The sequence below is a fragment of the Aeromonas sp. S5(2024) genome (assembly GCF_041403025.1).
Taxonomy (GTDB): domain Bacteria; phylum Pseudomonadota; class Gammaproteobacteria; order Enterobacterales; family Aeromonadaceae; genus Aeromonas; species Aeromonas hydrophila.
The window spans coordinates 345,797-403,467 of sequence record NZ_JBGLRI010000002.1 but is presented as its reverse complement, the minus strand read 5'-3'; the positions used below and the strand labels follow the sequence as shown (position 1 = coordinate 403,467).

The following is a 57,671-nucleotide window of genomic DNA, read 5'->3' as shown; positions in this document are numbered from 1 at the left end:
TGAAGGGGGAACCACAGACGGCTCTGCCGGCATGTTGCCGGACGCAGCCAGCAACGTCGCCGCCTCGTAACCCATCTGCTCAGCCTCGCGCAGCAACTCATCCTGCTCGGCAAACAGCGGATCCAGATCGGCGCCGTTATCCTGTCTATCCGGCGCTCGCTCGACAGCAGCTGGCTCAGCCATTGCCACAGGGGCCATTGTCGCTGCAGGCGCGGCGGCTGCAACCGCTGACGGCGCCGATGAAGCCTGTGGCGCTGCACTGACAGCCGGGGCCGGCTCAGCCCCCTGGGGCTTTCCCGGCACCGCTGCGCCACTCCTCGCCTCTGTCGCCAACCCTCCCATGGCGGGGGGCAGCGCCGTCAGGCTGGCGGGGTGCAGTACTTCACGCCGGGGCGAGAAGGCCAGCATCCGCAGGCAGGTCATCTCCAGCGCGGTACGGCCATCGGGTGCCCAAGGCAAGTCTTTACGGCCGCCCAGCACGATTTGATAGCAGAGCTGCACCTCTTCCGGGCTCATGGCCTGGGCCAGCTGCAGCAGGGCATCGGCGTCCGCCCCCTGCTCCTGCACGGTGGCCGGCAGCAGCTGCGCCATGGCGATGCGATGGAGCAGCCCTTCCAGCTCGGCGTGCAGCTGATCAAAATCGGGGCCCAGGGTGGCAATCTCGGTGATCTTGGCCATGGTGGCCGGCGCATCCTGGCGCAGCACGGCCTCCAACAGCTGGTGCAGATGGCGATGATCGAGCGTGCCCAGCATGGCCAGCACGCTATCGAGGCGCACGCTGCCATTGCCGTGGGCCAGCGCCTGATCGGTCAGGCTCAGGGCGTCACGCATGCTGCCGTCGGCCGCCTTGGCCAGCGCCAGCAGGGCGCGCGGTTCAAAGGGTTGTCCCTCCTGATCCAGCACCCATTCGAGCTGCTTGGCGATCTGGGTCTGATCCAGACTCTTCAGATGAAACTGCAGGCAGCGCGAGAGGATGGTGATCGGCAGCTTCTGCGGATCCGTGGTGGCCAGCAGGAACTTCACATAGGGGGGCGGCTCTTCCAGAGTTTTCAACAGGGCGTTGAAGCTGTGGCGCGACAACATGTGCACTTCATCGATGAGGTAGACCTTGAAGCGGCCACGGGCTGGCCGGTACTGCACGTTGTCGAGCAGTTCGCGGGTATCTTCCACCTTGGTGCGCGACGCCGCATCGATCTCCAGCAGATCGACGAAGTTGCCCTGATCGATCTCGCGGCAGGTGTCACACACCCCGCACGGGTGGCTGCTGATCCCCTGCTCGCAGTTGAGACTCTTGGCCAGGATGCGGGCGATGGTGGTCTTGCCGACCCCGCGGGTGCCGCTCAGCAGATAGGCGTGATGCAGCCGTCCCTGATCCAGGGCGTTGGTCAAGGCGGTCAGCACATGATGCTGGCCTACCACTTGTTCAAACGTATGGGGGCGCCATTTACGCGCCAGAACCTGATAGCTCATAGATCTCGATGCAGGGATGACAAGGCATTGAGGCTGGATGCTAACACAAATGCGGGGCGGGCTGTATCGGCTATCGGCCAGGGCGGGAGGGATCGCTTGAATTTCAAACCGATGCCCGTACGGGCACCGGTCTGGACGCAGGCAAGGCTGACGAGACCTGCCAGCTTGGTGAGACTGGGGCTTATTCGCCCGGCAGTTCGACCAGAGAAACCACCTTGACGCCGGCGGCAGTCAGGCGGGCATCACCACCGAGGGACGGCAGGGAGATGATGAAGGCGGCATCAACCACTTCACCGCCAGCGCGGCGAATGAGCTTGACGGTGGCATCGACGGTGCCGCCGGTGGCCAGCAGATCGTCCACGACCAGCACCTTGTCACCGGGCACGATGGCGTCGGTGTGCAGTTGCAGGGTGTCGGTGCCGTATTCGAGGGCATAGGACTCTTCGATGACGGCGCGGGGCAGCTTGCCCGGCTTGCGAACCGGCACGAAGCCCAGACCCATGGCGTAGGCTACCGGCGCGCCGAAGATGAAGCCGCGGGCTTCGGTACCGACAATCTTGGTGATCCCTTGATCACGATAGTGATTGGCCAGCAGATCGATGGTGGCCTTGAAGGCATCGGCATTCTCGATCAGGCTGGTGATGTCGCGAAACAGGATGCCCGGCTTCGGATAGTCGGGAATGGTCTTGATGCTCGCTTCGATAAATTTCAGGGTTTCCGGATTCATGGTTTGACCGTTTGTTTTTCGACGCAGATGGTCGTTTCTCTCAGCTTCCCGCCAGCGGGAAATAAAAAGGCCCGTCACGCAAAAATGACAGGCCGACTCCATAGCATTATTGCCGCAATAGCTTAGGGACTTCACTTCTCCATTGCAACTGGCTCCAGCACCGGCAGACGCATTAACCAGGTGAGCAGGATCACCATTATGGCAATGAGCAGCAGCCTGACCCACAGCAGGGGGACCACCGCCAACGACACCGAGAAGGAGAGCAGAATGAAGAGGATGGCGCGCCGCCGCGCATGGCGGCGAATGCCGCGATACTGCTGCCAGTCGGCAATGGGCGGCCCGAACCAAGGGTGCGCCAGCAGCCAGCGATGAAAACGAGGGGACGAGCGGGCAAACAGGGCCGCCGCCAGCAGCATGAAGGGCGTGGTCGGCAACAGGGGCAGCACGATGCCGATGATGCCGGTCACAAATGCCAGCCAGCCCAACCCCATCAAACACCAACGTTTCATCGCAGCCCCTCTTACCATGCCCTTGCGTCATCCTAACAGGATCCGCCCCCATGTTGACAACGATTCCCATTATCACGGCAACTGATACCCCGGATTACAGGGCCTACGCACCAGTCATGGCCTGAACCTGCCCATTCCCGTGGCGTGACGGCTGACAACCTGCCCCGTTACCACTACAATCTGCGCTCTTTTTTCTCTGTTTGCCCTTCGGAACCGGTTATGCGCGTTATTTTGGCCCCCATGCAGGGGGTGCTGGATCACTTGATGCGGGAGGTGCTCACCTCCGTCAACGATTACGACCTCTGCGTCAGCGAATTCATCAGGGTGGTCGATCAGCTGCTGCCGGCCAAGGTGTTCCATCGCCTCTGCCCCGAGCTCAAACAGGACGGCAAGACCCGAGCCGGCACCCCGGTGCGGGTACAACTGCTGGGCCAGCACCCCGAATGGCTGGCCGAAAACGCGCTGCGGGCCATCGAACTCGGCTCCCCTGGCGTCGATCTCAACTTCGGCTGCCCTGCCCCCACGGTCAACAAGAGCAAGGGGGGCGCCGTGCTGCTCAAAGAGCCCGAGACCATCTATCGCATCGTCAAGGCGGTGCGCGACGCTGTGCCTGCCCATCTGCCGGTGAGCGCCAAGATCCGCCTCGGCTACGATGACAAGGAGCTCTATCTGGAGAACGCCCATGCCGTTCATCAAGGCGGCGCCAACGAGCTGGCCGTGCATGCCCGCACCAAGCGCGAAGGGTACAAGGCGCCGGCCCACTGGGAGTATGTGGACGCCATTCGCCGTGCCCTGCCCATTCCCGTCACCGCCAACGGCGAGATCTGGGATCATGCGGATGCCCTCGCCTGCGCCCAAGTCTCCGGCTGCGATACCCTGATGGTGGGCCGCGGCGCCATCTCCCTGCCCAATCTGGCCAACGTGATGAAGACCGGCTGTGCCCACATGAGCTGGGCCGAGGTGCTGCAGCTGATGGTGAGCTACACCGAGCAGGACTTGGCGAGCGAGAAGGCGGACTACTACCCGAGCCGGATCAAGCAGTGGTTCAGCTATCTCAAGCGGGAGTATCCCGAGGCGGATCGGCTGTTTGGGGAAATCCGGGTACTCAAGGAGACCCATCCCATCCGGGATGCCTTGCTGCAGGCGTCGAAAACTGTGATCTAACCGTCCTTTACTTGACGCATATCATCTTGATAATCCTGTCGCTTCCCTATACTGCCCCAGATTCGTAATTCGTCTGTTGGGGGCTAGTGTGTGTGAAATGACGCAAGCTCAGTTGGCCGTGTGGCGTGATCGCCTGCTGACTGACTGGGCGCAAGTAAGAGAAGAGCTGATCGGTCAGCTCAAAGCCTGTCGGCGTGACGAGTGGGCAGAAAAGGTGGATCACTGCGAGCGGGATCAACTGGTTGATCTGACCAGCCGCCTCGACTTGCCCAAGGTGGAGCAGAGCGTGGCTCGCCTCAAACGCATCGATGCCGCCCTCTGTCAGATGGATCTGGGCCTCTATGGCCTCTGTTCCGACTGCGAAGAGCCGCTGGCCATCGAACAGCTGGAACAGGACCCGACCCTGCAACGCTGCCCGCGCTGCGAAGCCCGCTATCGCAAGGGATTCCACGCCCACGAACTCTGAGGGATGCACCTCCGTGCATCCTCTCCTGCGGGCTGGTCAGCCCGACATTCCTATTCAATAATCAACAACAACCACGCTGAACAGGGACATCTCCGTGTACAGAGTCTTGTTGTTATGGTGTTTGTGCTGCTCCGCCTGGGCGCAAGAGTCGCTGCTGGTAGGCTGGTCAAGCTGGCACCCGTTCAGCTTTCGCGACGAACAGCAGCAACTGCAGGGGCTGGATATCGACCTGCTGGAAGCCATCTTCAACCGGGCCGGGTTTCACGCCAACTACAGCGAGATGCCCTGGGCCCGCGTGCTGCGCGAGCTGGAGTTCGGCACCATTCAACTGACCATGTCCGCCAACCAGACCGCCGAGCGCGACCTGTATGCCCGCTTTACCCTGCCCTATCGCAATGAAGAGACAGTGCTGCTCATCCGCCGTCAGGACAAGGGGCGCTGGCAGGAGATAACCCAGCTCTCCGACTTGCTCTCCCGGCCGGACTTCACCATCGGCCTGCTGCGTGACTTTGATTACGGCACCGATTTTCGCACCTTCATGCAGTCACCCCAGATGCAGCAGCGACTGCTGGTAAGGCTCAAAATGGAACCGCTGATCAAACTGCTGCTGGCCGGCCGGATCCAGGGGGTTGTCATGGACCCCATGGGGTTGCAGCAGCTCAATCTGGCCGGGCTCCCTCTGGATCAACTGACCACCCTGCTCGACATCCAGCAGACCCCGGTCCACCTGATGTTGAGTCGTCGCACCACCACGCAACAACAGCTGCAACGGCTTGATGAGGCGATCCGGACCCTGTTGCAAAGCCCTGAGTACGGGCAGATCCTGGCTCGCTACCGCTATCCGCTGCAGTAACGCCGGCAAAAAAAGGGGCCCCGAGGGCCCTTTTTTATATTGTCATTACTGTGCCAGCAAATGGCCAACCAGTTCATGGCGCCAGCCTTGCAGCAGCATCGGCTTGTCGGCCCGGGCGCGCTCTTCGTCGCTCATGCGCCAGCTCCAGGTGAAGTACTGGTGAATGATCTTCTTGCTGGCAACCAGCTCGGGCGGAATGTTGCTGGCCTTGGCCTTATCTTCCACCATCCCCTTGATGCGTTTGAGTTCAGCCTTGTACTGGGGGTAGTCCACCAGCCGGCGAATGGGCTCGGGCCAGCTGTCAGGATCGCTCTGCTGGGCCGCGGCCACGATATCCAGCATCCGTTTGCCGTGGATCTTGATCTCGATGGGGGCCAGCCCTAGCTCGTTCAGATCGCGCAGGGAGGTGGGTCTGCGCTCCGCCACCTTGAACAGGTGCAGCTCTTTGACCACGAAGTTGAGGGCCAGATCACGGCGCACTGCCTCTTGCTGACGCCAGGCGGCCAGCTCACGCAAGATCGCCAGCTCACGACGCCCCAGTTGCCAGGCATTGACGATGTCGAGATAGGCCTGGCGGGGATCGCTGGTCTGGGTCTTGCGGGCGGAGTGGTTCTGGCACTCCTGCTCGAACCAGGCGAACTTGCCGCTCTCATGCAGCTTGGCCATCACCTTCTCGTAGAGTGGCAGCAGATAAAACACGTCGGCCGCTGCGTACTCGAGCTGACGGGGAGTCAGCGGGCGCGCCAGCCAGTCGGTGCGGGCCTGATCCTTTTCCAGCTCCACCGCGAGAAACTCGTTGACCAGGGCACCAAAACCGACCGATACCCCGTAACCCAGGAAGGCGGCAGCCAGCTGGGTGTCGTGCATCTGGTTGGGCAGATGGCCCGCCTGATGCTGGATAAGTTCCAGATCTTCACCGGAGGCGTGCAAGATCGCGATCTGCCCTGCCCGGCCGAGCCGTTGCCAGAGGGAAGAGAGATCCAGCGTCAGCGGATCCAGCAGTGCCAGATGCTCACCGTCATAGATCTGGAACAGGCCCAGCTGGGGATAGTAGGTGCGGGTGCGAACGAATTCAGTATCGATGGCCAGGGGAACGTCGGCCAGGGAGGCGAGATACTGATCCAGTTCGGCTTGCTGTGAAATGAGTTGATAGTGCATCTGTGCCTGCGCGTTGATCAGGGCCAAAAGAAAAAACCGTGGGCTGACCCACGGTTTTGCATAACGACGGCATGCTGCTTGGCAGCGCCACGCCGGTTACTGCTTGGCAATCTCCTCGTCGCGCAGCACGCGGCGCAGGATCTTGCCCACATTGGTCTTGGGAAGTTCGTCACGAAATTCTACCAGTTTCGGCACCTTATAGGCAGTCAGATGTTTGCGGCAGTGAGCAATTATCTCGTCTTCCTGCAGCTTTGCATCTTTCTTGACCACGAAGATCTTCACCAGCTCGCCGGAGACCTTGTGTGGCACGCCGACGGCGGCCACTTCCAGCACTTTCGGGTGCAGCGCCACCACGTCTTCAATTTCGTTCGGATAGACGTTGAAGCCGGAGACCAGGATCATGTCCTTCTTGCGATCGACAATCTTGAAAAAGCCCTGCTCGTCGCACACCGCGATGTCGCCGGTACAGAGCCAGCCATCCTGCATCACCTCGGCGGTGGCTTCCGGCCGCTGCCAGTAACCGCTCATCACCTGCGGGCCGCGCACCTGCATCTCGCCGGGTTTGCCAAGCTCGTGGATCACCTGGCCTGCATCATCCACCAGCCGAATGTCGGTAGAGCAGACCGGCAGGCCGATGGAACCGTTGTAGTCGAGCAGATCATAGGGGCAGACGCTCACCAGCGGCGAACACTCGGTCAGGCCGTAGCCTTCCAGTAGCGGCGTATCGGTCAGCCCTTTCCACTGCTCGGCCACCGCCCGCTGTACCGCCATGCCACCACCGATGGTCAGCTTCAGGCGGGAGAAGTCCATCGACTGGAACTCGCCATTGTTGACCAGCGCATTGAACAGGGTGTTGACCCCGGTGATGCAGGTAAATGGGTACTTTCTGATCTCTTTGACAAAGCCCGGGATGTCGCGCGGGTTGCTGATGAGCAGGTTGTAACCGCCGATGCGCATGAACAGCAGGCAGTTCACGGTCAATGCAAACACGTGATAGAGCGGCAGCGCGGTGACCACGAACTCCTTGCCCCGTTCCAGCATGGGGCCGTATACCCCGAGGCACTGCTCGACGTTGGCGATGAGATTGCGGTGAGTCAGCATGGCCCCCTTGGAGAGGCCGGTGGTACCGCCGGTGTACTGCAGGAAGGCCAGATCGTCGTTGTTGATCTCGGGTTTGATGTACTGCAGATAGCGGCCTTTTGCCAGCGCCTGGCGCATGGTGCTGGCGTGGGGCAGATTGTATTTGGGTACCAGCTTCTTGACGTATTTCACCACGAAGTTGACCAGAGTGCCCTTGGCCAGACCCAGGTTGTCGCCCATGCGGGTCAGGATCACGTGCTTGACCGGGGTGTCGTAGACCACTTTTTCCAGGGTATGGGCAAAGTTGGAAACGATGACGATGGCCTTGGCACCGGAGTCCTTGAGCTGATGCTCCAGCTCGCGCGGGGTGTAGAGCGGGTTGACGTTGACCACTATCATGCCGGCACGCAGGATGCCGAACACCGCGATGGGGTACTGCAGCAGGTTGGGCATCATCACGGCGACCCTGTCACCCTGACTGAGCTTGAGCTCGTTTTGCAGGTAGGCGGCAAAGGCGCGGGACTGCTCTTCGAGGCGACGGTAGGTAATGGTCTGCCCCATGTTGACGAAGGCAGGCTGGTCGGCGAATTCGTTCACCGACTCTTCAAACATTTCGACCAGGGAGCTGTATTGGTCTGGATTGATCTCGGCGGGCACCCCTTCTGGATAACGCTTCAGCCAGACTTTTTCCACGAACTTCTCCTGCATAACTAGCACCTGTGCGCTCACTGTGTTGCCTCCGTCCCTGTTCACATCCATTTCAAGCAGTTGTTTTAAGCTCATACTCTAATGCCGCCCATATTTACATAGGGCAACATCAATTAACAGCAAATTAACAACGGAAAAATGTGAGGGAGAAGACAAACCTGGAATTATTGAAAGCCGTCGATTCTACCGAATTTCACAAAATTTTTCGATACAAACCGCGGTCTCTGCCGAATTTTCCATATGAAAATGGTGGTTTCCCGCCAAAACGACCCGCTCTATCTGGGCAAACGCGGCATGACGCTGTTGCCAGTGTGCCTGCAGGCTGGCAAAACCCTCTGCGCCGGCGATAAACAGCACAGGGCAGCGGATGGCCCGGATCAGCGCCAGGGCCTGCCCTTCGCTCATGCGCATGGGGGAGAGATCCCGCAAACGGGGATCGCTGCGCCAGTGCCAGCGCCCTGCCCGCGCTTCCAGCTGCCGCTCGCAGATGAGGCGTGCCGAACCCGGGTCAATGTCGGCTACCTTGCAGCGCGCCGCCACCGCTTCATCGATGGACGCAAAGCCCTGGGAGGCTCGCTCGCGGGTACGACTGCGATTCAGGATGGCGCGGCGCAGCTGCTCCGGCACTGCCTCGTCGGGTTGGCTGAGAGGCCCGAGCCCCTCCAGCAGGATGAGTCGCTCCACCTGCCCGGGGAAGACCCCGGCATAGGCGGAGGCGATCAAGGCCCCGAGGGAGTGACCAAGCAGCGTGAATGCCGTCCAGCCCGCCGCCTGAGCGATCTGGTAGAGATCGTCCAGCCAGTCGACGAAAACATAGGGCGTGCTCTTGTGATCCGAGTGACCGTGCCCCGGCAGATCGATACAGACCAGCTGAAAGTGGGTTAGATAGGGGGCTAGGGGCACAAAGCTCGCACTGTTGTCGAGCCAGCCATGCAGCGCAACCAGCAAGGGTTTGCTCGTTTGCTCACCCGGCACTGGCTGACTCTCAAGCAAGGCCACCCGGCGGCCATCGGCCAGGGTCAGGAAGCGCTCCTGCAGCACGGTCTTCACTCCCGGTCCTAGCGGCGCAGCGGCCGTCTCGGCCAGTAGGGATCATAGAAGGGGTCGTAGAAGTAGGGATCCACATAGCGAACCTCCACCTCCTTGACCGGCGGCCACAGCTTGCTGCCCGTCACCTTGAGCACCGAGAAGCGGTATTTGTGCTCGCCTATCTGGCTGTCGAGCGGCTTGTCGATGGTGCCGAGCACCGTCAGGCTGCGCCCCTTGGCATAGAGGGTCGGGTCGACAAAGCCCTGCATGATGGCCAGAAAACGGCCGGGGCTCTGTTCGGTCTGCTCCGGCACCCCGTTGGACTTGAGCGGCAGATAGACCACCTCGATGACACTCTGATCCGCCTTGTTGTGTACCGCCGAGATGACCCCGCTCCAGCGGGCCGGTTTGCCCTCCAGGCCGGCAAGGGCCGGCTGGTAGGCCACCAGCTGGTTGGCGGGCTCATAGGCCAGCTCTTTCGGGACCGAGCTGCAGGCACCGAGCAAGAGCCCTGCGGCCCCGATCACCATTGCACGCTTCAACATGTCACGCTCCTCTGGCCGGATGAAACCGGCTGTCAACCACCCGCAATGGGGCATGTTCCCACTGACGTGAGCGACATGCCTGCCACTCTCGCCCTTATTCGCGACCCGGCAGCTTCTTCCAGGTCACCTTGTCACGCAAATAGACCGGGGTCGCCTGCTCCACCGCCACCGCCTCGCCCGCCAGCCAGGCGCTGCGCGCCAGCGGCAGCATGTCCAGCGCCGCCGGGAAGCGCACCTGACTCACCGCCAGCTCATCGGCAAGGCCACTCAAAATTTCGCCATAGGTTTCAAAACCGGTACCGACGCAGGTCACTCGACCCGCCAGCTTGCCACGGACGTCAACCAGTGCCGCCGGGTCGCTCACCACCTCGTCGCCCACCAGCTGCATGCGGCCGTCGATCAGCTCATAACGACCGAAATAGACCTCGTTCATCCGCGCATCGATGGCAGTCAGCACCTGTTCGGCGCCATCCAGACGATGGGCACCTTGCGCCATGGCGGCCAGGGTGGAGATGCCGATCAGCGGCACGCCGGCCCCAAAGGCCAGGCCCTGCGCCACACCGATGCCGATGCGCACCCCGGTAAAGGAGCCGGGACCACGACCAAAGGCGATGGCATCGAGCTCATCCAAGGTTATCCCGGCGTCGTCCAACACAGCCTGAACCATGGGCAGGATCTTGCGGGTGTGATCCCGCGGCGCCTCCTCCCAGCGGGAGAACACCTGCTCCCCCACCAGCAAGGCGGCGGAGCAGGCTTCGGTGGCGGTATCAACGGCCAGGATCTTCAACTCGTTCATGCTTTCCAATCTCTATAAAATCAGTCAATTACATAATCTGCAAGCAGACAGTGCCAGCAGTTTTTCAAAATGTTGCAAGGCTTGCCCGGCCACGCCAGGGCAAACGCGATCACCGCCCGGAAAGCGCCTGCTGCTCGAAGAAATTCCCCAGCATCGCCAGCTCTCGGGTCCGTGGAATGGCGGGCAGACTCTTGATGAAGGTGGCGCCGTAGGGCTTGTTGACCATGCGGGGATCACAGATAACCAGTACTCCGTGATCACCGCGATCACGGATGAGCCGCCCCACCCCCTGTTTCAAGGCGATCACCGCCTTCGGCAGCTGGATATCGGCGAAGGGATCGCCGCCCCTGAGCTTGCAGTCATCCACTCGCGCTTTAAGCTGTGGATCATCGGGGCTGGCAAACGGCAGCTTGTCGATGATAACACAGGAGAGCGCCGCCCCCCGCACGTCGATCCCCTCCCAGAAGCTGCTGGTCGCCACCAGCACGGCGCGGCCATTCTCAACGAACGCCTTGAGCAGCCGCTGCTTGTTGTCCTCTCCCTGCAGCAGGACGGTGCGCCCAATCTCCCGGCGCAGCACCTCGGCCACCTGGCGCATCACCTGATGGCTGGTACAGAGAAAGAAACAGCCCCCCGGCGTCTTGTTGATGAGCGGGATCATCAAATTGGCCAGCTGCTCGCCGCGGCCGAAGGCATTGGGCTCGGGCAGAAAGCGCGGCACGCACAACCGTGCCTGCTCGCCATAGTCGAACGGGCTGTCGAGAATAAGCTCGGCGCTCCCGACCAGTCCCAGCTCGGCTTTGAAGTGATCAAAGCGCATGTCCACCGTCAGGGTGGCCGAGGTAAACACCCAGGCGACCTCGGGGCGCAGCACCTCGGCGCCAAAGCGCTCAGCCACCGACAGCGGGGTCAGGTTGAGGGTAAAGTGCAGCCGCGAGCAGTCGTACCAGTAGGATAAACCGGTCTGGTTGATGGCCAATACCTCTCCCAAGCGGGTGCGCAGCTCACTGATCCGCTCGAAACAGTGATCCAGCTGCTCGCCGCGCCCGAGCGCCAGTTTCAGCACTTCATAACAGAGTCCGAGGGCATCGTTGAGGCGGGCCAGTGCCTGGCCCCAGAGCGGTTGGCGCAGCATGTCACGGGTATTGCCGCGCCCACCATCCACGCCGAAAGCGAGCCGCAGATCCTGACTGGCGATGGCGAGCCGGTCGGCCGCCTTGCCGAGCTGGGCCATGTCGTGAGCTTCGGCCCGATAGGCGAGCTGGATATCTTGCGCCAGATCCAGGATGGTGCGGCTGCCCACCGATTTGCCGAAGTAGTTGGTGGCAATCTCGGGCAACTGGTGCGCTTCGTCAAACACGTAAACCTGCGCTTCGGGCACCAGCTCGCCAAATCCGGTGTCTTTGACCGCCATGTCGGCGAAGAAGAGGTGGTGGTTGATCACCACCACCTGGGCATCCATGGCACGGCGGCGAGCCACCACCAGATGGCAGTCGTCGTAATAGGGGCAGTCGCGACCGAGGCAGTTTTCATTGGTGCTGGTGACGTGCGCGAGGATCTCGGCGTTCTCCTGCAGCCCCGGAATATCCCCCACGTCGCCGTTGTCGGTGGCGGTGGACCAGGACTTCACCTTGACCAGGTCATTGAGTACTTCCGGTTTTTGCAGGTGGGATTCGCTGAGCAGCCGGTTCATCCGCTCGATGCACAAATAGTTGCTGCGCCCCTTGAGCAGGGCCACCGGCGGGGTATAGGAGAGCGCCCCCGTGATGGTAGGAAGATCCCGGTAGAAAAGCTGCTCCTGCAGGTTCTTGGAGCCGGTGCTGATCACCACCCGTTTGCCGGATTCCAGCGCCGGCACTAGGTAGGCGTAGGTCTTGCCGGTACCGGTGCCCGCCTCCACCAGCAAGCGACCATGCTCCTTGATGGCACGCGCCACCGCCTCGGCCATCTCCAGTTGCGGGGCACGGGCTTTGAAGCCGTCGATATGGCTGGCCAGAGGGCCGTCTGGCTTGAACAGGGTCTGGATGGTCAAAAGGGCGTCCCGCAGCAAAAGGGGGCATTATGCCAAAAGTGTGGCAAAAGCGGGACTGATTCTGCGCCTACGCCTAGACGAAGAGATCGATCTGGTGATCGGGATCCGGCTTGTGATCATCCTCTTCAGGTGCTGGCTGATCACGTTTGGCCGATGGATAGGGCTGCTGGCGCTGCTGGGAGTCACCGTTGTCAGTGCTGGTCTTGCGCAGCTGATGCTTCTGGCTGATCTGGGTCACTTCCCGCTTGATGTCGTCACTGCTGGGGGCAGCCGGTGCCCGGGGCAGAATGGGGAATAACAGGTCCTGACTGGGCATGATGTCGCCTCCTCTGGCTCACCTTGTCTAGTTATCGACCAGAAAACCGTTTTCTCAACTTTAATCGACCAAATCACATTTTCAGGTTGCTTTTTCCGTCAAGGCAGGTAGTTTAAATCGGGCGTCAACTACGACATCTTATTTGTAAAGGATTAATTACATGCAGTTCACCAGCCTGAAGACTCATCACCACCATCATCCCGAATAGTCTTTCAGGAGGTTGACTGCTGGAAGACACTTAACTGGTGACTTCCAAAAGGACCGCAAGATTCATAAGCCCTCGGAAGCACTGACTTCCGAGGGCTTTTTCGTTTTTGACTAGAAGGAAATCGAGCAATGGAAACACAACGTCTGCGCATCGCCATGCAAAAATCCGGTCGTCTGAGCCAGGACTCCCAGGCCCTGTTCAAGAGCTGCGGCCTCAAGATCAACCTGCGCGAACAGCGCCTCATCGCCCATGTCGAGAACATGCCCATCGACATCCTGCGGGTACGCGATGACGACATCCCGGGACTGGTGATGGAAGGGGTGGTCGACCTTGGCATCATCGGCGAGAACGTGCTGGAAGAGGTGCAGCTCATTCGCGCCTCCCAGGGCCAGCCCTTTGCGGTCAAAACTCTCAAGCAGCTCGACTTCGGCGGCTGCCGCCTCTCCCTGGCGGTGCCGGACGACGTCACCTACACCGGGCCACAGAGCCTCGCCGGCAAGCGCATCGCCACCTCCTACCCGGGGCTGCTCAAGCGTTTCTTCGATGAAAAGGGGCTCGGCTTCAAGAGCGTGATGCTGGGCGGCTCGGTGGAAGTGGCGCCGCGCGCGGGCCTGGCCGATGCCATCTGTGATCTGGTCTCCACTGGCGCGACTCTTGAGGCCAACGGCCTCAAAGAGGTGGAAGTGATCTACCGCTCCAAGGCGGTACTGGTGCAGGCGCCCAACCCCTTGTCCGATGCCAAACAGAAGATCATCGACACCCTGCTGCCCCGCATTCAGGGGATGCAGCAGGCGCGCGAGAGCAAATACATCATGCTGCACGCGCCCAAGGACAAGCTCGATGCCATCACCGATCTGCTGCCGGGCGCCGAGCGTCCCACCATCATGCAGCTGGCGGGTGAGACCAACCAGGTGGCGCTGCACGTCGTCTCCAGCGAGACCCTGTTCTGGGAAACCATGGAACAGCTCAAGGCCCTCGGCGCCAGCTCCATTCTGGTGCTGCCCATCGAAAAAATGATGGAATAAGGAAGGGACATCATGCAGACCCTGATCTGGAAGACCCTCTCCCCCGCCCAGCAGGCCGACGTGCTGACCCGGCCGGCCCTGAGTGACGAAGCCGACATCGGCGCCGTGGTACGGGAGATCATCGCTGCGGTGCGCAGCCGGGGCGACAAGGCCCTGCGCGAGCTGAGCCAGCGCTTCGAGCGCGCCCCCCGTCAGCAACTGCAAGTGAGCGACGCCGAAATCGAGGCCGCCTGCGCCCGGCTGGGTGACGACATCAAGGGCGCCATCGAGGCGGCCATCGCCAACATTCGTACCTTCCACGCCGCCCAGGTGCAACCCGTGGTGCGAGTGGAGACCCAGCCCGGGGTGGTGTGCGAGCTGCGCACCCAGCCCATCAGCCGGGTCGGCCTCTACGTACCGGGGGGCAGCGCGCCGCTCCCCTCCACCGTGATGATGCTGGCCATTCCGGCCCGCCTGGCTGGTTGCCGTGAAGTGGTGCTCTGCACCCCGTCCCCGGCCAGCGACGAGATCCTGTTCGCCGCCCGCGCCTGCGGGGTCGAGAAGGTGTTCGCCATCGGCGGCGCCCAGGCCATCGCCGCCATGGCCTACGGCACACAGAGCATCCCCAAGGTGGACAAGATCTTCGGCCCGGGCAACGCCTATGTGACCGAAGCCAAGGGGCAGGTTTCACGCGACTGGCGCGGCGCCGCCATCGACATGCCCGCCGGCCCCTCCGAGGTGCTGGTGATCGCGGACGACAGCGCCAACCCGGCCTTCGTGGCGGCGGATCTGCTCTCCCAGGCCGAGCACGGCCCCGACAGTCAGGTGGTGCTGGTGACCACCTCGCCGCTGCTGGCCGACGCCATCAACGGCGAGATCAAACGCCAGCTGGCCAAGCTGACTCGCCGCGATATCGCCGCACAGGCGCTCGGCAGCAGTCTGGTGATCCTCTGTGACGAGCTGGCAGAAGCCTGCGCCATCTCCAACGCCTACGCGCCGGAGCACCTGATCGTGCAGACCCGCGCCCCCCGTGATCTACTGGCTCAGCTTGAAAATGCCGGCTCCATCTTCCTGGGAGCATGGACACCGGAATCGGTCGGCGATTACGCCAGTGGCACCAACCATACCCTGCCCACCTACGGTTATGCCCGCACCTGTTCGAGCCTGGGCCTCGCCGATTATCAGCGCCGCTACACGGTGCAGGAGCTGAGCGAGCGTGGCATTCAGGGCCTTGGCCCCATCGTCGAGCGCATCGCAGAGGCCGAGGGGCTTGATGGCCACAAGAATGCCGTCACCCTCAGGTTGAACGCCCTGGCCGCCACGTCCCAACAAACAGCACAGCAGAAGGATTTGTCATGAGCATTGCCAACTTGGCGCGCCGCGTGGTGCGGGCCCTCACCCCCTATCAATCCGCTCGCCGCATCGGCGGCAAGGGCCACGTCTGGCTCAACGCCAACGAGGCGCCGCTGGCCTATCCCTTCACCATCGAGGGCAGCCGTCTCAACCGCTACCCCGAGTGCCAGCCGGCCGAGGTGGTGAATGGCTATGCCGCCTACGCCGGGGTCAACCCCGATCAGGTGCTGGTGAGCCGCGGTGCCGACGAGGCCATCGAGCTCTTGATCCGCACCTTCTGCGAAGCGGGTGAAGATCAGATCCTCATCTGCCCGCCCACTTACGGCATGTACGCCATCAGCGCCGAGACCTGCGGCGTCGGCATCGTCGAGCAGCCACTCACCGCCAGCCGCCAGCCTGACTGGCCCGCCATTGCCGATCGCCTGTCCGACGTGAAGCTGGTGTTCCTCTGCTCCCCCAACAATCCCACCGGAGATCTGGTGGGCCGCGACGGCCTCATCGCCCTGCTGGAGAAGGCGCGGGATCGCGCCATCGTGGTGGTAGACGAGGCCTATATCGAATTCTGCCCCGAGGCGTCCGTGGTGGACCTGCTGGCCCGCTTCCCCAATCTGGTGGTGACCCGCACCCTCTCCAAGGCCTTTGCCCTGGCGGGGATCCGCTGCGGCTTTACGCTGGCCAGTCCCGAGGTGATCGCCATGCTGGCCAAGGTGATCGCCCCCTATCCCATCCCCGAGCCCATCGCCCAGATCGCGGCGCAGGCCCTCTCCCCCATGGGACTGGAGCTGATGCAGGAGCGAGTGGTGGAGCTCAACAAGCAAAAAGCCGCCTTCAAGGCCGCGCTGGCAACCCTGCCCTGCGTGAAGGAAGTGTTCGAGGACAAGGGCAACTTCGTGCTGGTGCGCTTTGTGGATGGCGCCGCCGTCTTTGCCGCCATGAAGGCCGCTGGCATCATCTTGCGGGATTTCTCGACCAAGCCTGGTCTGGACAACAGCATTCGCGTCACCATCGGCTATCAGGGCGAGATGGACGCCGTGCTGGCGGTATTGCGTGACCTGCCCTCTCCCTCTTTTTAAGACAAGGATGTAGCGATGAAGACCCCGTTTTTGTTTATCGACCGCGACGGCACCCTGATTGAAGAGCCAGTGACCGACAAGCAGGTGGACAGCCTCGCCAAGCTGCGCTTCGAGCCCATGGTGATCCCGGTGCTGCGCGAGTTGCAGGCCGCCGGCTACGTGCTGGTGATGGTGACCAACCAGGACGGGCTGGGCACCGCCAGCCTGCCGCTAGAGAACTTCCAGCCCCCCCACGACCTGATGATGCACCTGTTCGAATCGCAAGGGGTGTACTGGGAGCAGGTGCTGATCTGCCCGCACTTCCCCACCGATGGCTGCAGCTGCCGCAAGCCCCACCTCGGGCTGGTGAAGGAGTATCTCGCCTCCGGTCGTATCGACTTTGCCAACTCCTTCGTGATTGGTGACAGACAGACCGATCTGCAGCTGGCCGACAACATGGGCATTCGCGGTATTCGCTACCATCCGCAGGATCACGACTGGCTCGCCATCCGTGATCAGCTGCTGTCCAAGGGGCGCGTGGCCGAGGTGGAGCGTTACACCAAGGAGACCCGCATTCAGGTTGCGGTGGATTTGGACCCTTCTGCCACAAACAAGAGCGGCGGCAACCAGATCGCCACCGGCATCGGCTTCTTTGATCACATGCTGGATCAGATAGCGACCCACGCAGGTTTTCGGCTCAAGCTCAAAGTGAGCGGCGATCTGCACATCGACGATCACCACACGGTGGAAGACGTCGGGCTGGCCCTGGGTCAGGCGCTGCGCCAGGCCCTTGGCAACAAGCGCGGCATCGGCCGCTTCGGCTTCGTGCTGGCGATGGACGAGGTGCAGGCGGTGATCGACGGTCGCCCCCGCCTGGTTGACGGCGCCAATGACAGTGCCCAGGCCCCCTCGCTGACCGAACTGGACGTGGCCACCGCGCTCGACTTGAGCGGCCGCCCCTACTTCGTGTTCGACTGCCCGAGCGGTTTTGGCCGCGACAGCGTGGGCGAGATGGCCACCGAGATGGTGCCCCACTTCTTCCGCTCTCTCTCGGACGCCATGGCCATCACCTTGCAGATGAAGGTGGGCAGCGGCAACACCCACCACCAGGTGGAGGCGCTGTTCAAGGGCTTTGGCCGCGCCCTGCGCCAGGCCATTCGTGTGGAAGGGAGCGAGCTTCCTTCCAGCAAGGGAGTGCTGTGATGGATGTGAGCAAGCAGAAGCTGGTCATTATCGACACCGGCTGTGCCAATCTGGCCTCGGTGCGCATGGCATTCGAGCGCCTCGGCGTGCAGCCGCGGGTCTCCCGCGAAGCTGCCGACATCGAGCGAGCGGACAAGCTGATCCTGCCCGGCGTCGGCACCGCGGTGGCCGCCATGAAGAATCTCAACGAACGGGGGCTGGTGCCGCTCATTCGCGCCGCCAAGCAGCCGCTGCTGGGTTTTTGCCTCGGCATGCAGATGCTGGCGGAGGCGTCCGAAGAGAGCATGGCGGCCGATGGCAAAACCCATGCCTTGATCGATTGCCTTGGCATAGTACCGGGCAGGATCAAGCTGATGGAGGTGGGCAACCTGCGCCTGCCCCACATGGGCTGGAACCAGATTGAGCACGACGAGACCCATCCTCTGCTCAAGGGGATCCCGAGCGGCAGCTACTTCTACTTCGTGCACTCCTATGCGCTGGAGGTAACCGAAGCGACGCTGGCGACCTGTGACTACGGCAAGCCTTTCACCGCCATCGTGGGCGGGGTTGCAGAGCACAGCAATTTCTTTGGCGCCCAATTCCACCCGGAGCGCTCCGGCGCAGCCGGTGCCCGCCTACTGCAAAACTTTTTGGAGCTGTAACAAGGATGATTATCCCAGCCATTGATCTGATTAACGGCCAAGTCGTGAGGCTCTATCAGGGCGACTACGGCCAGAAGACCGCCTACAGCGACAGCCCGCAGGCCCGCTTCGACGAATATGTTTCCCAAGGGGCGGTGCAACTGCACCTGGTGGACCTTGACGGTGCCAAGGATGCCAAGGCACGCCAGCTCCCTCTCATCGCCCAGCTGCTGTCGGCCACCGAAGCACCGGTGCAGGTGGGGGGTGGTGTGCGCAGCGAGCAGGATGTGGCAGATCTGCTGGCCGCCGGTGCCAGCCGGGTGGTGATCGGCTCCACCGCCGTCAAATCGCCGGATCTGGTGGCCAGCTGGATGGAAAAATACGGCCCCGAGCGCATCGTGCTGGCGCTGGACGTCAACATTGATGCCCTGGGCAATCGCCATATTGCGGTGGCCGGCTGGCAGGAAAACAGCGGGGTGACCATCGAGGCGCTGATCGAGCGCTTCCTCCCTGCCGGGCTCAAGCACGTGCTCTGCACCGACATCAGCCGTGACGGCACCCTCTCAGGCACCAACGTCGAGCTCTACCGGGATCTCTGCGCCCGTTATCCGAGCGTCGGTTTTCAGGCCTCTGGCGGCATTGGCGGCATCGAAGACATCGAGGCGCTCAAGGGTTCAGGGGTCAAGGGGATCATCCTCGGCCGCGCACTGCTGGAGGGCAAGTTCTCGGTAGGGGATGCCATCGCCTGCTGGGGGAATGGCAGCCTGTAAGCAAGCCGCAGCATCGCCATCAGGACGTCGATTGAGAGAGAGGCTCCCTGCCGGGCCGTCCGGCCGGAAGCCTCTTCATCAAGGGGTAAATCGAGGTAAGTCCTTATTACTTGGTAACAATTGACTCTATACTCGAATTCACTGAGACAACGTCACGGAGGACCTATGTTTACATCTCACTCCGCCACCATCCTGATTGTCGATGACTCACCCGAAAATCTGATGGTGCTGACCGACCTGCTCTCTCCCACCTATCGGGTGCTCGCCGCCCAGAGCGGGGAGAAGTGTCTGCGGATCGCCACTGGCAAGACAATACCGGACCTCATCCTGCTGGATGTGATGATGCCTGGCATGGACGGCTATGAGGTGCTCAAACAGCTGCGTATTACCCCTGCAACCAGTCGTATTCCGGTGGTGCTGCTCACCGCCCTCGCCGACCCCCAGAGCGAGGAGTACGGCTTGTCGCTGGGAGCCGCCGACTACATTACCAAACCCATCAAACCGGCCATCGTCCAGGCGCGGGTGCGCACCCAGCTGGAGGCCAAACAGGCCCGCGACGGCCTGCAGAATCAGAACGCGGCGCTGGAGGCCGAGGTGGCACGCCGGATGACCGAGAACGACCTCATCCAGCAAGTCTCCATCCGGGCGCTCGCCCATCTGGCGGAGATCCGCGACCCCGAGACCGGCAATCACATCTTGCGTACCCAGGGCTATGTCAGGCAACTGGCCTGTGCGCTGGCCAGTCATCCCCGTTTTACCGACACCCTGACCCCCCGCTACATCGATCTGCTGAGCCGCTCGGCGCCGCTGCACGACATCGGCAAGGTGGGCATTCCGGATCAGATCCTGCTCAAGCCGGACAAGCTGACCCCGGCGGAGTGGCAGATCATGCGCACCCACGCCAAGCTCGGCAGCGACGCCATCGAAGAGGCCGAACGGGACATCGAACAGCCGCTGGTGTTTCTCACCCTGGCCAAGGAGATAGCCCACTGGCATCACGAAAAGTGGGATGGCAGCGGCTATCCCGATGGCCTGCAAGGGGACGCCATCCCGCTCTCGGCCCGCTTGATGGCACTGGCGGACGTGTTCGACGCGCTGATCAATGTGCGCGTCTACAAGGCGGCCATGCCCTATGAGGAGGCGCGTGCCCTGATCCTCTCCGGCAGCGGCCAGCATTTCGACCCGGATGTGGTGACGGCGTTTGACAACCACTTCGAGCAGTTCGTCGCCATCGCCGAGCGCTACCAGGATGACAATGAGGCCAGACATGGCTGAGCAGCCTTCGTTGACCCGGGCCCATGTGCTCAACGTCGTGCTCACCTATGCCGCAGTGGCGAGCCTGTGGATCCTGCTCTCCGACAAGGCGGTGGAGTGGCTGTTCAGCACTCCGGCCCAGTTCGCGCTGGCCAGCACCATCAAGGGGTGGCTGTTCATCCTCATCACCGCCACCATGCTCTATACCATGCTGCGCCGGCGCATCGACCAGCCGACGGTGACCACTTCCCCTTCCCGGCGCCAGCTGCTGCCGTTCGTGCTGCTCAACGGCCTGATCCTGGCCCTGACCGCCATGGCCATCGCCCAGAACATCAACCTGACCCAGGACAAGGAGGCAGCCCGGCTCGAGACCATTGCCGATCTCAAGAGCAAACGCATCACCGAATGGCTCAACGCCCGGGAATTTGACGCCCACATTCTGTTTGAAAACCCGCTATATGCCGCCCTCTATCGCGAAGCCCAGACCACCCGGGCCGGTCATGCCAGCCTGATGGCCAAACTGGACGAATTTATCTCCATTCGCCGCTTCAGTGCCGCCAGCGTGCTCTCGCCAGAGGGCAACCTGCTGTGGCACACCCCGGATGCCAGCGGCCTGAGCGCCCAGTTGCGCGCGGCATTGAAGAACGCAACAAGCGGCAGCATCACCCGGGTCGGCCCCTATCTGGACGAACAGGGTCAAGCCCGCCTCGACTTTATCGCCCCGCTCCCCATGGCGGGCGACAAATCGCCTTTCATCGTGCTGCAGATAAGCCGCAGTGACTGGCTCAACAACATTCTCAAGTCCTGGCCGGTGCCGGACAGCAGCGGGGAAGCCCTGCTGTTTCGCCGCGGCGGCGATCAGATCCAGTTTCTCAACGATGTGCGCTATCGCCCCGGTTCGGCTCTCACCCTGTATTTGCCTGTCAGCAGCAAGGAGTTGCTGGCAGCCCAGTTCCTGCAGCAGAGTCGCAATGAAGAGGGCAAGGCGCTCTTCTTTGGCAAGGATTACCGCAACACGCCGGTATTTGGCACCGTACAGCCGGTCATGGGTACCGACTGGTATCTGCTGGCCAAGATAGACAAGGCCGAACTCACCCGGGCGGAGCTCAAAGAGAGCATCTGGATCGGGTTGATCGGCCTGCTGGTGCTGCTTATCGCCAACACCGGCATCGTGCTGCTGCGCCAGCACACCCGGTTGCAGATGGCCGAGCAGGTTCGCCAGTCCCAGGCCGGCCGCCTGCAGGCGCTGCAACTGCTCTCCGCCATCGCCGACAGCTCGGAAGATGCCATCTTCGCCAAGGACAGAGAGGGCAAATACATTCTGTTCAATCGCGCCGCCAGCCAGTTTGTCGGCAAATCGGCCAGCGAGATGCTGGGTCAGGACGACATGGCCATCTTTCCCCCCGATCAGGCCCGCATGCTGATGGCGCTGGGTGAACAGGTGATCGCCAACAACCGGGTACAGACCCAGGAGGAGTACCTGACCCTGCCAGGCGGCGAGCGGGTGTTCCTCGCCACCAAGGGGCCGCTGCAAGACAGCGACGGCCAGGTAATAGGCATCTTCGGCATCTCTCGCGACATCACGGATTTCAAGCGGGCCGAAGCGGGCCTGCGCGAGCGGGAGGGGCTGTTTCGCGCCCTGGTGGAACAGTCGCTGGCCGGCATCTACATCATCCAGCAGGGTCAGCTCTGTTACATCAACCCAGGTTTTGCCCGCCTGTTCGGCTACGCCTCGACCGCTACCCTGCTCAAAATCGGCACCCTGCACGCCCTCGCCAGTCCGAAAGACAGCGCCAGGGTGGCTGAGCAGCTGCAGCGCTGCGAACAGGAAGACAGCGAGATCCACACCCGCTTCACCGCCCTGCACCACGACCACCAGAACATCGAGATGGAGCTCTATGGGCGCCGTGTCGACTATCGCGGCCAACCTGCCGTGCTTGGTCTGCTGCTGGATGTCACCGAGCGCGAACAGGTCGAGCAGGCCCTGACCCGTCAAGCCAGCGAGCTTCGCCAGCAAAACAATGAACTGGAGCGGTTCAACAAGGTGATGGTGGACCGGGAGCTGGCCATGCTGGCCCTCAAGCACAAGATCAACGAGCTGTCACTTCAGCTCGGGCAACAGCCCCCCTATCCGCAGGCCCCCACCCCGCCGGAGGAGTCCCTATGACGCGCTGGTCTTCACTGTGGCACCTTCGCCAACCCAGACAGCGCTGGGGGGTCTGCCTGCTGGCCATGCTGCTGCCCGTACTGATGCTGCAGATCCGGGTCCAGCTGCCCATCGCCTTTGGCGAGCGGCCGCTGCTTGTGCTATTCATGCTGCCCATCACCGTCTGCGCCCTGCTCGGTGGCCTGCTGCCCGGCCTGCTCTGTACCCTGGTGAGCGGTTTGCTCACCACCTACTTCCTGCTCGCCCCGCTTCATGAGCTGCGCATCGGCGCCGGGCAGGATCTGGTGCAGTGGGGCATTCTGATCGCCAACGGCGTTCTTATCAGCCTGCTCAGCGCAGCCGTGCACCGCTCCCGCGCCCGAGAAACCCAGCGCTGGCAGGAGCTAAGCAGCATCCAGTCCCGCCTGCAACAAAGCGAGACCCGCTTCCAGGCCACCTTCGAGCAGGCTGCAGTCGGCATCGCCCTGGTCTCCCCGGATGGCAAGTGGCTGCGGGTCAATCGGCGGTTGTGCGACATGCTGGGCTACCAGGCCGACGAGCTGATGGGCATGACCTTCCAGCAGATCACCCACCCGGATGATCTCTTCATCGATCAGACCTACGTGGCCCAGATGCTGGCAGACGAACGGCAGCACTACACCCTGGAGAAGCGTTATCTGCGCAAGGGCGGCGAGGTCCTCTGGATCACCCTGACGGTGGCGCTGGTCAAGGATCTCAAGGGAAAACCGGATTACTTCATCTCGGTCATCGAGGATCACCAGCAACGCAAGGAGACCGAAGAGGCGCTGCGCCGCAACGAGGGGATCCTGCGCGAATCCCAGCACCTGGCCAAGATCGGCAACTGGCGCTGGAACATCGCCGACGACAGCCACTTCTGGTCGCCGGAGATCTACCGCATCTATGGCCGCGATCCTTCCCTGCCTCCCGCCATCTACCCCGAGGTGAGGAAGTACTTCACCCAGGATGGCTGGCGCGCCATCGCCCAGTCGGTCGAGCGCTGTCTGCAAGATGGCCTGCCCTACGAGTGCGATGCCGAGGTGATCCACGAACAGGGTGAACCCATCTGGATCATCGCCCGCGGCGCCGCCCTGCGCGCCAACGACGGCACCATCGTCGAGCTGTATGGCACCGTGCAGGACATCACCGAACGCAAGCTGGCCGAGCAGCAACTGCTGCACAACCAGCAGGTGGCCCTCGATACCCAGCGCCGTGCCAGGCTGGCGGCGCTCAACCTGATGGACGACGCCATCAGCGCCCGCATCCGCGCCGAAACCACCAGCAGTGCCCTGCGCGAGAGCGAGCAGCGGCTGCTGATGGCCCAGGAGGGAGCCCACGTCGGGATCTGGGAGTGGAACATGCAGGGTGGCCGGCTCTTCTTCTCCCCCGAATGTGCCCGCCTCTATGGTCGCAGCGCCGAACAGCTCAGCGAGTTCAAGCAGTGGCACAGCTGCCTGCACCCGGACGACAAGCCCCGCCTCGACAAGTTGCTGGCCGAGCTGCCGGCAAGCGGCAAACCCATCGAGATCGAATTTCGCATCCTCTTGCCAAACGGCGACGTGCGCTGGCTCAGCAGCAAGGGCAGCATCTACCGGGATGCCCAGCAGCGCCCGCTGCGCCTGCTCGGCATTCACCTGGACATCACCGAGCGCAAGCAGGCCGAGCAGCAGTTGCGCCAGCTTTCGCTGGCGCTGGAGCAGAGCCCGGATGGCGTCTTCATCACAGATACCCAGGCCCGCATCGAATATGTCAACGTCGCCTTCCTGGCCGCCAGCGGCTACCAGCAGAGCGAGGTGATAGGACAGACCCCTTCTCTGCTGCGCTCCGGGCTCACCCCCAAGGCTACCTACATCGCCCTGTGGGATGCCATCAAGCGCGGCCAGCGCTGGCACGGCGAGTTCATCAACCGGCGCAAGGACGGCTCCCACTATCAGGTGCTCGCTACCGTCTCTCCCATTCGCCAGGAGAACGGGGCCGTGACCCACTACGTGACAGTGCAGGCCGACATCACCGAGAAGAAGCAGCTCGGCGAGGAGCTCGATCAGTACCGCTACCACCTGGAGGAGATGGTCAACGAGCGCACCCTGCAGCTGGCTCAGGCCCATCAACGGGCGGAGAGTGCCAACCGCGCCAAGAGTGCCTTCCTGGCCAACATGAGCCACGAGATCCGCACCCCGATGAACGCCATTTTGGGGCTCACCTACCTGCTCAAGCGCGACACGCCGGATCACACCCAGCAGGATCGACTGGAGAAGATCGACAACGCCGCCCAGCACCTGCTCACCATCATCAACGACATCCTGGATCTCTCCAAGATCGACGCGGGCAAGATGGCGCTGGAGCAGAGCGACTTCTCCCTTACCGCCATGCTGGACAACGTCAGTGCCCTGATGAGCGAGCAGGCGCGCGCCAAGGGGCTCACCATCATAGTCGACATCGGCGATACCCCGGCCTGGGTGCACGGCGACATCACCCGCCTGCGTCAGGCGCTGCTCAACTACGCGGCCAACGCCATCAAATTCACCGAACAGGGCTCGGTCACCCTGCGGGTCAGGGTGGATCACCCGCTTGCCGGCGGCTATCTGCTGCGCTTCGAGGTGGAGGATACCGGCATCGGCATCAGCCCGGAGCAGAGCGAGAAGCTGTTTCAGGCTTTCGAGCAGGCGGATGTCTCCACCACCCGCAAATATGGCGGCACCGGCCTTGGGCTGGCCATCACCAGCCGGCTTGCCACCCTGATGGGCGGGGAAGTCGGGGTCACCAGTACCCTTGGCAAGGGCAGCTGCTTCTGGTTTACCGCCCGCCTCGCGGTGGGTCAAGGCGAACCGCAGCAACCGGCAGCGCTCGAGCAGACGGTGCAGCAGGCCCTCTTCTTTGCCAACCACGCTAGGGTACTGCTGGTGGAGGACAACGCAATCAACCGCGAGGTAGTGCTGGAGCTGCTCAACAACAGCGGCCTCGTCATCGAGACGGCGGTCAATGGCCAGGAGGCGCTGGAGCGCGTCAGCCAGCACCCGTTCGATCTCATCCTGATGGACATACAGATGCCGCTGATGGATGGCTACAGCGCCACCCGGGCCATCCGCGCCCTGCCGGGCTGGGAGCAGGTTCCCATCCTGGCGCTGACCGCCAGTGCCTTCGAAGAGGACAGAAAGGCCTGCGAATCCGCCGGCATGAACGATTTCATCGCCAAACCGGTGACTCCCGCCAAGCTGTTCGAGGCGCTGCAGCAGTGGCTGCCCAACAGCACGGCCGCCGCCCCCAAATACCAGCGGCGAACGACCGACCTGCTGACTGGCCCCCTCACCCGCCTGCAAAACCTGCCCGGGCTGGATCTGCAACAGGGGCTGGCGGCGTTGCAGGGCAACCAGACCAAATACGTCGCCCTGCTGCGCCACTTCGCCAGCGAGCACAGCCAGGACATGCAGCAGCTGGAGAGCCACCTGCACGCTGGCGACAGGCCAGCCGCCAGCCGGCTGATCCACACCCTGCGCGGGGTGGCCAGCACCCTTGGGCTGGTTGAACTGGCCGCCCAGAGCCAACAACTGGAGCAGGATCTGGCCAACAACAGCCAGACCCTGGCCGAGCGGATGGCACCGATCGCCCACCTCCTCAGCGAACTGCCGGGTCTGCTGGGGGAAGAAGATCCCAGCCCCGCCGCGAACGCCGCGCCGCTTGCCAGCCACTGGCAACAACAGCTGCTGCGCCAGATTGAGGAGTTGCTGGTGCAGAGCGACACCGCCGTGATCCCGCTGTTTGAGCAGTACGCGGCCCCCCTGCTGCTCACCCTGGGGACGCCAGGCGAGATCCTGGCTCGCCAGCTGAAAGTGTTTGATTTTGACGGTGCCCTGCTCACCCTTCGTGAGCTGCTGGCAGCAGATGGCTCTCAGCCAGTCTTGAGCGGCCAGGCGCCTGCTGGCACCAGCCGGCATCAGGGCGCGAGCAAGCTGGATAAAGGGTTGAATCACTGAATAAAGTCGTGCATATAGTGGTACTCCCCCGAGTGAAGACGCCGCCCGTTTCGGGTCTCTTTTTCCCGCTCAGGAACCCGCTGTTAAAGCATGCAAGCCACCTTTTTCACTCGCCGCCGGGCCCCTGGGCCCGTTGGCAACAACCTTAGTTTTAACAGTGCTTTACATGGAGCAACGAGCATGTTGTCAAAGCGTATTATCCCCTGTCTGGACGTCAAAGATGGCGTGGTGGTCAAGGGAGTGCAGTTTCGTAATCACGAGGTGATGGGCGGCATCGTCGAGCTCGCCCGCCGCTACGCCAGCGAGGGGGCCGACGAGCTGGTGTTCTACGATATCACCGCCTCGAGCGACGAGCGGGTGGTGGACAAGAGCTGGGTAAGCCGGGTAGCCGAGGTCATCGACATCCCCTTCTGCGTCGCCGGCGGCATCAAGAGCGTGGAGGATGCCCGCCAGATCCTGGAGTTCGGGGCCGACAAGGTCTCCATCAACTCGCCGGCGCTGGCCGATCCCACCCTTATCACCCGACTGGCCGAACGCTTCGGCGTGCAGTGCGTGGTGGTGGGCATCGACTCCTATTTTGATGCGCAGAGCGGTCACTATCAGGTCAAGCAGTTTACCGGCGACGAGAGCCGCACCCGCACCACCGCCTGGCATACTCTCGATTGGGTACAGGAGGCGCAAAAGCGTGGCGCCGGTGAAATCGTGCTGAACGTGATGAACCAAGATGGCATGCGCCAGGGCTATGATCTCGAGCAGCTCAAGCTGGTGCGGGCCGTCTGCAAGGTGCCGCTCATCGCCTCCGGCGGCGCCGGTGCCATGGAGCACTTTCGCGATGCCTTCACCCTCGCCGACGTGGACGGGGCGCTGGCCGCCTCCGTGTTCCACAAAGGCCTTATCCCCATTCCCGAACTGAAACGCTGGCTGAAAACCGAAGGAGTCGCCATCCGTGAATAATCAAGCAGTAAACAACGAGCAGTCGCTCGCCGAACGCCTGGACTGGGCAAAATGTGACGGCATGATCCCCGCCATCGTCCAGCATGCCGCCAGCGGCGAAGTGCTGATGCAGGGTTTTATGACCCGGGAAGCCCTGGATAAAACCCTGGCGACCGGCCAGGTCACCTTCTTCAGCCGCAGCAAGCAGCGCCTCTGGACCAAGGGGGAGAGCTCGGGCCATGTGCTTCAGCTGGTCGCCATCACCACCGACTGCGATCAGGACTCCCTGCTGATCGCCGCCAACCCCGTCGGCCCCACCTGCCATCTGGGCAATCCCTCCTGCTTTGACGGTCACCCTGTACCGCCCCTTGGCTTCCTGGCCGAGCTCGAGCAGATCCTGGCAGCACGCAAAGGTGCGGATCCGGCCACCAGCTACACCGCCAGCCTCTATGCCAAGGGCACCAAGCGCATTGCCCAGAAGGTGGGTGAAGAGGGTGTGGAAGTAGCGCTGGCCGCGATGGCGAAAGACAGGGAGGAGCTCATCAACGAATCCGCCGACCTGCTCTACCACCTGACAGTGCTGCTGCAAAACGAGGGACTGGGTTTGAAGGATGTGGTGCAGCGGCTGTATGAGCGCCACAACAAATAATCTTGCAATGTGCGCGGATCTACTCCGCGCACATTCAAGTGAGTTATTCAATATGCACTGCCAGTTCAATTAAATTACGGTATACCTGCATATCTCTACATAGCTTTGTTTGCTCATTCATCGCGAGAGTCATCTCGAGTTTTCCCCAATCGATGTTCCCTGCTCTGTTTAACTCATCAGCGACTCGATACAAATCATGACCAACTGACTCTACATACTTGTCCCATATTAGATATGAATATGTAGGAGATATCATATCCAATAATGAAAATTTATATTCTCGATTTTCAAAAACCGTTACTGACACATGCTTAAATCCATCTGGGGAAGGAATGACATCTGGTATGTTTTCTCTAGGATTGAACTGGACGGTTAAATGAGTGCCATCATAATATCGAAATAACTCATCTAAACTTGGCTCCGCCCCGCCTTTGCTTATTGATAGTTTCCCTTCAATGATTTTTTTGTAAGTGCTTGGGTCCATTTCATAGAGAACACATAGGAAGATAATAAATACCAGATTCACCTTAGCGCCTACTAAATAGTTATTTACAATCGCAATTATCCTATCAATAAGCTGTTCAATTCGCCGAAGAGAAATACCATGTACTTCACTCAGAAGTGTTATTACCCGTACTAAAAAGTCTCCATCTTTGTCTTCAGGCCAAAAATATGACTTGTCCAACCTATATTTTTTTGCCTTAAGGCTATCATCTATAAAATTTTCTTTGGAGACTATTGGCATGGTAAAACGTCGATTAAAGAATCGCCCTAAATAATTTGGAGCATCAAAACCATCGCCATATATCACTTTTACAGCATGCTGTAACTGTTCAGTATCCGTTGCCAACACAAACACCACGCCGGGGATATCGAAAATATGCTTGATGGTTTCCAGCATTTCTACCGCATAGGAGGGACGACAGCGATCCAGCTCATCGATCAAGATAAAGGCTGGGTAATCCAGTTTTTCATCACTTAAACCAACAGCCCCCTCGACCCATTGTCGTATCTCTGTTTTGAGATACTGAATAGATTCATAACGCTCTTTGTGATTGCTACAAAGCGTATCAACCAGCTTGTCTGCGTCTTCTCCTTCCATAGAAAAGTCACCATCTTCCAGTCCAGCTTTTTTAATGGCTGACTTGAGTACTAATTTCCCACCAATTTTTAACAATCCTAAAAGCTTTGATTTAATGCCATCAGGTACGGCAAGCTTATCTCCCGCAGCATCTCTCAGTTGTTCGATAATCGATGAGATCACCGTTAACAAGGGGTCATCAGAAAAGTCCTGCTGCCAGGCATCGATATAGACGGTGGGATAGTGCTGTTTCAGCTTCATATACCAGCGCTTGATAAACCAGGTTTTTCCTGCCCCCCACTCGGCATTGAGGTTCAATACATAGTTACGCTGTTTGCCTTCTGCCGCCAGATAATTGGTCAGAAACTCGGCATAGCGAGCACGATCCAGCCGATCTCCCGCGAGAGTATCCTGCACTCCTTCAATGGCCCCCGGACCACTCCATGCAATGGAGTTTTCCCAATTAAACTCTGCACGCGTCATAATATTTCCCTGCCTCTATATTGAGCAGGATATTACCAGAGTGAGTCCCGAAAGAGTTTGATGAGCATAGAAGTTTGGCGCCATATTGCTCGAGGCAAAATGGCACCAACTTAAAACTTGGGATAAGAGTGGCTAGCTCCTACCCCAGCTGCTGGCGCAGCATAAATTTCTGCACCTTGCCGGTGGAGGTTTTTGGCAGCGGGGTGAAGATGATGCGCTTGGGGGCCTTGAAGTGGGCCATCTGCTCGCGGCAAAACGCAATCAGCTCGGCCTGGCTGAGTTCGCGACCCTCCTTGAGCTTGACGAAGGCGCAGGGCACCTCCCCCCACTTCTCGTCCGGCATGGCGATCACCGCCACCTCGTCCACATCGGGATGGCGATAGAGCACGTCCTCCACCTCCAGACTGGAGATGTTCTCCCCGCCGGAGATGATGATGTCCTTGGATCTGTCCTTGATCTCCACGTAACCGTCCGGGTGCCACACCGCCAGATCGCCGCTGCGAAACCACCCCTCCGCCATCGCCTCGGCGCTGGCGACCGGGTTCTTGAGATAGCCCTTCATCACCACATTGCCGCGCAGCACGATTTCGCCCATGGTCTTGCCATCCCGGGGGACCGGCTCGCCGCTGACCGGGTTGATGACCCGCATCTCTCCCTGCAGGGGTGAGGCTACCCCCTGGCGTGCTTTCAGACGCGACAGCGTGGTGGCATCCTGCCCCTGCCAGCTTCTTTGCGGTTCGCACAGCACGCAGGGGCCATAGGTTTCGGTGAGGCCGTAGACGTGGGTCACGGCGATCCCCATCGCCTCCATGCCTGCGATCACGGTGGCGGGGGGCGCCGCCCCTGCCGTCATCGCCTTGATGGGGTGATCGAGCCCGCATTTGAGGGCCGGATCGGCATTGTTGAGCATATTGAGCACGATGGGGGCGGCGCAAAAATGGGTCACCTTGTGCTCGTGCAGCGCCTCATAGATGGCCGCCGCCTGCACATGGCGCAGGCAGACGCTCACCCCGGCCGTCGCCGCCAGGGTCCAGGGGAAGCACCAGCCGTTGCAGTGAAACATCGGCAGGGTCCAGAGATAGACGCTGTGCTTGGGCAGCTCCCAGGAGAGCACGTTGTTGACCGCATTGAGGTGGGCGCCGCGATGGTGATAGACCACCCCCTTGGGGTTGCCGGTGGTGCCAGAGGTGTAATTGAGGGAGATCGCCTGCCACTCATCTTGCGGCAGCCAGCCGGGCTCATCCCCATTGCCCTCGGCAAGAAACGCCTCATAGTCGAGGTCGCTGACCAGCGCCCCCTCTCGGTAGAGGGGATCGTCGATGGCGATGAGCAGCGGCGCGAGTTCAATCAATGCCAGTGCCTTGCGCACCACGGCGCCAAACTCCCGGTCCACCAGCACCACCTTGCTCTGGGCATGCTGGAAGATAAAGGCCATCGACTCGGCATCGAGCCGGGTGTTGATGGTGTTGAGCACGGCGCCGCTCATGGGCACCCCGAAGTGGGCCTCGAACATGGCCGGGGTATTGGGGGCGACGATGGCGACGGTATCCCCCTCGCCGATGCCGCGGCAGCGCAGGGCCGAGGCCAGCTGGCGACAGCGTCGCTCGGTCTGGGCCCAGCTCTGGCGCAGGGGACCGTGGATCAGCGCCGGATAGTCGGGGTAGACCCGGGCTGCCCGCCCCAGAAAGCTGATGGGGGTCAGCACCTGGTAATTGGCGGGATTTTTTTCCAGATCGCGCTGATAGATGTTCTGCTCTGTCATCGGGTTCCTTCCTCGCAGGTAGCAAAAGCGGTGCGCTCCCGGGAGCGCCGGCAACCATCGTCTGGCGTCCTGCCAGAGGGTGCTCGTATCGGGGATCACAGCCTAGCGCGAGGTGATGGCCACAGGTATTAGCAAAACGTCTTAGAGGCGCCGAGCTGGCGCCGCGAATCTGACCGAGATGCATGCTGGCGCCGCGAATCTGACCGAGATGCATGCTGGTGCCTGTTCTTTCAGCGACGAATGTCGATGGCCAATATCCTCGGCATAAAACCCGGCAAATAATGAATATGCTGATGCTGGCATGCAAGCTGGCCATATCTGGTTGCAGGCTTGCCGATATCGATATATTTATAAAAACCGCTGTCTGGATATTTATGGCATAAGCAAGCACATCGATTTATTGCCAGCAAATTAATGACAGATTTCTCATGAAATATATTTTGTGACGGCTTCCATAAAGCAGGCCCGCAGCGCTGTTCATGCTTCCCCTCGACGGGTTATGGTTTCTTGGTGAAACAATCTACCGGATGTTCAATATCAGGCCAGATTTCTCGCCATACGATGCGCCACAACCAGTGAGTTTGCGCACGCCCGCTGCATGACGAAGGAACCCTATCGACCCGATATTCCGCCGAGCCCGAACCTGCTTTATCGAGGAGCATTTTATGTGTGCCGAGCCGAATACCCAGACCCGCAGACAATTTCCCACCGCGTTTACCATTTTGTTTTTGATCATGTTGTTGGCCATCGCCCTCACCTGGATAATTCCGGCGGGCGCCTATGCCAAGCTCTCTTATAATGCCGCCAGCCATATGCTGACCATCAACACGCCGCAAGGGGAAACCCGGCGAGTGCCCGCCACTCAGGTTGAGTTGACCAGACTCGACATCAATATCGGGGTGGAGCAGTTCGTCAACGGCACCATCCGCAAGCCCATCGCCATCCCCGGCACCTATGAGCGGCTGGCCCAGGCGCCGAAGGGACTCTCCGATGTGGCGGTGAGCATGGTCAAGGGCACCATAGAGGGGGCCGACATCATCGTCTTCATCCTGGTGCTGGGGGGGCTGATCGGGGTCATCAACAAGACCGGTGCCTTCAGTGCCGGGCTGGTGGCGCTGTCGCGCAAGACCCGCGGCAACGAATTCCTGTTTGTGGCGCTAGTCTGCTTGGTGATGGCGCTGGGGGGCACCACCTGCGGACTGGAGGAGGAGGCCGTCGCCTTCTATCCCATCCTGGTACCCATCTTTCTGGCGCTCGGCTATGACGCCATCGTCTGCGTGGGGGCCATCTTCCTTGCCGCCTCCATGGGCACCACCTTCTCCACCATCAACCCCTTCTCGGTGGTGATCGCCTCCAACGCCGCCGGCATCCCGTTTACCGAGGGGCTGAGCTTTCGTGCCGTCGGCTGTCTGGTGGGCACCCTGGTGGTGATCGGTTATCTCTACTGGTATTGCAAGAAGATCAAGGCCAACCCCGCCTTCTCCTACACCTATGAGGACAGAGAGAGCTTCCGGGCCCGCTTCCTGAAAGAGGGCTCCCTCGATGAAGGGGTCCCCTTCACCCTGCGCCGCAAGATCATCCTGACCCTGTTCATCCTCGCCTTTCCCCTGATGGTGTGGGGTGTCTCCATGGCTGGTTGGTGGTTCCCGCAGATGGCGGCCTCCTTCCTTGCCGTCGCCATCGTCATCATCTTCATCTCCGGCCTCAGGGAGAAAGAGGCGGTCGAGGCCTTCACTCAGGGGGCGTCCGAGCTGGTGGCGGTGTCACTCATCATCGGGCTGGCGCGGGGGGTCAATCTGGTGCTGGATCAGGGGATGATCTCGGACACCATCCTGGCCTATGCCTCCAGTCTGGTGGCCGGCATGCACGGCGCCGTGTTTGCGGTGGCGCAGATGCTGGTGTTCACCCTGTTGGGGCTGGTGGTGCCCTCCTCCTCGGGGCTGGCGGTGCTCTCCATGCCCATCATGGCGCCGCTGGCGGATACCGTGATGATCCCGCGCTACATCGTGGTGTCGGCCTACAACTGGGGACAGTACGCCATGCTGTTCCTGGCCCCCACCGGGCTGGTGCTGGTCACCCTGCAGATGCTCGGCATCCAGTTCAACCAGTGGGTCAGGTTCGTGCTGCCCATGGTGGGCTTTGTGCTGGGTTTTGGCGCCCTGATGCTGGTGGCGCAGGTGATGCTGATCTAGGGCACATGGCCCCCGCCCCGGCGGGGGCCATGCCTTATCCAGGGCGCAGATCTGGGAAACTAGTGGCGCACCCTGTGCTGCTGGCGAAAACAGAAGAGCTTGAGGCTGATGTCGGCAAGGTCGGCGGGCAGCTCCTGCGCCGTCTCACAGAGGGGTTGATAGAGGGAGTCCAGCAGCCGCTGGGCCTGTTCCTGGGTGATGATGCCGGCCTGCACGGCCGGTTGTATCCATCTTGGCAGCATCGACATACGAACCCCCTTGCTGACCGGATAACCACAGCCAAACTGGCCTGACTGCGGGTGGCGCCTGCCGGCTCACATTGGTGCGGGCCGCCAGAGACGCGCGATTGATCCTCTCTGCCAACAGAGCAAGCATAATGCTTGCCGTGATCTGTTATCGGCCGCCAGCCATCCTGGCAACAGTGATTTATCAAGCGGTTGGCGCTCCCTGACTGGCCCTTGTTGATGACTAGGCCCCCCTTGTTTGCCACTGCGCCAGCCGGCGGCGTCAGAAGCTTGGCGCAAAATGGGAAAACAGGCCCAGCTGAATCGCAGAATGCCACTCGCAGATCGCTTTTGCAGCCTTCATCCCGCCCCTTGTCGCCAAAGCCCGACACCTTTTTGACGAGGCTCTTTTCGATGCAGTCAGGGGCTGTCGTGCCCGCACCGGCGTTGCCTTGTGCCTCCTTGCCCTTGTGCCAAGATGACCGCAAGCAAGAGACGCATCCCGTGATGCATTTGAGGAGAAGAGAAAATGAACAAATCCATGTTGGCAGGAGTCGGGATCGGTGTGGCCTCTGCGCTGGCCTTGTCAGCCGCCGCCAGCGGATCCCTGTTTTCATCACAGCCTCAGTTCGCCGAAGTGCTGGCCAGCAAAGCGGTGACCGAGACCATCAAGACCCCCCGTCAGGAGTGTCGCAACGTCACCGTGACCCACCGCAAACCGGTGCAGGACGAGCACAAGATCCTGGGTACCGTGGTCGGTGCGGCGCTGGGCGGCGTGCTTGGCAACCAGTTTGGTGGCGGCAACGGCAAGAAGGTGGCAACCGCCGCAGGCGCCGTGGCGGGTGGCTATGCCGGCAACCAGGTGCAGGGCAACATGCAGGCCGGTGATACCTACACCACCACCGAGCAGCGTTGCAAGACGGTGCAGGAGAGCAGCACCCGCACCCTGGGTTATGACGTCACCTACCGCCTCGCCGGTCAGGAAGGGGTGATCCGCATGAACAAGGCCCCCGGCGCCACCATCCCGGTCAAGGATGGCAAGCTGGTGATCGACGGCCCCCAGAGCGGCAGCTGATCCCGTCAGCGTGTTCCGCTCAGAGGCCCATCCTGGTGATGGGCCTCGCTGTTTTTGGCGCTCTTGGCTGACAACAGCAAGGCGACCAACAACAGAAAGGGGCCCGCAGGCCCCTTTCTTATTGCTCAATCATCCTCAGTGGCGACCGAAGGGCCACCAGGACTTGTCGTTGTCCAGAATGTCGACCCGGGTCTCCTGCGGGTTACCCGGCTGGCCACCTTGCAACGCGGCCAGGCTCACCTTGAACTGCTCGGTGGGCTCGACAAACCAGTCATCGATGATCAGCACCTTGACCGACTTGCTGCCCCCCTCGCCCGCGGCCCAGCTCACCGACTGACCGAACCAGGGCAGGAAATCCAGCCCCCAGCGCGCCGTGACCCCGTCAAGGGCCACCCGGGCCCGGGCCGGCTTGCTCAGATCGCCGCTGCGCACCAGCGGGATCTCGGCAAACCACTGCCCCTCATTCACCATCATGCTGGCGCGCGCCAGCGAGATGGTGGACGGCGCCAGCTTGTCCTTGATGGTCACCAGGGTCTGGTGCTGCTCGCCCAGGGTCGCGCCACTCGGGTCAAACAGCTCCAGGGTAAAGGTCTCGTCTCCTTCGCGCAGGGTGTCGCTCTTCACCGGAATGCTGATGGTCTGGCTGTCGCTCTGCCCGGCGGCCCAGTGCAGGGTGCCGGTGAGCGGCGCCACGTCGTTGGCATCGGCGCTGCCGTAGGCAATGCGGTAGCTGACGCTGGCCTCCCCATAGGTGCCATCGCGGCGCGCCACGCTCAAGGTCAGGGTGTTGCCCTCCTCCACGTTGGCAGCGGCGCTCTCGAGGCTCAATACCCCGGCGGGCGGCAGCGGATACTGGATGGCCACCAGCACGGGATCGTGATCCGAGGCGCTGAAGGGCCCCTCGGATTTCACCAGCTGGCCGCTGTACTTGCTGCCGTACTCGAAGAAGTTGCTCTCGGCGGAGTTGATGTGCCAATCCTCGATGCCGATCACCTTGGCCGCGAGGCTCGGGTTTGCCAGGGCGTGATCCAGGTTGCCGAGCTCCCCTTCATAGCTGTAGGAGTAGGTGTCAGTACCGTGGAAGCGGGTGTTGAGGTTGATAAGGCCATACCCCTTGCCAAGGGCGCTGCCGCTCTCCTCATAGGGCTGACCCGCCAGGGTGGTGAAGGAGGCGCTCATGATCTGGCGCGATTGGGCGGCCGGATCATAGTCGGTCAGCACCCGAATGGGATCCTCCATGCCGTAAGCGTTCATGTCGCCGATGAGCAGCAGATCCCCGGCCAAATCCTTGAGCTGTTCTCCCAGCACCTTGGCGGCAGAGACCCGCAGCGCGTTGCAGTGGCCCTGGCCATCCAGCGGATCGGCGGTGGCGTAGTCGGGGTAATCCTCGAAGCAGGCGGAGCCCTTGGACTTGAGGTGGTTGACCACCAGGGTCAGCGGCGCATCTCCCTTGGGTGAGCTGAAGCGCTGTACCAGTGACTCGCGCATCCCCTGATTGATGGTCACCGGCTTGCCGCTGGCGTCCACCGCCTCAGCCTGCTGCACCGGCAGCGCGATGAGGCTGGCAGCCCCCTCCGGGGTCACCTTGGCGGGCCGGTAGATGAGTCCCACCGTGATGGCGTCGGTGCCAATCGGCTGGCCATCCGGCGAGGCAATCCAGCGGTAGTGATCCGCCTCATCCGGCTGGGCAGCGTTCAAGGCCGCCACCAGGTTGGCGATGGCGGAGTTGTCGCCGTAGCCGTTGTTCTCGATCTCCATCAGCCCCACCACGTCGGCATTGAGGCGGGTGATGGCGCTGACGATCTTGGTGCGCTGCAACTCGAACTCCGCCACCGTCAAGGCGCCCCGGTTGCTGCCGGTGGGGTTGGCATCGCCCCCCACCACAGTGGTGAAGAAGTTGAGCACGTTGAAGCTGGCGACCCGCAGATCCCCCGCCTCGGCGAGCTCGGGGGTTTCCACCCGATCCCAGCCGCTGTGATCTATCTGGCTGGCATCAATGCGGTTGCTGGCCACCAGTCGGAACAGGTTGTAGGAGTAACCGAGCGCCCCCTCCAGCCCGTTGAGCTTGTCGCCGATGCGCAGGTAACCGTCCTCGGCGTTGAAGCCGGGGAACCAGGGCAGCACGCCGTCCGGCGCCTTGGCGTCGGTTTCCACCACCAGCTGGTTCTGCTGGTTGCGCAGGGCCCAGTTGCTCGCCTCCTGGCTCATGGCGGCAAATTTCTGGGTCGACTTGATAAGCGGCGCACCATAGGCCAGCACCAGGTTGTTGCGCTTGCCGTCGTAATCGAAGCTGAAGTTGCGGGTCACCACCAGGCTGGAGCCAGGCACCAGCCGTACCTGCATCCCCTCGTGACGCTCCAGCAACTGGCTCAGACTCTCGCCCGCCACCGGCAGCAGATCCACCGCAGCCGGGATGGCCCCCTGCGGCCGGGTCACCACCAGATCGTCGGCGTTGAGCTGGGTCTGGTTGAAATACTCCTTCACCTTGCCCGAGACGCACACCTCGGCCCCCGGCACGACGGCAGCATTGGCCTTGGTGCTGTAGACGAAGAGGCCGTCGGAGGTGGCCGGATCGCCGTCCCCCTGCTCATCCTGAATGAAGAAGCCCTTGTAGAGGCCGCTCACCACCTGGGTCACCACGCCGCGGGTGGCGTAGGCCTGTTCCGATTCGAACTTGCCGGCCGGTACCAGCAGACTGCTGGTACCGGGGCCCTGAATGGCGGGCACCGGCACCAGGCTGTCCACCGGGCAGACGAAGGCGGGCGGCTGGGTGCCATCGCAGGGACCATCGCCACTGCAACCCAGGCCGCTGGCGTCATCTTTCGGGGCGGCCACATATTCCTGCGCCGGATCGAAGGGGGCGGTTGCATCAGTCCGGCCGGTGGTGACGGTGGCCTTGCGGCGCAGGGTCATGTCCAGGGTCGAGACGCCGCCCGACACCCAGGCCGTGCCCGGATCCACACCGACCTGGCCGAAGCTGTCCACTATTTCGCTCCCGCGATAGAGCACCAGAGCATCGTCACCGTTGAACACCAGGTTGCCGCTGGTGCGGTTGGCCTTGGCCAGGATCTCGCTGCTCGCGGAAGGGTTGGCCAGCACCAGGGTGGCGCCAGGGGCCAGCGTGCCTTGCAGCGTCAGGCTGTTGGTGGGGGATTCGCTGATGGGTTTGCCGTTGGCGTAGAGTGCCAACCGATATTGAGAGAGATCGACGAGGTCGCTGCCGAGGTTGCTCAGCTCCACCGCCTTGTTGTTGCCCGAGCCTTCCAGGTATTCGCTGATGAGCAGCTGTGCCTGTGCCGGTCCCGCCAGCGCCAGCCCGACGGCCAGCGCTACCAGAGAGTGTCTTCCTGACATGCCAGTTTCCTTTTTCTTTTTGATGTTATGTTTTGCGCCCCGCCAAGCGGGCCGCAGCACCTGATTACAACCCTGATTGCGCATCATGGCGGCCTCGGCCGACCATGGCGCCTACTCTGCCCGTTTGCGCGAAGGGTCACCGCGAGCTGGCTAACAATTACAGAAAAATGTTGCGACCACGTGACAAAAAAGGGGGCTTTTTTCAGACCCCTTGCCATTATTTTCCGTTATTTCCCGCCCGCCGGTATTTGCTGTCGCCAATAGGCAAAGGCGGCACACAAGATGGCGACACAAGCTGACATATCGCGTAAAAACAGTCCCTTGCCACCCCACCGGCTGCCACACGCAGCAGCCTATTTATTATTCAGGCGTGCAGATGGGCGACACGGGATAGGCGCCCTCCATTGCCCGCCCGAAATAACGGGATGCGCGCTTGAGCGGCGGGGTGAAAATAACCTCCCGGCCTATTTCAGGCGCCGCCATGCCAGTGCCGAACGACGGTTTGCGAGGCTAATCGAGGGGCAACCCCGTCACCCCTTGCAGCACTTCTTCACCGCCCGCACCACGTTCTGATAACCGGTGCAGCGGCACAGATTCCCCGACAGCCCGCGGCGGATCTCCGCCTCGGTCAGCGGACGGCGCTCGGTCTTGTCGAGCAGGGCTGCACTCGCCATCACCAGACCCGGCGTGCAAAAGCCGCACTGCACCGCCCCCTCGTCGATAAAGGCCTGCTGCACATCGGAGAGCTCGTTGCCTCTGCGCTCCCCCTCCACGGTGCGAATGGATTTGCCATCGGCCCACACCGCCAGATAGAGGCAGCTGTCGATGGCCGTGCCATCCACCCGCACGGTACAGGCGCCGCACTCACCGACACTGCACCCCTCTTTCACGCTGATAAGCCCCTGCCCGCGCAGGAAGTGAAGCAGCGACATGGTGGGCGACACAGCATAGGAGTAAGGTTTGCCGTTGATCTCGCACTGGATCGCAATAGTGGGACAGCTTTGCGGTTGCATCATAGGATCTTGCCTCCGGCACGTTCGACGGCGCAGGTGATCACCCGCTGCGCCAGGGTTTTGATCAGATGCAGGCGAAACTCCTTCTCCGCCCGCCAAGAGGATCGCGGTGCTACATCGGCCACCACCGCCTCGGCAATGGCGGCCAGCGTGGCGCGAGTCAGGGGTTGCCCTTCGGCTGCCGCTTCCGCGTGCGGCGTGCGCACCGGTGTCGGTGCCGCCACTCCATAAGCCAGTCGCAGGCGCTTGAAGTGACCATCCTCAATCTGGCAGTAGGCGGCGCAGCCGATGGTGGCGATGTCCATGGCGCCCCGCATGGCGTACTTGAAGTAGTGGGAGCCCGCATGCGGGTGCACGTCCGGGGCAAAGTGAAACGCCACCAGGATCTCCGCCGGTTGCAGCGCCACCTTGCCCGGGCCGGTGTGAAATCCGGCGATGGGGATGCGGCGCGTGCCGCCCGGGCCGGCAATCTCCAGCTCGGCTTCCAGCGCGACCGTGGGCGCCGCCGAGTCGGCACTGGTGGCGCCGTTGCAGATGTTGCCGCCATAGGTGGCGACGTTGCGGATCTGCGGGCCGGCGATGGTGGCGGCCGCTTCCGCCAGCATGGGCAGGCGGCGCTGCACCAGCTCGTTTTCGATGAGCTCGGTAAAGGTGGTGCCAGAGCCGATGCGAATAGCGCCGTCAGCCAGCTCGCTCACCCCCTTGAGTTCGGGCAAGTCGTGAATATCGACGATATGGCGATAGGCGGCGTTGAGGTGATGGAGCTGGATCATCACATCGGTGCCACCGGCCAGCAGGCGCGCCTCGGGGTCGGCCTGGCGTAGGGCAACCGCCTCGGCCACGCTGTGGGCCTTGTAGTAACGGGCAATATCAAACATGGTGTTGCTCCTCCCCTGCTCCCTCGCCAATCAGACCCGCCACGACAAACTCCCGAAACAGGGTCTTGGGTGTAATGGGCAGCTCGTTGATGGCGACCCCGGTCGCCATGCGAATGGCGTTACGGATCGCCGGGCCCGGTGAAATGATGGGCGGTTCCCCCAGGGATTTGTGACCATAGACCGACTGGGGCTCGTAGGTCTGCACGAAGTCGCATTCGAGCTCGGGCAAATCCAGCATGGTGGGGAACTTGTAGTCGAGCAGGTTGGGGTTGCGCACCACGCCGGTCTTGGCGTCGATGATCATCTCCTCGAACAGGGACCAGCCGATCCCCATCCCCATGCCGCCGTGCACCTGCCCCTCCGCCAACTGCGGGTTGAGGATCTTGCCGGCATCGTGCAGGTTGAGGATGCGGTTGATGGTCACCTTGCAGAGATCGATGTCGACGCTGAGATCGACGAAGGTGCAGCCAAAACTGGGCGGGTTGGTGGTGGTCTTGTGGGAGACCTCCGAGGTGATCTGGCCGCCGATGGTGAGGTGGTAATAGGCGTTGACCGACACCTCGGCGACGCTTAACAGCACCTTGTCCGGCGCGCCGGCCAACACTACATAGCCATCGATCAGAGTGAGCGACCCCACGTCCTGATGGCAGAGCTGAGCCGCCAGCGACAGGATGCGGGCCCGCAACTGCAGCGCCGCCTGATGGATGGCGGGGGCCGCCACATAGCTCTGGCGCGAGGCGAACGAACCCGGATCGTAGGCGGTGATGTCGGTATCCTGAGTCGAGATGACCCGGATCTGCTCAAACGGAATACCCAGCGTCTGAGCCGCCATCTGGGCAAAGACGGTATCCGATCCCTGTCCTATCTCGGTGGCGCCTATCTGCAGATTGACGGTGCCATCCTGATTGAGCAGCATGCGGGCGCCGGCAATTTCGACCCCCACCGGATAGGTGTTGGAGCCATAGCTAAAGCACGCCACCCCGATGCCGCGCCGTACCCGGCTCGCCGGATCCTGTGCCAGATATTCGGCCTTGAGCCGCTCCCACTCGAACTGCTCGCCGCCCCGGCGCAAACACTCGGGCAAGCCGGCGCTGTAGATGGTCTTCTGGTTGACCTGATTGACATCCCCCTCGCGCGCCACGTTGGCGATGCGCACCGCAAGCGGATCCAGACCCAGCTCGGCGCAGGCGTCGTCCAGCATGCATTCGAGGGCAAACACCACCTGCGGCGCGCCGTAACCGCGCATGGCACCGGCGGTGGGCAGGTTGCTGTAGAAGGTTTTGGCGTCGTAGCCAAAGGCGCTGCGCGGATAGAGGTAGCTTATCTTGTTGGCGCCGGCGCTGGCGATGGAGTGGCCGTGAGAGGCATAGCCGCCGGTGTTGGAGAGCACGTCCAGCTGATACCCCTTGAGGGTGCCATCCCGGCTGATACCAAGGGTGCCATCGATGGCAAAGCCGTGGCGGGTGCGGGAAGCAAAGAAGCACTCCTCCCGGCTCAAGGTCACCTTGACCGGCACGCCGCCGAGCTTATAGCTCAGAAACGCCGCCATCGGCTCTTCCAGCACATCCTGCTTGTTGCCAAAACCGCCGCCCATGTAGGGCTTGATCACCCGCACGCTCGACCAGGGCAGGCCGAGGGATTTGGCCACCCGGCTGCGCACAATCTGGGGGATCTGGGTGCTGGTGACCACTATGATGTGGTCCGGCTGATCCATGTAGGCGTAGCAGGTGACCGTCTCCAGATGGCAGTGCTGCACCACCGGCGTCTGGTAGTGCGCCTTGAACTGCAAGTCGGCGGCGGCGATGGCCTGCTCCGGCTCTCCCGCCCGGATCTGGCTCTGGCGCAGCAGGTTGCCGGTCGGGTGGATGGGATAGGCCCCTTCGGCCAGAGCGCTGGCCGCATCCGTCATCACCGGCAGCGGCTCGTAGGTCACCTTGACCAGGGCGGCGGCCTTCTCGGCGACCAGCGGATCGCGGGCCACCACGATGGCGACGCCATCGCCGAAGTGGCGCACATGGTCGGTGAGCAGGCGCCGGTCTTTCACGTCCCGCTTGGTCTCATCGAGGGACCAGGCGTGACCGGCGGTGCGAAAACAGGTGGTGGGCACATCCTCGTGGGTGAACACGGCCTCGACCCCGTGCAGGGCCAGCGCCTCGCTGGCGTCGATGGTGAGCACCTTGCCGTGGGCGATATGGCTTCGCACGTACTTGGCGTGGCGCATGCCGAGCATGATGTTGTCGTCGGTGTAGCGGGCGCTGCCGGTCACCTTGGCCTCGGCATCCACCCGCTTGAGCGGTAATCCTATGGACATATGCAAGTCCTTTGTCAGGCAGAAAAAATCAGAACCGGTATAAAAAACAGCAAGATATGCGCCCGTTTCCGGCAAGGCGGGCCAACCGGGGGGCAAAGGCGGCGAGCAAAGGGAAGAAGTGTGAAGAAGATCCCATCCGGCGCCCATCAGGCGCTCCGTCATGGCCGTGGCCAGCCCCGCAGCAGCAGCCCATGGAGGGCTCGGCGGCGCCAGTGCCAGGCGGCGTTATCAATCTGGTAAGCCCCGTTATCAAAATGGTATGAGTTCGGGTTGAAGGGCGGGGCTGGCCAAGAGAGGCAGGCCCCGCGATAGAGAAGGACGCGATGCGGACTAGATGGCCCAGCCGCCGGCGTAGAAGAGCACCAGCGCCAGGGCGATGATGACGGTACCGACGTTGAGCTTGCGCCACTCCTTCGAGCAGATGCGGCCGATCACCAGGGCACTGAAGCCCAGCATGATGCCGGTGACGATGTTGCAGGTGAGCACGATGAAGACGGCGCACAGCAGGCCGGACATGGCCCCGACGAAGTCATCGAAGTCGAGTCTGGCGACGTTGCTCAGCATCAAGAGACCCACGTACATCAGCGCCGGTGCGGTGGCATAGGCCGGCACCAGGTAGGAGAGCGGCGAGAGGAACAACATCAGCAGGAACAAGACCCCCACCACGGTGGCGGTGAGACCGGTCTTGCCGCCTGCCGCCGTGCCCGCCGCCGATTCGATGTAGACGGCGGCCGGCGCGGCCCCCACCAGACCGGAGAAGATGCTGCTGATGGAGTCGGCGCTCAGCGCCTTGCCGCTGTTGATGATGTGGCCATCCTTGTCCAGCAGGTTGGCCTGCCCCGCCACGGCGCGAATGGTGCCGGTGGCATCAAACACCGCCGTCATCACCAGCGCCAGCACGCTTGGCAGCACCAGCGGCGAGAGCGCCCCCATGATGTCCAGGCTGAAGATGAGGGACTTGCCCTGCTCGTCGGCAAGGCTCGGCATGGCGAACAGCCCCTGGTACTTGACCGCCGGATCGAAGATGAGGCCGAAAATGGAGATGGCGATGATCACCAGCAGGATCCCACCCGGCACCTTGAGCTTCTCCAGCCCGACGATGACCGCCAGCCCGATGAGGGACATGATGACCGGCATGGAGGTAAAGGCCCCCAGCGCCACCGGCAGCCCCTCCAGCGGGTTCTTGATCACCAGCCCCACCCCGTTGGCGGCGATCAGCAGCAGGAAGAGCCCGATGCCGATGCCGGTGCCGTGGGCGATCCCCATCGGCAGGTTGTCGAGGATCCAGCTGCGCACCCCGGTCACCGAGATGGCGGTAAACAGCACCCCCATCAGAAAGACGGCGCCGAGCGCCACCGGGATGGAGATCTGCTGCCCCAGCACCAGGCTGAAGGCGGTAAAGGCGGTGAGCGAGATGGCGCAGCCGATGGCCATCGGCAGCTTGGCCCAGAGCCCCATCAGCAGCGAACCAAAGCCCGCCACCAGACAGGTGGCCACGAACACGGCGCCAGGGGGAAAGCCCGCCTTGCCGAGCATGCTGGGCACCACGATCACCGAATAGACCATGGCGAGGAAGGTGGTGAGCCCCGCCAGCACCTCCTGGCGCACATTGCTGCCCCGCTCGCTGATCATGAAGTAGCGATCGAGCGCGCCGCCGGCGGGCTGTCGTCCCGCCGCTGCTCCCTTGTCCGCAACTGCCCCGTCCATCTCGTTTATCCTGTTTGTCTGGCTCATGGCCGACTCCTTCCTGCATCCCTGAATGTGTCGTGACGAAATGGCGGTCGGTGCCGTGGATCTCTGCTGCCACGGTCGCCGGCATCATGGGGTTGGTAGGCAAGGCAAACGTTTGACTTGCCATCTAAAAAAACCGGGCCATTTCACCTGCTGTGGCGGGGCAGATGCTCCGCCTGTCGTGCGGCGCAGGCACCACGCTGGCCCCTGCTGCCGTGTTCCCGGGGCGAGCATGCCCGCCCCTCTGCTGTGAAAAGCAGATCAACCCCGCTCGTGCACCAGCTGGCCATCCACATAGGTGCGGTAGATGGATCTGTCATCCCCCAGGGTCAGCAGCACGAACAGCTTGTCGCGCAGGGTGGTGGAGTTGTCGTAGCGCAGCTGCTGCAGCGGGGTGGCGACCGGGTCGAGTACCACGAAGTCCGCCTCCTTGCCCACCGCGAAGCTGCCGATCTGCTCGTCCAGCCCCAGCGCATGGGCGCCGCCCAGGGTGGCCAGGTAGAAGGCCTGATAGGCCGAGAGGCGCTCGCCCTGCAACTGCATCACCTTGTAGGCCTCGTTGAGGGTCTGCAGCATGTTGAAGGTGGTGCCGGCACCGATGTCGGTGCCCATCCCCACCTTCACCTGCTTGTGCCACGCCTTGTGCAGCTTGAAGAGGCCACTGCCCAGATACAGATTGGAGGTGGGACAAAACGCGATGGTGGAGCCGGTCTCCTTCAGGCAATCCCACTCCTGCTCTTCCAGATGGACGCAGTGGGCAAACACGCAGTTGTGGCCGGTGAGGCCGTGCTGGTGATAGACATCGAGATAGCCCTGATGCGCCGGGAAGAGGGATTTGACCCAGGCTATCTCGTCCTTGTTCTCGCACAGGTGGGTGTGCAGATAGGTGGTCGGGTACTCTTCGCGCAGCCGTCTCGCCATCGCCAGCTGCGCCGGGGTCGAGGTGGGGGCAAAGCGTGGCGTGATGGCGTAGAGCAAGCGGCCGTTGCCGTGCCAGCGCTCGATAAGCGCCTTGCTCTGTTCATAGCTGCTCTCGGCGGTATCCAGCAGATAATCTGGCGCGTTGCGATCCATCATCACCTTGCCCGCGATCATCCGCATGTTGATGCGGCTGGCCGCCTCGAACAGGGCATCCACCGATTCGGGGTGGACAGTGCCGAACACCAGCGCCGTGGTGGTGCCGTTTCGCAGCAGCTGCTTGATGAAGAAGGTGGACATCTCGCGGGCGTACTCGAGATCGTTGTAGCGCCGCTCGGCCGGGAAGGTGTGGCGGTTGAGCCACTCCAGCAGCTGCTCGCCATAGGCCCCCACCATCTCGCTTTGCGGGTAGTGGATGTGGGTGTCGACGAAGCCCGGCACTATCATCTTGCCGCGATAATCGCGCACCCGTACCTGGGCCGGGATCCGCTCCTTGCCCTCCTCCCACTGGCCGAACCAGTCGATGCAGCCGTTGCGGATGATCAGCAGGCCATCCTCGATGAGGCGGGCATTGGGCTCTATCTCCTCGGGCTGGCTCACCACCCGGGTAATGTCAAAGAAGCTGCCGCGCACCGCCTTGACGGAGTTGTCGTTTTTCATCTCTCGATTCCCTCTTGTTGTTCGTTAGCCGCGATCCACTTGCGGGGCGCGCACCTGGGCCTCGTCCGTCGCCAGCCCCTGTTGGCGGGCGGTGGCCGACGGAGCGGGCCGGGTGGCAAAACGGGTGTCGGGTTTGTCGCTCAGCTGGATCAGCTCCACCGCCTCGGCGGCATTGGCGGCCGCCTTGCGTCTGCGGCTTTGCGGCAGCACCAGATTCATGATGATGGCGGTGATGCCGCCGGCGCAGATGGGGTTCTCCACCAGCATGTAGATCCCCGCCGGCAGCACCTTGAACACGTTCGGGTCGTAGGAGACCCCGAGCCCCAGCCCGAGCGAGGTGGCGACGATCAGGGTCTCGCGCCGATCGAAGCCGTGACTGATGATGATGCGCCCACCGGCGATGGCGATCATGGAGAACATGATAACCATGGCCCCCCCCATCACCGGTGACGGTATGGTGGTGAAGAAGCGCCCCACCACCGGGAAGAGCCCCAGCAGCACCAGGATGACGGCGATGAACTTGCCCACGTGGCGCGAGGCCACCCCGGTCATCTGGATGACGCCGTTGTTCTGGGCAAAGGTGGTGAGCGGCAGGGAACCGAGCGCCGAGGCGATCACCGACACCAGGCCGTCCGCCAGCACTCCGCCGGAGAGCCGTTTTTGAAACTCGGGGCCCTGGATCTGCCGGTGGGAAACCATGGCGGTGGCGGTGATGTCCCCCACCGCCTCCAGCACGCTCAACAGATAGATGGTGCCGGCCAGTACGAAGGCGTGCAGATCGAAGGAAAAACCGTACTTGAACGGGATGGGCACAGTGATGAGCGGCAGGTTCTCAAGGGCGGAGAAATCCACCATGCCGAGCATCAGGGCCACCGCATAGCCCACCAGCAGGCCGATGGCGATACCGCTCATGCGAAGCAAGGGGCTCTTGCTGCAGTTGAAGGCGACGATGACACAGAGCACCAGCAGCCCCAACCCTATGTTCTCGTATTTGCCGAAGGTGCCGCTGCTCATGGCGGAGAAGCCGCCGCCAAAGTCGATGATCCCCACCTTGATGAGGCTCAGGCCAATCATCAGCACCACCACCCCGCTCACGGTGGGGGTGATCACCCGCTTGAGATAGGGCAGCACGAAGGAGGAGCCCATCACCAGGAAGGCGCCGACGAAGGAGACCCCGAGCAGGGTCGAGACGATCAGCTCCTCGTGCAGGCCATCTTTTTTCATGGCGCTGCCAAGCGCGATCATCACGGTGACGAAAGAGAAGTTGACCGACTGGATGGAGAGCAGCCCCGAGCCGATGGGGCCGTAGCGATTCACCTGCAGCCAAGTGCCGATGCCGGAGGCGATCATCGCCATGGAGACCAGGTAAGCGGTGGTCTCGGTGGAGAGGCCAAGGGCCCCGCCCACGATCAGGGCCGGCGTCACCATGGGCACGAAGATGGCCAGCAAGTGGGTCACGGCCCCCATCAGGGTTTGGTAAAAGGGTGGTTTGTCTTCGAGCGCGTAAATCAGGTCCGAGTGCTTGCGTGTTGTTTTAGACATCTTGATTGTCCCATCACACAGAATATGGGCGGAGTACTCATTCCGCTGTCAGGTGTTGGGGGCGAGCCTGCGCCCGCCCCTCACCTTTTCTTTTGTTATGCCGATGCTTGTTGCTCCAGCTTGCCCAGTTCACGCAGGATCTGCTCCGGCGTGAAGTGCCACTTGCGCAGCCAGACACCGCAGGCGTCGTGGATGGCGGTGGCGATGGCGGGTGCCGCGCCGTTGACCCCGATCTCCGAGATGGACTTGGCGCCGTAAGGGCCGACCTTGTCGTCACTCGGCACCAGGAAGGCCCGAAAATCGCGCGGAATGTCGCCAATCTTGGGCGCGCCATAGGTCTTTAGATCCCGGGTGAGCGGGATGCCCTTGCCGTCGTAGCAGATCTCCTCGGTCAATGAGTGGCCGATGGCCCGCATGGTCGCCCCGTAGATCTGGCCGAGCGCCAGCTCCGGGTTGATGGGGGTGCCGCAGTCGAGCAGGGCGTAGAACTTGTCGAGCCGGATCTGGCCGGTTCTGACGTTGACCGCCACCTCGGCGAAGTTGGCGCCGTACGGGAAGGCAAGCTCAGAGGTGATGTAGCTGGCGGTGCCCACCAGGATGCCGAAGCCGGTGCCTGTCTCGGCCTTGTGGGCCAGCTTGGCGAGGCTCACCTCCCCCAGCTTGCCGCGCACAACACCCGGGAACGCCAGCTCAACATCGGCTACCGGCTCGCCCAGCATGGCGGCGCCGTGGAACAGGATCTTCTCCTTGAGGTTCTCCGCCGCCTTCTTGGCCGCGTTGCCGGAGAAGCAGGTGCCTGACGAGGCGTAGGCCCCCTTGTCGAACAGGGCGTGGTCGGTGTCACCTGAGATGACGTGCACATCCCCGAGCGGGCAGTGCAGCACTTCGGCAGTCAGCTTGGCCACCACGGTATCGAGGCCGGTACCGATATCGGCGCCACCGGAGTGGACGATAAAGGTGCCGTCAGACTCCAGCTTGACCATGCAGTTGGCCTGATCGATGTCCGGGATCCCCGATTTTTGCATGATGATGGCGACGCCACGGCCGATGCGCCAATCCCCGTCGGCGGGTTTGGGGCTATCCCAGGCAATCAGCTCGCGACCCTGTTTGAGGATGGGTTCGAGGGCACAACTGGCCGCATGGGGCACCGAGGTGGGCATCTTGCCCTCGCCGATGGCCCCCAGCACCTTGAGGATGTCCCCCTCGTGCACCCGGTTGTGCTCCACCATGGCCAGCTGATCGATGCCCAGTTTCTCGGCAAGTTCCGCAATGGCCATGGTCAACGCGAAGTTGCCCTTGGGCGCGCCGTAGCCCTGATAGGCGCCGGTCGGGCAGATGTTGCTGTAGTAGGTGTTGACGGTAAAGCGCACGTTCTCGCACGGATAGAGCGGCAGGGAGAGCGCCGGGCCGTTGCTTGGCACCGTCAATGAGTGGTTGCCGTAAGGGCCGGTGTTGGCGCGAAAATCCATCTCGATGGCGGTGATGGTGCCATCTTTCTTGGCCCCCACTTTCACCTTCACCTTGGCCACGTGGCGGGAGGTGTTGCTGATGAACTCCTCTTCACGGGTGTAGCGGAAGGTGACGGGACGGCCGGTGACTCTGGTCGCCCAGGCGCACACCTCTTCCAGCAGGATGTCCTGCTTGGAGCCAAAGCCGCCCCCTACCCGCTCCTTGATCACATGCACCTGGTGCTGTTTCATGCCGACGATGCGCGCCACCTGACGGCGCACGTGCCAGGGCACCTGGGTGGAGGCGTGAATGACCAGACGCTCCCCATCCATGTAGGTGAAGCAGATGTGCGGCTCGGTCGGGCACTGCTGGGCCTGGGTCGATTCGTAGGTGCGCTCGACAATCTCGTCCGCCTCGGCAAAACCCTTGGCCACATCGCCAATCTGGCCATGGACGCTGGCGGCGAGGTTCTCGTGGGGACGGGAGCCGATGGGGAAGTTGATGATCATATGCTCGTCGCCACGGCGCACCGAGCAGGCATTCTGCTGCTCCAGATCCGCCGGTGCACCGGCCATATAGACGATGGGCTCGTCGTGGACCAGCGGTGCATTGGGGGCCATCGCCTCGTCTATGTTCATGACTGCCGGCAATACCTGATACTCGACCTCGATGAGTTTGAGCGCCGCCAATGCGATGGCTTCGCTCTCGGCCACCACGGCGGCCACCCGATCCCCCACGTGACGCAGCTTGCGGCCAAACATGCGGCGATCGAGCGGTGACGGCTCGGGGGCGCTCTGGCCACCCGGGGTGTAGTAGACATCCGGGCAGTTGAGGTGGGTGATGACGTGCACCACCCCCGCCATGGCTTCGGCGCGGCTCACGTCGAGTTTGGTGATCACCGCATGGGGATGGGGGCTTCGCAGCATCTTGATGACCAGCGCATCCTCGGTAACCCTGTCCTCCACGTAACAGGGCTTGGCCTGCACCATCTTGGCGGCGTCCACTTTCGGGCAGCTCTTGCCGATGTGGCGCAGGTCGTCACGAAACTCGGGGGCAATCTGGCACAGGTAATCGGGATCCTTCATCCGTGAGCTGGCAAGCTCGATGGCCTGATAGAACTGCTGGTAACCGCCGTCCCGGTGAAACAGGCCCGAGAGGGCATCCTCGATTTGATCACGGCTGGGGTTGGGGTGGCGATCAAGCAGGTCGGTGACGATGAGCGCCGCGGCCGGATCGTTGTAGCCGGACTGCACCACGCCCACGTCCACCATGGCCTGCTGCACCAGGCTGAGCTGGTTCCAGCTGCCCAGCGACTCGGCGGTGCGCACCTGCGCGCCCTCCAGCTGGGCGGCGATCAGCAGGGAGGCGTTGATCACCTTGCCGTTGAACAGGATGGCGTCGGAGCCGGCAAAGCCAAAGCCGTCGTCGCTGTTGCGCACCGAGTGCATCCGGCACTGGTTGAACAGCACCCGCTGGGCATTCTCGCCAGCCGGGGTGATGACGGTGCGCAGGGCACCGTTCAGGGTAAAGTTGAGTTCCATCATGCCTGTACCTCCTGCTGCTGGCACTCCACCAGCAGATCCGCCACCACCACGCCGCTGATATAGCGCTTGTAGGCCACGCTGCCACCGAGATCCGCGCGCGGCGCAATCAGCGTGCTCACCGCCGCCTCCAGCGCCGCATCCCGCAGCTCATGACGCTCCACGTCCCGCAGACGCATCGGTTGCGGCGTGACGCCCGCCAAGGCGACCCGCATCTCGCCAAGGGCGTCGAGGGCCACTGCGGCCGTCATCACCGCCAGACCGTCGGCGTTGCGGCTGATGCGGCGAGTGGCGCAGCGCAGTTCGGGCTCCGGCAGCACCACCCCCAGCACCAGCTCCTTGCGCTGGCCGGCCAGGTAGGCATCGATGGGTTGCAGCTGGTTGTTCTCCAGCACCACCACGGCTTCGAGTACCAGCAATACCGGCAGCAGCGGGGAGTCCTGCTGCTGGCAGGCAAGTTCACCGCCGAGGGTGGCCTGATTGCGCAGATGGCGGGAGTAGACAAACCCCAGCGCCTCGCACAGGGCGGCCGGGGTACGGGGGTCGTCTTTCAGGGTCTGCAGGGTAACGGTGGCGCCGATGTGGAGCTGACCGTGCTGCTGCTCAATCTGGCCAAGTCCGAGCTTGTCCAGCGAGATGGCGACCTTCTTGTCGGTGCGGGTTGGCGCGGCGTTGAGCTTGCTGCCGCCCCCCATGTAGACGGCGTCGTTGCCAAAGCGGGCCTTGAGTTCCAAAGCCTGACCCAGTTGTTCGGGTCGGAAGAATTGCTCAATCATGTGTCGTCCTTACTCTTGCTGCCCGCCGCCGGGAAAATCCACAGGGCGGGCAATCCAGTCCAAACGTGCGGAGGGTGGCCTCAGGCCAGCGCGTCCATTCGTTGCCACAGGCGGCTTGCCACCTTGCTGGCCTGCTCATAAAGGGGCTCAACGTCAAAGGCGAACTCGCGATCCTGATAGACCATGCGCCCCTCCACCATCACGCTGTTGACCGAGGATGAGCCCATGCCGAAGGCGAGATGACCGCCGAGGTTGCGCGGCGCCAGCGGGGTCGGTGCGGCGTAGTCGCAAATGGTGAGGTCGGCCTTGTAACCTGGCTCCAGGCGGCCAAATTTGGCGCCGAAGTTGCGCTCCAGCAGGCGGTTGCCGTTCCAGAGGAAGCGGGCAAAGCTGTCGGGCCAGAGCGCCCCGCCGGCATCCTTGTGCTTGAAGTAGGCAAACTTGAGCTCTTCGAGCATGTCGGAGCCGATACCATCGGTGCCGAGTGCCAGGTTGCGGTATTCCGGCAGGTGCAGGTTGTAGCCCACGTGGTTGTTCATGTTGGAGCGGGCGTTGTGCACCAGGAAGGCATCGCGGCTGTTGAGCAGCTCGATGTCGGCCGGGCTCAGGTAGATGCCGTGGGCGATCAGAGTCTTGCTGTCGACAAGGCCAAACTCGTCCAGCCGGGCGATGGGCTCCTTGCCATGGTGGTGGTGACCGTGGGCCATGTCGTATCTGTCTTCCGCCACATGGATATGCAGCCCGCGACCGGTCACCTGCACCGCTTCGCGCAGCATGGCCAGCCCTTCGTCAGGTACGGTGAAGGGGGCGTGGGCACCGATGTGCGCCTCCACCAGATAGGGTTCGCTCCCCTTGGCCTTGGCCGCATCGATCTGTTGGGCGAACAATATGTTCTCCTCCACCCCGGCCTGCAGCTCGGCGAGGCCGCCGTTGCGATCCGTGGTCTCGAAGCAGGTCATGCCGCGCAGACCCGCCTCCACAAACCCTTTGCGCAGCACGTTCAGGGAGCCCTTGATGAAGTTGGGCGAAGCGTGGTGGTCGATCACCGCGCTGCAGCCGCTCTTGATCGCCTCCAGCGAGCAGATAAGGCCGCTGTAGTAGAGGGACTCCTCATCGAGCGCCCGATCGAGCCGCCACCAGAGGTTTTTCAGGGTGGAGATAAAGTCCGGGCAGGGGGCGATATTGGCCATGATCCCCCGCGACAGGCCGGAGTAGAAGTGGTTGTGGGCACAGACGATGCCCGGCATCACCAGCTTGCCGCCCATCTCCCGATAGTTGGCCTGCGGGTAGAGGGCCCGCAGATTGGGCCCCACCGCTTTGATGATCGATCCTTCGATGGCGATATCCACCCCTTCCAGCACCAGGGTCGGCTCCAGCTGGACGGCGGTGACGTTCTTCAGAATAAACATGGTTGGCTCCTTCGCTTATTCGTGGTTCGCTCAGGCCTCGACGGCCCCCAGCAGGTAGTGGTGATGGGCGTGGACATGGCTGATGATGCGGCACATGTCGCCAAGGGCTGCTGGCGCATCCTTGATCCGGCTCTGGGCGTCTATGGTCAGGCGATAGGTCTCGCCGCCCTGACGCACCCGCAGTTCGCCACTGCCTGCCAGATAGAAACCGGGGTTGCGGCTGTTGTCGAAGTCCTCGGGCAGGCTGAAGATGGTGACCTTGTCCTGATAGGGCTTGCCCTGCCAGGGGCAGAACTGGGCGCAGTTGCCGCACTCGTTGCAGTAGGCATCCAGGTGCAGGGTCTGGAACTGGTCTTTAAAGCCTGGCACCGCGATGGCGACGTTGGCCCGGTTGGGGCAGACGTCCACACACTTGCTGCAGAGGTAGTTGCACTCGAGGCAACGGTGCGCCTCTTGCGCCACGAAGGCCTCCCGCTCGCCCTTGTCGACTAGGGTGACGGCGATGTTTCCCTTGCGGCGGTAGATCTCATCCTTGCCCGACGGTTGGGTGGTCACGTCACGCTGCTGGCTGGCGATATGCTCGCGGGCCAGCACCAGATCCGCGGCGCGGCGGGCTCCACCGATGGCACCGACGATGGAGGATGGGCCGCTCTGCACGTCACCGATGAGGAAGACGTTGCGACGGCTGGTTTCGCCGGTCTGGCCATCCACCTCGGGCCAGCCATCGCTGCCAAGGGGAATCCCCATCGCTTTGAGCACCTCGCAGTCAGGCTGCTCGCCAATGGCGGTGATCAGCGCATCCATCTGCATCACTTCGGTCTGCTCGGTGGGCACCGGACGGCGGCGGCCCTGCTCGTCAGGTTCCCCCAGCGCCATCATCCGCACGGTGAGTTTGCCATCTTTGTCAAAGCGCTCCGGATTGGTGAGGAAGCAAAAACGCACCCCATCCTCCACCGCTTCCAGATACTCCTCGCGATAGGCGGGCATCTCTTTTTCGCTGCGACGGTAGATCACGGTCACATCGCTGACACCCGGCACCTTGAGGGCGGCGCGGGCACAGTCCATGGCGGTGTTGCCGGCACCCACCACAGCCACATGGCGGCCCAGCGGCAGCGGTTTGCCCTGATTGAAGCTGCGCAGGAAGTGGAAGGATTTGTAGACCCGATCATGCCCCCCTTCGAGACGCATGCCGCCATTCTTGTCGGCACCGATGCCGACGAAGACATAGGTAAAGCCCTGGACGTGCAGCTTGTCGACGGTGAGCGCCGGATCGCAACCAAACTCGAACTTGACCCCGTGGGCGGCGACAAAGTCGATGTCATGCTGGATGAGCTCGGCCGGAATGCGGAACTCGGGAATGATGTGCTTGACCACGCCACCGGCATCCGCTTCGCGCTCGAACACGGTGACCGGGTGACCGGCACGGGCCAGGAAGTAACCGGCGGAGAGACCGGCCGGGCCGGCGCCAATCACCGCAACCGGGTGCTTGTCACCGCTGCCTGCCGGTTTGTGCCAGCGCGCCTTGTACCCTTCCCAGCCGCGCTCCAGCGCGATTTTTTTCAGCTCTCGGATATTGAGCGGGCTGTCGTAGTCGAGACGGGTGCAGTTGTACTGGCACTGGTGATCACAGATATGGCCGGTGATGGCGGGCAAGGCGTTGCGCTGATAGATCAGCTCAAGGGCCGCCACATACTCCCCCTCGCCCATCAGGCGAATGTACTCGGGGATATCCTGATGCACGGCGCAGGCGGTGACGCAGGGCGCCACGTAGCAATCGGTCAGCGGCAGGCCGCCACCCACTTCGATGCGATCGTCGGACTTCCACTCCTTCTGGGTGTAATCCATGGTGAGAGCCTTGGCGGCAAGGGCCTCCAGCTTCTCGACATCTACCTGGGTCATGGCCCAGCTATCGGAAGCGTCGATCTCGTTGAGGCACTCGATCTGGCGCAGGTAACCACCCGGTTTGAGCAGATCGGTGGCCATGGTGATGGGACGAATGCCGGTCTCGAAGATATCACTGATGTTGAACTTGCTGGCACCACCCGAGTAGGAGATGGGCAGCTTGCCATCGAAGGCGCGGGACAGCACGGCGGCCACGTTGATGGAGAGCGGGAACAGCGCCCGGCCGGACATGTACATCTCATCGCCGGGCAGTGCCCCCTTGCGGTTGATGGTGCCGAGGGTGTTGGTGAGCTTGACCCCGAAGGTGAGCCCCTTCTCGGCCCCCAGCGCCATCAAACGGGTCAGCATGGCCTTGGCCTGATCCAGCTTGAGGTCGTGATCGAACGACGCTTCGCTCAGACCGATGTAATCAAAACCGCAGGTATCGAGGATCTCGCGCACCCGCGGGTAGCCCAGCAGGGTCGGGTTCAGTTTGACGAAGGTGTTGAGTCCCTTCTCTTCCAGCATGTAGCGGCAGATGGCCTCAATTTCGTTGGGCGGGCAGCCGTGCATGGTGGAGAGGGTAACGCCGTGCACCAGCTTGGCCGGAATGCGCTCCACCAGCTGTTGCAGGCGATCGCGGCGCGCCCCCAGCCCCAGTTCGGCGATAAACTGCTCGTCGGCCACGAGGTCTCTCACCACCTGCTGGTACTCGGCAAATTTCGGATTGCTGCCGGCATCCATCAGGCTGTGGATGAACTGCTGCATCGGTGGCTGTTTGATGCCGTCTAGGTTGTAACCCACGCTCATGTTGAAGATGAAGGACTTGGCCTCCCCGTCGAGACGCGGGTCGAACACCTCCTCCAGCAGGTAGAGGGCAAACCAGGCTTTCAGGTACTCGTCAAACGCCTTGGGCAGGGTGAACTCGGTGGACCACTCGGTGTTGAAGCACTCATCCTCGGCATCGATGCAGGGCTTTTCCAGTTCGAGACGGTCCAGGATCTGCACCGTCTTGAGCTCGATAAAGCGCCCGCCGGTCAGCCAGGAGGTGACGATGTTCTGGGCCAATTGGGTATGGGGGCCGGCTGCCGGGCCGATGGGGGTCTCGCAGGTTTCACCGAACACCTTGATCTTGCGCTCGTCCTGCTTGCGATAGAATTGCGCGGCGGGAATGCCGAAGATGGATTGACTCGCTTTATATTCCGAGAAGATACGAACCAGAAGGTTCTTGAAGGGAACGGGTCGCATAATATCGCCCATGTTGATCTCCTTGCAGCGGCACTGCTCATTGACAGGGTGAATAAATGGGGCCCATCCACAACCACGCATAAAAAGCCCCTTGAAACTGACAAGAGCAACAATCAGGCCAGCGCCGGATCTTTTTATTTTTCAGCCATAAAAACGTGAGGCACCTCCAATTAATAAAACATCGAAAGCCGATACCAGTTTCGACAATGAGAGTGGCTATCAACACCGAATTTAAATAATGGAGACGCCGCCCTCGTTGCTGAAAATGATCTCACTTTGGCGCGGCGCGCTATCAGTTTGATAAAGAGCGAGGCCATCGCCATTATCAGGCCGGCCAGGATGATAACGGCCGCTGTCGGCCCCTGATAACGGGTTAGACAAGGGGATAAATATGCAAAGCAAGGCCGGGCAAGCCTCTGCCAGTCGACCCGTTCAGCGCTCGAATGCGCCCCTTGCCAGCAGCGCCTGATAGCGCTCCGGGGTGTCCACATCCTGCAGGATGGCGTCGCTCTGCACCTCGATGAAACGATGGGGATGCGCCAGCAGCCAGCGGCGCACCGAACCCTGTGCCGGCGCCGCCACCAGCGCCCTGGCAAGGGCTCTGGGCAACAGCACGGGGTGGCCCGCCTCCCCCTGATAGGAGGGAAAGAGGGTCTCGTCCCCCCGCGCCTGCCAGAGCGTGCGATATACCTCGGGGGGAATGCAGGGCAGATCGCCGTGGCTTATGAAGAGGTGATCGCTGCTACAGGCGGCGAGCCCCGCACGGATGGAGCTGCCGAGCCCCTGTGCATAATCATGGTTGTGTACCAGCCGGATACGGGGGTGATTGGCGTAGCGGCTGATCAGCTCATCGGCGCGATGCCCCACCACCAGAATGACCCGGTCACACAGCACCAGGGCATTTTTGAGACTCTCATCAAGAATCGTGCTCTGGCGATACGGTAGCATCAATTTCCACGCGCCCATTCGTGATGAGAGGCCGGCCGCCGTAATTAGGCAGTCGCACCGCTCGCGCGAATGCCAGTGCTTCTCACTGACCGCGCCTCTATTTTCATCGGTCGTTGCCATGGCTATTTCACCACCCATCCTGCTCACCTCGCCAAATATCGAGAGTGTATTAAACCCGCTCACCGAAAATATTGATGGGCGTACCACTTTAATTAGTCTTTGCGGCGCCGGGGGGAAAACCAGCACCCTCTTCTGGTTGGCCGACTATTTCCATCAACAGGGCAAGAAGGTGCTGCTCACCACCAGCACCCGGATGTTTCTGCCCGCTCCCTCCTCTCGGCGCACCCTGCTGATCGAGGCCGACCCCATTCGGCAGCTGACCCGCTGCCAGGCCCTGCCCGATGAGCCGATGCAGCTGGTGCTGTTCAGCCACCTCGATCGGGCCAGCGGCAAGGCGGTGGGGCCGAGCCCTCAGCAGATCGATCTGCTCAAGGGACAGCAACGCTTCGACATCATCCTGGTGGAGGCGGACGGCGCCCATCACAAGTTATTGAAAGCGCCCGCTTTGCACGAACCTTGCATTCCTCAGCACAGTGATTGGGTGATCGCCCTGGTGGGCGGCGCCATGGTGGGCGCCAGCGCCAACCCGGCGCAGATCCACCGCTGGGCCGAGTTCCAGGCCCTGTGCGGGATTGCGGCCGGTGAACGGCTCGACTGGGCCCTGTTTGATCGGCTCATCGCCCACCCCGAGGGGGCGTTCAAGGGCACCCCGGCCGGGGCACGCCGAGTCTGGTTTATCAATGGCGATTATCAAAATGAGCAGCAGTGGCTGCCCGCCCTGATAAACCTGCTGCAACACCACCCCGAGCTCCACGCCATCTGGCAGGGGGCCGTGCGTGAACCCGGCGCCATTCACCATGTTTGCTGTCTGCCTGCCCCCGAAGCCGCGCAGTCGCTGACCCGTTAAGGATGATACGAGGTACCTTATGAATCTGTTTGCACACGCTGCCCGACTGGAGCAGGAGAACACCCCCTTTGCCATGGCCCAGATCATCGAGAGTCGCGGCTCCACCCCGCGCCATCAGGCCCAGATGCTGGTGATGGCCGATGGCCGGATCCTCGGCACCATCGGCGGCGGCATGATAGAGCGGCTGGTGATAG

At 62.2% G+C, this 57,671-nt stretch carries 43 protein-coding genes and 1 other annotated feature (2 of these 44 running past the window's edge); of the genes, 18 read left to right on the top strand and 25 right to left on the bottom strand.

The features are described from left to right. The 3 genes from dnaX to ACB032_RS05595 form a co-directional block, all read right to left on the bottom strand. A protein-coding gene (gene dnaX / locus ACB032_RS05605) for a DNA polymerase III subunit gamma/tau (RefSeq protein WP_371137532.1) crosses the window boundary here: on the bottom strand, positions 1–1,470 show its 5' portion. It extends 1,092 nt beyond the left edge of the window; only the first 1,470 of its 2,562 coding nucleotides appear in the window; its start codon is at positions 1,468–1,470; its stop codon lies off the left edge, out of view. A gap of 181 nt (positions 1,471–1,651) precedes the next feature. After that, positions 1,652–2,197, bottom strand: coding sequence for an adenine phosphoribosyltransferase (gene apt / locus ACB032_RS05600; RefSeq protein WP_016350746.1), 546 nt, complete (start codon positions 2,195–2,197; stop codon positions 1,652–1,654). A gap of 131 nt (positions 2,198–2,328) precedes the next feature. After that, positions 2,329–2,706, bottom strand: coding sequence for a YbaN family protein (locus ACB032_RS05595; RefSeq protein WP_011706066.1), 378 nt, complete (start codon positions 2,704–2,706; stop codon positions 2,329–2,331). Between the two features lie 219 nt (positions 2,707–2,925). On the opposite strand from ACB032_RS05595, the gene dusC reads away from it, so the two are divergent. The 3 genes from dusC to ACB032_RS05580 all read left to right on the top strand — a co-directional run bounded on the left by dusC (position 2,926) and on the right by ACB032_RS05580 (position 5,189). Next, the gene (gene dusC / locus ACB032_RS05590; protein ID WP_371137531.1) at positions 2,926–3,870 is read left to right on the top strand and encodes a tRNA dihydrouridine(16) synthase DusC; all 945 of its coding nucleotides are present in this window, start codon (positions 2,926–2,928) and stop codon (positions 3,868–3,870) included. Positions 3,871–3,967: 97 nt separating this feature from the next. Continuing rightward, positions 3,968–4,336, top strand: coding sequence for an RNA polymerase-binding protein DksA (locus ACB032_RS05585; RefSeq protein WP_011706064.1), 369 nt, complete (start codon positions 3,968–3,970; stop codon positions 4,334–4,336). A gap of 94 nt (positions 4,337–4,430) precedes the next feature. Further along, complete coding sequence (locus tag ACB032_RS05580) at positions 4,431–5,189, top strand: transporter substrate-binding domain-containing protein (protein WP_323965036.1); 759 nt, start codon at positions 4,431–4,433, stop codon at positions 5,187–5,189. A 45-nt stretch (positions 5,190–5,234) separates the two neighbouring features. Here ACB032_RS05580 and rnd read toward each other — a convergent pair whose 3' ends face one another. From rnd to ACB032_RS05545, 7 genes are all read right to left on the bottom strand, one after another. Further along, complete coding sequence (rnd, locus tag ACB032_RS05575) at positions 5,235–6,347, bottom strand: ribonuclease D (RefSeq protein WP_323965035.1); 1,113 nt, start codon at positions 6,345–6,347, stop codon at positions 5,235–5,237. A gap of 96 nt (positions 6,348–6,443) precedes the next feature. Further along, a complete protein-coding gene (gene fadD, locus ACB032_RS05570; protein ID WP_011706061.1) occupies positions 6,444–8,120 on the bottom strand; it encodes a long-chain-fatty-acid--CoA ligase FadD in 1,677 nt (558 codons plus the stop codon). A gap of 198 nt (positions 8,121–8,318) precedes the next feature. Then, on the bottom strand, positions 8,319–9,185 hold the full coding sequence (locus ACB032_RS05565) for an alpha/beta fold hydrolase (protein ID WP_371137530.1): 867 nt from the start codon (positions 9,183–9,185) through the stop codon (positions 8,319–8,321). Between the two features lie 8 nt (positions 9,186–9,193). Then, positions 9,194–9,709 carry a Slp family lipoprotein gene (locus ACB032_RS05560; protein WP_042067362.1) on the bottom strand — a complete coding sequence of 172 codons (516 nt, stop codon included), beginning with the start codon at positions 9,707–9,709 and terminating at the stop codon, positions 9,194–9,196. A gap of 94 nt (positions 9,710–9,803) precedes the next feature. After that, complete coding sequence (gene tsaB, locus ACB032_RS05555) at positions 9,804–10,505, bottom strand: tRNA (adenosine(37)-N6)-threonylcarbamoyltransferase complex dimerization subunit type 1 TsaB (protein ID WP_371137529.1); 702 nt, start codon at positions 10,503–10,505, stop codon at positions 9,804–9,806. 109 nt (positions 10,506–10,614) lie between these two features. Beyond that, positions 10,615–12,537, bottom strand: a complete 1,923-nt coding sequence (locus ACB032_RS05550) for an ATP-dependent DNA helicase (protein ID WP_371137528.1) — start codon at positions 12,535–12,537, stop codon at positions 10,615–10,617. A gap of 73 nt (positions 12,538–12,610) precedes the next feature. Beyond that, positions 12,611–12,853 carry a hypothetical protein gene (locus ACB032_RS05545; RefSeq protein WP_011706055.1) on the bottom strand — a complete coding sequence of 81 codons (243 nt, stop codon included), beginning with the start codon at positions 12,851–12,853 and terminating at the stop codon, positions 12,611–12,613. A 183-nt stretch (positions 12,854–13,036) separates the two neighbouring features. Then, positions 13,037–13,161: a sequence feature (His leader region), on the top strand. A 28-nt stretch (positions 13,162–13,189) separates the two neighbouring features. On the opposite strand from ACB032_RS05545, the gene hisG reads away from it, so the two are divergent. From hisG to hisIE, 11 genes are all read left to right on the top strand, one after another. Continuing rightward, the gene (gene hisG / locus ACB032_RS05540; protein WP_017408376.1) at positions 13,190–14,086 is read left to right on the top strand and encodes an ATP phosphoribosyltransferase; all 897 of its coding nucleotides are present in this window, start codon (positions 13,190–13,192) and stop codon (positions 14,084–14,086) included. Positions 14,087–14,098: 12 nt separating this feature from the next. Then, a complete protein-coding gene (hisD, locus tag ACB032_RS05535; RefSeq protein ID WP_371137527.1) occupies positions 14,099–15,424 on the top strand; it encodes a histidinol dehydrogenase in 1,326 nt (441 codons plus the stop codon). Next, complete coding sequence (hisC, locus tag ACB032_RS05530; protein WP_241417882.1) at positions 15,421–16,491, top strand: histidinol-phosphate transaminase; 1,071 nt, start codon at positions 15,421–15,423, stop codon at positions 16,489–16,491. Before hisD ends, hisC begins: the two co-directional genes overlap by 4 nt. 15 nt (positions 16,492–16,506) lie before the next feature. Continuing rightward, positions 16,507–17,673: a bifunctional histidinol-phosphatase/imidazoleglycerol-phosphate dehydratase HisB gene (gene hisB / locus ACB032_RS05525; RefSeq protein ID WP_371137526.1), complete on the top strand. Its 1,167-nt coding sequence runs from the start codon at positions 16,507–16,509 to the stop codon at positions 17,671–17,673. Further along, positions 17,673–18,314: an imidazole glycerol phosphate synthase subunit HisH gene (gene hisH, locus ACB032_RS05520; RefSeq protein WP_139749014.1), complete on the top strand. Its 642-nt coding sequence runs from the start codon at positions 17,673–17,675 to the stop codon at positions 18,312–18,314. Before hisB ends, hisH begins: the two co-directional genes overlap by 1 nt. Positions 18,315–18,319: 5 nt before the next feature. Further along, positions 18,320–19,063 (top strand): 1-(5-phosphoribosyl)-5-[(5-phosphoribosylamino)methylideneamino]imidazole-4-carboxamide isomerase, encoded by a 744-nt coding sequence (hisA, locus tag ACB032_RS05515; RefSeq protein WP_201905550.1) that lies wholly within the window; start codon positions 18,320–18,322, stop codon positions 19,061–19,063. A gap of 165 nt (positions 19,064–19,228) precedes the next feature. After that, complete coding sequence (locus tag ACB032_RS05510; RefSeq protein WP_016350784.1) at positions 19,229–20,338, top strand: two-component system response regulator; 1,110 nt, start codon at positions 19,229–19,231, stop codon at positions 20,336–20,338. Then, on the top strand, positions 20,331–22,484 hold the full coding sequence (locus ACB032_RS05505) for a PAS domain-containing protein (RefSeq protein WP_371137525.1): 2,154 nt from the start codon (positions 20,331–20,333) through the stop codon (positions 22,482–22,484). The genes ACB032_RS05510 and ACB032_RS05505 overlap by 8 nt, the downstream gene beginning before the upstream one ends. Then, positions 22,481–26,452 (top strand): PAS domain S-box protein, encoded by a 3,972-nt coding sequence (locus tag ACB032_RS05500; RefSeq protein ID WP_371137524.1) that lies wholly within the window; start codon positions 22,481–22,483, stop codon positions 26,450–26,452. The genes ACB032_RS05505 and ACB032_RS05500 overlap by 4 nt, the downstream gene beginning before the upstream one ends. A 180-nt stretch (positions 26,453–26,632) precedes the next feature. Beyond that, on the top strand, positions 26,633–27,406 hold the full coding sequence (gene hisF / locus ACB032_RS05495; protein WP_010633929.1) for an imidazole glycerol phosphate synthase subunit HisF: 774 nt from the start codon (positions 26,633–26,635) through the stop codon (positions 27,404–27,406). Further along, positions 27,399–28,034, top strand: coding sequence for a bifunctional phosphoribosyl-AMP cyclohydrolase/phosphoribosyl-ATP diphosphatase HisIE (gene hisIE, locus ACB032_RS05490; protein ID WP_269381812.1), 636 nt, complete (start codon positions 27,399–27,401; stop codon positions 28,032–28,034). The genes hisF and hisIE overlap by 8 nt, the downstream gene beginning before the upstream one ends. Positions 28,035–28,077: 43 nt before the next feature. Here hisIE and ACB032_RS05485 read toward each other — a convergent pair whose 3' ends face one another. Continuing rightward, a complete protein-coding gene (locus ACB032_RS05485) occupies positions 28,078–29,598 on the bottom strand; it encodes a P-loop NTPase fold protein (RefSeq protein WP_371137523.1) in 1,521 nt (506 codons plus the stop codon). Positions 29,599–29,737: 139 nt separating this feature from the next. Then, positions 29,738–31,360, bottom strand: a complete 1,623-nt coding sequence (locus tag ACB032_RS05480) for an acyl-CoA synthetase (RefSeq protein WP_371137522.1) — start codon at positions 31,358–31,360, stop codon at positions 29,738–29,740. A 665-nt stretch (positions 31,361–32,025) separates the two neighbouring features. Between ACB032_RS05480 and ACB032_RS05475 the strand changes: the two genes are divergently transcribed. Beyond that, complete coding sequence (locus ACB032_RS05475) at positions 32,026–33,552, top strand: YfcC family protein (RefSeq protein ID WP_259230087.1); 1,527 nt, start codon at positions 32,026–32,028, stop codon at positions 33,550–33,552. A gap of 59 nt (positions 33,553–33,611) precedes the next feature. Here ACB032_RS05475 and ACB032_RS05470 read toward each other — a convergent pair whose 3' ends face one another. Then, positions 33,612–33,800 (bottom strand): hypothetical protein, encoded by a 189-nt coding sequence (locus ACB032_RS05470; protein ID WP_268000991.1) that lies wholly within the window; start codon positions 33,798–33,800, stop codon positions 33,612–33,614. Positions 33,801–34,305: 505 nt separating this feature from the next. Here ACB032_RS05470 and ACB032_RS05465 point away from each other — a divergent pair. Beyond that, positions 34,306–34,851, top strand: a complete 546-nt coding sequence (locus tag ACB032_RS05465) for a glycine zipper 2TM domain-containing protein (protein ID WP_016350791.1) — start codon at positions 34,306–34,308, stop codon at positions 34,849–34,851. 135 nt (positions 34,852–34,986) lie between these two features. Here the strand turns inward: ACB032_RS05465 and ACB032_RS05460 are convergent, their stop codons facing one another. From ACB032_RS05460 to mocA, 12 genes are all read right to left on the bottom strand, one after another. Then, positions 34,987–38,205, bottom strand: a complete 3,219-nt coding sequence (locus ACB032_RS05460) for an ExeM/NucH family extracellular endonuclease (RefSeq protein ID WP_371137521.1) — start codon at positions 38,203–38,205, stop codon at positions 34,987–34,989. 530 nt (positions 38,206–38,735) lie between these two features. Further along, positions 38,736–39,221: a xanthine dehydrogenase iron sulfur-binding subunit XdhC gene (gene xdhC, locus ACB032_RS05455; RefSeq protein ID WP_371137520.1), complete on the bottom strand. Its 486-nt coding sequence runs from the start codon at positions 39,219–39,221 to the stop codon at positions 38,736–38,738. Beyond that, a complete protein-coding gene (gene xdhB, locus ACB032_RS05450; RefSeq protein ID WP_371137519.1) occupies positions 39,218–40,096 on the bottom strand; it encodes a xanthine dehydrogenase FAD-binding subunit XdhB in 879 nt (292 codons plus the stop codon). Before xdhB ends, xdhC begins: the two co-directional genes overlap by 4 nt. Beyond that, positions 40,089–42,407: a xanthine dehydrogenase molybdenum-binding subunit XdhA gene (xdhA, locus tag ACB032_RS05445; protein ID WP_371137518.1), complete on the bottom strand. Its 2,319-nt coding sequence runs from the start codon at positions 42,405–42,407 to the stop codon at positions 40,089–40,091. The genes xdhB and xdhA overlap by 8 nt, the downstream gene beginning before the upstream one ends. Positions 42,408–42,737: 330 nt before the next feature. Continuing rightward, positions 42,738–44,114 carry an NCS2 family permease gene (locus ACB032_RS05440; protein WP_011706033.1) on the bottom strand — a complete coding sequence of 459 codons (1,377 nt, stop codon included), beginning with the start codon at positions 44,112–44,114 and terminating at the stop codon, positions 42,738–42,740. A 285-nt stretch (positions 44,115–44,399) separates the two neighbouring features. Next, complete coding sequence (guaD, locus tag ACB032_RS05435) at positions 44,400–45,716, bottom strand: guanine deaminase (protein ID WP_024945352.1); 1,317 nt, start codon at positions 45,714–45,716, stop codon at positions 44,400–44,402. A 24-nt stretch (positions 45,717–45,740) separates the two neighbouring features. Then, on the bottom strand, positions 45,741–47,258 hold the full coding sequence (locus ACB032_RS05430; protein ID WP_017780980.1) for a nucleobase:cation symporter-2 family protein: 1,518 nt from the start codon (positions 47,256–47,258) through the stop codon (positions 45,741–45,743). Positions 47,259–47,353: 95 nt separating this feature from the next. Next, the gene (locus tag ACB032_RS05425; RefSeq protein WP_371137517.1) at positions 47,354–50,251 is read right to left on the bottom strand and encodes a molybdopterin-dependent oxidoreductase Mo/Fe-S-binding subunit; all 2,898 of its coding nucleotides are present in this window, start codon (positions 50,249–50,251) and stop codon (positions 47,354–47,356) included. Further along, positions 50,248–51,024 (bottom strand): molybdopterin-dependent oxidoreductase FAD-binding subunit, encoded by a 777-nt coding sequence (gene ygfM / locus ACB032_RS05420; RefSeq protein WP_139706283.1) that lies wholly within the window; start codon positions 51,022–51,024, stop codon positions 50,248–50,250. Before ygfM ends, ACB032_RS05425 begins: the two co-directional genes overlap by 4 nt. Before the next feature lie 80 nt (positions 51,025–51,104). Then, complete coding sequence (ssnA, locus tag ACB032_RS05415) at positions 51,105–52,433, bottom strand: putative aminohydrolase SsnA (protein ID WP_371137516.1); 1,329 nt, start codon at positions 52,431–52,433, stop codon at positions 51,105–51,107. Between the two features lie 30 nt (positions 52,434–52,463). Beyond that, positions 52,464–55,574: a putative selenate reductase subunit YgfK gene (gene ygfK, locus ACB032_RS05410; protein ID WP_371137515.1), complete on the bottom strand. Its 3,111-nt coding sequence runs from the start codon at positions 55,572–55,574 to the stop codon at positions 52,464–52,466. A 420-nt stretch (positions 55,575–55,994) separates the two neighbouring features. After that, on the bottom strand, positions 55,995–56,630 hold the full coding sequence (gene mocA, locus ACB032_RS05405) for a molybdenum cofactor cytidylyltransferase (RefSeq protein WP_265184551.1): 636 nt from the start codon (positions 56,628–56,630) through the stop codon (positions 55,995–55,997). On the opposite strand from mocA, the gene yqeC reads away from it, so the two are divergent. Continuing rightward, positions 56,629–57,477 (top strand): selenium cofactor biosynthesis protein YqeC, encoded by an 849-nt coding sequence (gene yqeC, locus ACB032_RS05400; protein WP_371137514.1) that lies wholly within the window; start codon positions 56,629–56,631, stop codon positions 57,475–57,477. The two genes, mocA and yqeC, sit on opposite strands and share 2 nt — an antisense overlap. A gap of 19 nt (positions 57,478–57,496) precedes the next feature. Further along, positions 57,497–57,671, top strand: partial view of a selenium-dependent molybdenum cofactor biosynthesis protein YqeB gene (yqeB, locus tag ACB032_RS05395; protein ID WP_060389307.1) — the beginning only. It continues 1,418 nt past the right edge of the window; the window shows 175 of its 1,593 coding nt (coding positions 1–175); it begins with the start codon at positions 57,497–57,499; the stop codon falls past the right edge of the window.

What these genes read in the sequence shown, in the direction of transcription:
- hisB (WP_371137526.1), top strand. Translation starts at nt 16,507, where the DNA reads ATGAAGACCCCGTTTTTGTTTATCGACCGCGACGGCACCCTGATTGAA.
- ACB032_RS05510 (WP_016350784.1), top strand. Translation starts at nt 19,229, where the DNA reads ATGTTTACATCTCACTCCGCCACCATCCTGATTGTCGATGACTCACCC.
- tsaB (WP_371137529.1), bottom strand. Translation starts at nt 10,505, where the DNA reads ATGAACGAGTTGAAGATCCTGGCCGTTGATACCGCCACCGAAGCCTGC.
- hisF (WP_010633929.1), top strand. Translation starts at nt 26,633, where the DNA reads ATGTTGTCAAAGCGTATTATCCCCTGTCTGGACGTCAAAGATGGCGTG.
- guaD (WP_024945352.1), bottom strand. Translation starts at nt 45,716, where the DNA reads ATGAAAAACGACAACTCCGTCAAGGCGGTGCGCGGCAGCTTCTTTGAC.
- ygfM (WP_139706283.1), bottom strand. Translation starts at nt 51,024, where the DNA reads ATGATTGAGCAATTCTTCCGACCCGAACAACTGGGTCAGGCTTTGGAA.
- ACB032_RS05440 (WP_011706033.1), bottom strand. Translation starts at nt 44,114, where the DNA reads ATGGACGGGGCAGTTGCGGACAAGGGAGCAGCGGCGGGACGACAGCCC.
- ygfK (WP_371137515.1), bottom strand. Translation starts at nt 55,574, where the DNA reads ATGGGCGATATTATGCGACCCGTTCCCTTCAAGAACCTTCTGGTTCGT.
- dusC (WP_371137531.1), top strand. Translation starts at nt 2,926, where the DNA reads ATGCGCGTTATTTTGGCCCCCATGCAGGGGGTGCTGGATCACTTGATG.
- ACB032_RS05460 (WP_371137521.1), bottom strand. Translation starts at nt 38,205, where the DNA reads ATGTCAGGAAGACACTCTCTGGTAGCGCTGGCCGTCGGGCTGGCGCTG.
- ACB032_RS05560 (WP_042067362.1), bottom strand. Translation starts at nt 9,709, where the DNA reads ATGTTGAAGCGTGCAATGGTGATCGGGGCCGCAGGGCTCTTGCTCGGT.
- xdhC (WP_371137520.1), bottom strand. Translation starts at nt 39,221, where the DNA reads ATGATGCAACCGCAAAGCTGTCCCACTATTGCGATCCAGTGCGAGATC.
- hisG (WP_017408376.1), top strand. Translation starts at nt 13,190, where the DNA reads ATGGAAACACAACGTCTGCGCATCGCCATGCAAAAATCCGGTCGTCTG.
- hisA (WP_201905550.1), top strand. Translation starts at nt 18,320, where the DNA reads ATGATTATCCCAGCCATTGATCTGATTAACGGCCAAGTCGTGAGGCTC.
- hisH (WP_139749014.1), top strand. Translation starts at nt 17,673, where the DNA reads ATGGATGTGAGCAAGCAGAAGCTGGTCATTATCGACACCGGCTGTGCC.
- ACB032_RS05595 (WP_011706066.1), bottom strand. Translation starts at nt 2,706, where the DNA reads ATGAAACGTTGGTGTTTGATGGGGTTGGGCTGGCTGGCATTTGTGACC.
- hisC (WP_241417882.1), top strand. Translation starts at nt 15,421, where the DNA reads ATGAGCATTGCCAACTTGGCGCGCCGCGTGGTGCGGGCCCTCACCCCC.
- ACB032_RS05500 (WP_371137524.1), top strand. Translation starts at nt 22,481, where the DNA reads ATGACGCGCTGGTCTTCACTGTGGCACCTTCGCCAACCCAGACAGCGC.
- xdhA (WP_371137518.1), bottom strand. Translation starts at nt 42,407, where the DNA reads ATGTCCATAGGATTACCGCTCAAGCGGGTGGATGCCGAGGCCAAGGTG.
- ACB032_RS05475 (WP_259230087.1), top strand. Translation starts at nt 32,026, where the DNA reads ATGTGTGCCGAGCCGAATACCCAGACCCGCAGACAATTTCCCACCGCG.
- ACB032_RS05470 (WP_268000991.1), bottom strand. Translation starts at nt 33,800, where the DNA reads ATGTCGATGCTGCCAAGATGGATACAACCGGCCGTGCAGGCCGGCATC.
- ACB032_RS05430 (WP_017780980.1), bottom strand. Translation starts at nt 47,258, where the DNA reads ATGTCTAAAACAACACGCAAGCACTCGGACCTGATTTACGCGCTCGAA.
- xdhB (WP_371137519.1), bottom strand. Translation starts at nt 40,096, where the DNA reads ATGTTTGATATTGCCCGTTACTACAAGGCCCACAGCGTGGCCGAGGCG.
- ACB032_RS05465 (WP_016350791.1), top strand. Translation starts at nt 34,306, where the DNA reads ATGAACAAATCCATGTTGGCAGGAGTCGGGATCGGTGTGGCCTCTGCG.
- ACB032_RS05505 (WP_371137525.1), top strand. Translation starts at nt 20,331, where the DNA reads ATGGCTGAGCAGCCTTCGTTGACCCGGGCCCATGTGCTCAACGTCGTG.
- ACB032_RS05545 (WP_011706055.1), bottom strand. Translation starts at nt 12,853, where the DNA reads ATGCCCAGTCAGGACCTGTTATTCCCCATTCTGCCCCGGGCACCGGCT.
- apt (WP_016350746.1), bottom strand. Translation starts at nt 2,197, where the DNA reads ATGAATCCGGAAACCCTGAAATTTATCGAAGCGAGCATCAAGACCATT.
- ACB032_RS05425 (WP_371137517.1), bottom strand. Translation starts at nt 50,251, where the DNA reads ATGATGGAACTCAACTTTACCCTGAACGGTGCCCTGCGCACCGTCATC.
- ACB032_RS05485 (WP_371137523.1), bottom strand. Translation starts at nt 29,598, where the DNA reads ATGACGCGTGCAGAGTTTAATTGGGAAAACTCCATTGCATGGAGTGGT.
- mocA (WP_265184551.1), bottom strand. Translation starts at nt 56,630, where the DNA reads ATGGCAACGACCGATGAAAATAGAGGCGCGGTCAGTGAGAAGCACTGG.
- rnd (WP_323965035.1), bottom strand. Translation starts at nt 6,347, where the DNA reads ATGCACTATCAACTCATTTCACAGCAAGCCGAACTGGATCAGTATCTC.
- yqeC (WP_371137514.1), top strand. Translation starts at nt 56,629, where the DNA reads ATGGCTATTTCACCACCCATCCTGCTCACCTCGCCAAATATCGAGAGT.
- ACB032_RS05480 (WP_371137522.1), bottom strand. Translation starts at nt 31,360, where the DNA reads ATGACAGAGCAGAACATCTATCAGCGCGATCTGGAAAAAAATCCCGCC.
- ACB032_RS05585 (WP_011706064.1), top strand. Translation starts at nt 3,968, where the DNA reads ATGACGCAAGCTCAGTTGGCCGTGTGGCGTGATCGCCTGCTGACTGAC.
- hisD (WP_371137527.1), top strand. Translation starts at nt 14,099, where the DNA reads ATGCAGACCCTGATCTGGAAGACCCTCTCCCCCGCCCAGCAGGCCGAC.
- ssnA (WP_371137516.1), bottom strand. Translation starts at nt 52,433, where the DNA reads ATGTTTATTCTGAAGAACGTCACCGCCGTCCAGCTGGAGCCGACCCTG.